We start from the raw sequence: 56,625 nt of genomic DNA, 5'->3' as shown, positions 1-56,625 counted from the left end.
GCCTCGAGGTCTGGGTGGTCGGCGGCCCCGCGGAAAAGGGGCTGGCCCAGGAGATCGTCGCGGCCGGCGGCTCAGGCGTGCGGGACCTCACCGGCAACGATCTGCGCAACGGCGTGCTGGCCATGGCGGCGGCCGGCGTCGCCATCTCCAACGATTCCGGCCTGATGCACATCGCAGCTGCCCTGGGCACGCCCACCATGGGCATCTTCGGCCCGACCAGCCCCTATCTCTGGGCTCCCCTCAACGGCCTCGCCGCGACCGTGGTCCAGGACAAAGAAGTGCTGCCCTGCCAGCCCTGCCAAAGCACGGTATGCAAGATGAACGACCACCGCTGCATGCGCGATATCGCAGCGAGTGAGGTGGTGGCGATCGCGCAGCGGGTGCTGGGGGAGGCTGGAAAGCCGGCTTAGAATTGAGCGTGGCGCCCGCGGAAGCCGGGCATGAGATCAAGCATGCGCGCGCGTCAGTTCGTAGGGAGCGGTGAGAGCATCAATTGGAATGCTCCATTCCTTGCTGATGATGCGGATCATGTCCAGCGTCAGCGGACGGACACGATTCAAGATCTCGGACGCTCTGTTGCGACCAATCAGACCCGCCAACTCTGACTGCGACCGTCCCATGGACTCGATCGCGAAATGGAGAACGTCGACTGGATCGCCGCGCGAGGTCGCGAAGTGATTGTCTTCGTATTCCTTGATGAGTGAAGACAAAACTTCGAAGCGATCACCATCGGGCGTGCCAGGCGCCGGCTCGGCCTGGAAATAACGAGATACTTCGCCGATAGCCCAATCGTAATCCTGTTCATTGCGAAGAGGCCTTACGTCCATCATCACACGGTCTCCGCGTCTATTCCGTCATATTCTTTGTGCGTGCCGACGAACTTGATGAGAGCAGTTTTGAATGTGTAGGAGAAATGAACCACAAGGCGATACTTGTTGCCGCCGATGTCGAAGATCGCTCTGTTATCGCCAACGAAGTCCACGTTGTTTCCGAACGCCTTCTTCAAGTCGGCCGGACCGCTCCAATCGCCTTTGGACACGATCTCATACCAAGTCCCCAAAGGGGTCCGCGCCTTGGGGTATCGCTCGCAGAAGACCTTCAGTGCCCTTCTTGCGATAACGTTCATTGCCATAGCACGTTCCCGAAATGGGATCAATCGAAAAATTCCCATTACGGGTACAAAATCGAATTCCGCTGGCCTTAACGCTAACCGAGAAGGCGCAATTTGACTGTTGGGCGCGAACAGGATCGGATTGTCTAGAGATGTTTTGCCCAACGAGTCAAATCGATTTCGTAAAATCGGCAGCCGGACGAACCCATCGCCAAGCCATTGATTCCGCTCATCCCGGCTACTGTGCATGGGGTTGTTTTCGCGTTTTTTGTTTTCGGCCCTCGCGGCGTGGCTCAGAGCAGCGGCCGATAGACCTCGCCGATCCGCGCCGCTTCCGCATCGAGGCTGAACTTTGCCAGCACCCGCGCTCGGCCCCTCTCGCCCATCGCCGTCGCGGCATCCACGTCGCGCATCAGCGGCTCCACTGCCGCAGCCAGCGCATCGGCATCGCCGGTCGGGACCAGCACGCCGCTCACGCCATCCTCGACCACCAGCTCGGCCGCGCCGGCGCGTGCGGCGACGAGCGCGCTGCCGGCCGCCATCGCCTCGATCAGCGTCAGTCCAAAACCCTCGTTGCGCGAGGTGAAGGCGTAGATCGTCAGCCGCTGGTACCAGCGCTGCACCGCTTCGATCGGCAGCTCGCCGGTGATGACGATGCGCGATTGCAGGCCGGCCGCTTCGATCTGCTTTTTCAGTTCGTTCGCAAAGGCCATCTGCTCGGCCGTGACCTGACCAACGATCACGGCGGTGAAATCGGGATAGCGCGGCAGCAGCCGGCACATCGCGTCGACGAACACGTCGGTGCCCTTCTGCGCGCGCACGCGTCCAAAGCAGCCGATGGCGTAACGGCCGGGCAGCGCGGCCTCCGTGAACGCAACAGCGCGGTCGGTCGGCGGCGCATAGATGTCGGTATCGACGCCATGCGGGATCACGGTCGCCTGCACTTTCAGGAACGAGGCCGAGAGATCCGATGTCGCGATGATCGCGTCCATGCGCCGGATCAGCCAGCGCGTGATCCAGCTGTGGTGCCGCTGCGCCGCCGAGGTGAACACGAGTTTCAACGGCCAGCCGAGCGCGCGTAGCGCGACACCCGCGATCATCTCGTTGTTGCGCCGCGCATGCCAGATCAGCGGCGCCTTGCGGCGCCATAGCTTGAGGAAATCGGCAACGCTCAGCCGCGCAATCCCAGCCGGCGCGTGCGAGCCGAACCAGGCGGCGCGGTACAGTTTCGCCAGCCGCGGCGCCACCATCCGGTTGGTCGCAGTGACCCCGGAATAGCGCCTGTGCAGATTTGGCACGATCACTTCGAGATCGCCGGGGGAATTGGCCACGTCATGCTCCGTTTCGCAAGTCCCTATACGCAACATTAAGCATAGTGACCAGTTCAGCCGCGCCGATACCCCCTCTTCACCACGCAAGCGCTAACTTTGCGCGTTGATCGAAGACGGGTGAGATCATGACTGTGCTAGTCACCGGCGGCGCCGGCTATATCGGAAGTCACACGGTCCTCGCGCTGGCGGAAGCCGGCGAGGACGTCGTCGTGATCGACGATCTCTCGACCGGTTTCTCCGCCTATCTGCCCGAGGGCGTGCCGCTGTTCATCGGCGATGCCGGCGACGAAAACCTGCTCGAAGGCGTGATCGCGCAGCACAACATCGAGAGCATCATCCATTTCGCAGGCTCGGTGGTCGTGCCGGATTCGATGCGCGATCCGCTCGGCTACTACCGCAACAATTTCACGACCGCGCGTAACCTGCTCAACGTGGCGGTGAAGCGCGGCATCGGCCGCTTCATCTTCTCCTCGACCGCCGCCGTCTACGGCAATCCGGACCAGGTGCCGGTGCCCGAGCACGCGCCGACGCGGCCGTTGTCGCCCTATGGCTCGTCGAAGCTGATGACCGAGATCATGCTGCACGACGTCGCCGCCGCCTACGGCATGCAGTACGTGACCCTGCGCTATTTCAACGTCGCCGGCGCCGATCCGCAGGCGCGCATCGGGCTTGCCACCGTCGGCGCCACGCATCTGCTCAAGATCGCGGTCGAGGCCGCGACCGGCCAGCGCGCCAAGATCGACGTGTTCGGCACCGACTATCCGACCCCCGACGGCAGCTGCATCCGCGATTTCATCCACGTCACGGACCTCTCGCAGGCGCATCGTTCGGCGCTGGCCTATTTGCGCAACGGCGGCGCCTCGACGACGCTCAATTGCGGCTATGGCCGCGGCTATTCGGTGCTGGAGACCATCGACGCCGTGCGCCGCGTGTCGGGCCGCAGCTTCGCCGTGCAATACGCCCCGCGGCGCCCCGGCGACATCATGACCATGGTCGCCGACACCAGCCGCATCCGCGGCCTGCTGGACTGGAAGCCGCAATACGAGGACCTCGAGACCATCGCGGCTCACGCCTTGGCGTGGGAGGACAAGCTGTTCCATGAGCGCCATGGCGAGCTCCGCCACGCCGCCTCGGCCTAGATTCCATCTGAGCGCAAGCCCTTAATTGGGCTTGAAAAACCCCGCTTGAGCGGGCACAGAGGCCCTTCGATCCCTGACGTGCGGGCAGGCTTTGTCCTGCGCCGTCAATGGACACCGGATGGCCCAGTTTCCAAAGAAAATCACCGACGATCCCTATGCGGCAGCGGTCCTGATTCGCCGCCTGGTCACGGAACAGGGGGTCGTCTATTGGCGGCGCTACCTCGTAGCCTTCGCGCTGATGGCGGTCGCCGCGGGCGCAACGGCAGGCGCGACCTATGTGCTCGGCCAGGTCATCAACCAGGCCTATGTCGACAAGAACATCCCGGGCATCGCGATGTTTTCCGGGATCACGGTGATCCTGCTCTTCATCAAGGGCGTGGCGACCTACGGCCACATGGTGATCCTGACCAAGATCAGCAACGCCATCCTCGCCACCAACCAGCGCCAACTGTTCGCAAAACTGATGCGCGAAAGCGTCGGCTTCTTCTCCGAGCGGCATTCGTCCGAGTTTTTGGCGCGGCTGACGGCCGGCGCCAAGTCGATCACCGACGTGCTCAACATGCTGGTCAACGCCGTCGGGCGCGACCTGTTGATGCTGCTCGCCATGATCGGCGTGATGGTGTGGCAGGATCCGGTGATGTCGTTCATCGGCCTCGTCGTGGTGCCGCCGGCGATGCTGGTGCTGCGCAAGCTGGTCAAGCGGATCAAGGGCCTCGCCTACAACCAGTTCACCGGCACCGCCGACATCATGGAGACCATGCAGGAATCGCTGCAAGGCATCCGCACGGTGAAGGCTTTCACGCTCGAAGACACCATGCAGAGCCGCATCGACGAGAACATCGCCATCGTCGAGCGCAACGCCAACAAGATGGCGCGCGTCGCCAACCGCTCCAACCCGCTGATGGAGATGCTCGGCGGCTTCGCGGTCGCCGGCTGCCTGCTCTATGGCGGCTACAGCGTGGTCGCGCTCAACGCCACGCCGGGCGCGTTCTTCTCCTTCATGACCGCGTTCCTGATGGCGACCGAGCCGGCCAAGCGGCTGGCGCGGCTCAACATCGACTTGAACAGCCAGCTCGTCGGCGCGCGCATGCTGCTCGAAGTGGTCGACAGCCCGGCGAGCGAGCACTCCGACGACGACAAGCCGGCGCTGAAGCTCTCCGACGCCCGGATCGAGCTGCGCGACGTCAGCTTCTCCTATCGCGCCAATGAGACTGTGCTCAACCGGATGAGCTTTACCGCCGAGCCCGGCAAGGTCACCGCGCTGGTCGGGCCCTCCGGCGGCGGCAAATCGACCGTGCTGGCGCTGCTGCTCCGCTTCTATGAAGTGACGCAAGGCGACATCGTGATCGACGGCCAGTCGATCGGCGCAGTCTCTCGCAAGTCGCTGCGGGCGCAGACCGCCTATGTCGGGCAGGACGTCTATCTGTTCCGCGACACCATCCGCAACAACATCGCCTTCGGCCGGCCCGGCGCCAGCGAGGACGAGATCACCGAGGCGGCGAAAGCGGCTTGCGCGCATGATTTCATCGTGGGCTTCCCGCTCGGCTACGACACGCCGGTCGGCGAGCACGGCACGCAGCTTTCAGGCGGCCAGCGCCAGCGCATCGCCGTGGCGCGCGCGCTGATCAAAAATGCACCGATCATCCTGTTGGACGAGGCCACCGCTGCGCTCGATTCCGAATCCGAGCGGCAGGTGCAGGAGGCGATCGAGCATCTCTGCCAGAACCGCACCACCATCGTGATCGCGCATCGCCTGCACACCATCATGCATGCCGACGCGATCCTGGTGATCGAGGGCGGCGAGATCGTCGAGCGGGGCCGGCATGACGAGCTGCTCCGCCGCGGCGGCCGCTATGCCTCGTTCTTCCGCCTGCAACACTACGATGCCGGCGCTCTGGCGCCGATCAGCGCAACCGCATAGAGTTCCACTTCACCTCAAGAGCAGCGAGACCCGCATGAACGCCGCCTCCTACGTCATCCCGCTTCCGCCCCAGGCTTCACTTCCCGTCGTCGGCGAAAGCGGCCGCTATCCAGTGCGCCGCATCTGGTGCGTCGGCCGCAACTATCTCGAGCACATCCGCGAGATGGGCAATGACGAGCGCGCCCCGCCGTTCTTCTTCGCCAAGCACGCCGACATGCTGGTGCCTGATGGCGCCACCATTCCCTATCCGCCGCTGACCAAGGATTTGCATCACGAGGTCGAGCTGATCGTCGCGATGAAGAGCGGCGGCCTGAACATTCCTGCCGACAAGGCGCTGGATCACGTCTATGGCTATGCCGTCGGCATCGATCTCACCCGCCGCGACCTCCAGATCGCCTCGCGCAAGAAGGAGCGTCCGTGGGAGATCGGCAAGTCGTTCGACGGCTCCGCGCCGTCCTCCGCGATTCAGCCGGCCTCCAAGATCGGCCATCCCGCCAAGGGCAAGATCTGGCTCACGGTCAACGGCAAGGAAGCCCAGAAGGGCGACCTGACCGAGCTGATCTGGAACGTGCCCGAGATCATCTGGCAGCTCTCCCAGCAGGTGAAGCTCGCCGCCGGCGACATCATCATGACGGGCACCCCCGCCGGCGTCTCCCAGCTCCAACCCGGCGACAAGCTCGAATGCGGCGTCGACGGCGTCGGCACGCTGAAGGTGAGCATCGGCCAGCCTGAATAAGCCGCACGACATCCGGAAATCGAAAGGCCCCGGACGTGTCCGGGGCCTTTTGCATTTCGGGCGGACGGGGTGGATCTACCAGGCCTTCACCGGCCGATTGGCGTGGCTCACCTGCGGCACACCGCGATTGAGCGACATGTGCGAATGGACGCACAGCCAGCCATCGGCATTCTTCGCAAAGATCATGGTCGCACGGCCCGGGCGCGGAAAGACGCTACAGTCGGAATGATAGCCCGTGCTCGTCCACGGCGCGATCACCGTGGCCATCGTGCCGTCGCCGGATGCCAGGACCGAGGTCTGATCGAGCACAAAACGGAAGTCCGTCGTCTTCGGCCAGACGTTGTCCCATTGCGTCGAGACCCACTGATCGAGGCCGGGGATGACGTCGTTATGTGTGCCGAAGGCAAGCACGTCCGGATGGAAGAGCGGCCGCGCCGAGGCGTAGTCGACCTCGCGGACGTAGCCCGCGAAGGTTTCCAGCCACGCCAGGAAGAATTGCTTCGTCTCGCTGTCGGCGGTCGGCAAGAGGGCCATCACCTGCTCCATCTTCTACGCGATCACGGCAAGTCTTGTTGCCATGGGAGAGACCTTCCAGCAAGATATGGACTTACCTGTCGACCGCGGCCTTGCTCAATCAGAGCCAAATGCAAAGATACGCAGAGCTGCGAGGCTACCAGCGCCCTGATAGCTCCGCAGGGCACAAACACCATCACTAGACACGCGCGGGATCACCGCAGGGATCGCAGGGCGGGTTAGCGCAGCGTAATCCGCCAACGCATCGTGCCACACGGGAATCGTCAATCGCCGATATGCCGAATGGTGGATTACGCTTCGCTAGTCCATCCTACACATCCGCACTTAACGCAGCGCCGACAACACGATGAGGCCGAGGATCAGCGCGGTCAGCGAGTATTTCAGCGCATAATAGACGTTGCGATTCCACCCCTTGACCTTGCGGCTGGCGAGGTGGATCTCGTAGAGCTTGCCGAACACCCTGTTGAGCACGCCGACATTCTCGCCGTCGACGTTCTGGGTCGCCGACGCCTTGACGATGTGATGGCTGACCCAGCGGTTGATCGCGGTCATGAAGCCGAATTTCATCGGGCGCTCGACGTCGCAGAACAGGATGATGCGGTTGACGTCGGTCGCATTCTCGGCGCTGTGGATGAAGGTCTCGTCGAACATGAAGGCCTCGCCGTCACGCCAGACGCATTCGACGCCGTCGACCAGGATGCGGCACTTGTTCGAGTTCGGCGTGACGAGCCCGAGGTGGTAGCGCAGCGAGCCCGCGAACGGATCGCGATGCGCCCCTAACTTGCCGCCCGGCGGCAGCATCGCGAACATCGCGCCGTGCACGCTCGGGATCGCGTTGAGCAGCTCCACCGTCTTCGGACACAGCGTGCGCGCTGAAGGCAGGAAGTCGTCATACCATTTCAGGTAAAACCGCTTCCAGCCGCTCTTGAAGAACGAGTAGAAGCCCCAGTCGTTGTTCTTCGCGGCGGCACGGATGAATCCTTCGTCGAACAGGCGAACCGCCTCGTCGCGGATCATCTCCCAATTCTCGCTGAGCGGCTTCAACTCCGGAAATTGCTCGACCGGGATCACCGGCTTGTTCGGCACCGCCGAGCCCGCATACATCAGCACATTGTAGGGCGCGAGATAGGTCGAGTGATCGCCGAGCTGGCGCGCAAAGCGCAATCGCTGCTTGCCGCGGAAGTGAACGTAAATCGTCGAGGCCGCAAGCACATAAAGGATGACAAGTTGCGGTGCAAAAAGCTGTTTCAGCATATCCCCGTTCCCCAGAGACTTAGCTGAGGACGTCATCTACCTTGAGCCGGGCCGAGCGGCAATATATTCACCGCTGCGCTGCGGTCACACTGGCGAGAGCGCAGGGATGGCCCGCCGAAACCAGCCGGCTACGCCCGCGACAGTGCCTGCAGACCCTTGAAGGTCAGGCGTTTGGGGTCGGTCACCCCGGCGAGATAGAGCTGGCGGATAAAGGCTACGACAGCGCTGCGGTCGCAATCGGTCAGCGCGACAACGGCGTCGACCGCGATCTTCTGGGCTTCCATTAGGCTCACCTCGGCCTTGCGAGTAACCCCGGCCGAGACAGGCTAGGAGTCCGCGGTTAATCCGGCGTTAACCGTTCGGGGCAGCGTCGCCGATTCCTCCTCGCGGCCGAATACGTAAAACGACGCATTGCCGGGCGCGCGGCAACTCAGTGCGCACTCACGCTCTTCCTCAGCTGCGCAAAGTGCTTTTTCAGCCGCGGCACGGCAAAATCAGTAAAGGCCCGCACCTTCGGCACGGAGAGCCGACCCTGCGGGCAGATCAGGTGCGCCGGCATCTCCGGATCCTTCTCGCCGGCCAGCACGATCTCGAGCTCGCCGCGCGCAACCTGCTCGGCCACCTGGTACGAATACATCCGCGCGACGCCGCGGCCGGCAACGGCGGAGGCTACGGCCGCGTAGGTGCTGTTGACGATAAGACGCGGCGTGAACTGCACCGTACGCGGCACCGACCCACCGGCCTGCGGCGCGAAGGTCCAGGAATTAGGCAGATGGGCCATCGCCACGATCTGATGCTTGGCAAGATCGCCGGGCTCGGTGATGCGGGGATGCTGCTTCAGATAGCGCGGGGCCGCGACGACCACGCGGCTGATCTCGCCGACCCGCATCGCCACCATTGCCGAGTCCGCGAGAGGGCCGATGCGAAGCGCGATGTCGATGCCCTCCTCGATCAGATTGACCGCGCGATCGAACAGCAACAGCTTGGCCGACACCGTCGGACAGGCATCGAGAAATGCATCCAGAATCGGCCGCAACACTATCTCGCCCGACACCACGGGAGCGGTGATCGTGAGCAGGCCGCGCGGCGCCGACCGCGGTCCGGCCGCGATGTCGTCGGCCTCCTCCAGCTCGGTGAGCACGCGACGGCAGATCGCGACATAGCGCTCGCCCTCCTCGCTGAGCTTGATCGAGCGCGTCGTCCGGTGCAGCAGCTCCGCGCCGACCCGTTCCTCGAGAAAGGCGATGGCGCGGCTCACCGCCGCCGGCGAGCGGCCGAGCTTGCGGCCGACGGCAGCCAAGCTGCCCTCGTCCACCGCAAGGACGAACACTTTCATCGCATCCAGACGATCCATGCCTTCCCGTTGCCCCCTTGGATTCCGGCCGCAGGCTAGGCGTTCCCCTCCGCGGCGACAACCGTCGCCAGGCGCCGACCCGGCATTCGTACGCGCCGCGAAAGAGTGTCTGACGGACGGCGGGCATTCGCGGCCGGGCTGCCACAGCGTACCTCAGGACCCAAGCCAGCCGAGTGCTGACGCAGGTTCTCAAGGCCAACAACAGGAGCCCGTCATGGGTATCGAGCAGAAAGTCGCCATCATCACCGGTGCTTCGCAGGGCATCGGCGCCGCCCTGGTCCAGGGTTTTCGCGATCGCAACTACCGCGTCGTCGCAACGGCACGCTCCATCAAGCCGTCGGGTGACGACGACGTCCTCGCCGTGGCGGGCGACATCGCCGAGCGGAGCACCGCCGAGCGTGTGGTTTCGCAGGCCGTCGCCCGCTTCGGACGCGTCGACACGCTGGTCAACAATGCCGGCATCTTCGTCGCAAAGCCGTTCACGCAGTACACGGCCGAGGATTACGCGGCGGTGATGGGCACCAACGTCGCGGGCTTCTTCCACATCACGCAGCTCGCCATCGCCGAGATGGAGAAGCAGGGTTCGGGCCATGTCGTTCAGATCACGACCACGCTGACCGATCAGGCCAATTCGAACGTCCCCTCGGTGCTGGCCTCGCTGAGCAAGGGCGGCCTGAACGCCGCGACCAAGTCGCTTGCGATCGAATACGCCAAGCGCGGCATTCGCGTAAACGCGGTCTCGCCGGGGATCATCAAGTCGCCGATGCATCCGGTCGCGACGCATGCCCAGCTCAACGCGCTGCACCCGGTCGGTCACATGGGCGAGATGTCCGACATCGTCGAAGCCGTCCTTTATCTCGAGGGCGCCTCCTTCGTCACCGGCGAGATCCTGCATGTCGACGGCGGCCAGAGCGCCGGCCACTGAGCGTGAGAGGAGAGCCACGATGCCCATCGTCACCATCCAAGTGACCCGCGAAGGAACGACGCCGGGGGCGGCGTCGCTCACCGCGGAGGAGAAGGCCGCGCTGATCAAGGGATCGAGCCAGCTGCTGCTCGACGTGCTCGGCAAGCCGCTCGATTCGACATTCGTCGTGATCGAGGAAGTCGACACCGACAATTGGGGCTGGGGCGGCCTGCCCGTGCCGGAGTTCCGGCGCCGTCGCGCCGCCCAGACAGGATGATCCGCGCGCGATCGTGCGCGCAGGAGGATGACATGACCAGCGCAGATCTGAAACCACACGCCGAGGCTCGGCCGCATCCGAGGGCGGCATCGGCTTCACGAGAGGCTTCGTCAAAGCAACGTTCTTCGCAACAGACCTGGCGATATACGGTGGCGGGATTGTCCGCCTCACTCGTCGGACTTGGCCTCGCCCGCTTTTCCTACACGCCGCTGATCCCCGCCCTGATCGCTGCAAACTGGTTCAGCGCATCGGATGTCGTCTATCTCGGTGCTGCGAACCTCGCCGGTTATCTCGCCGGCGCGCTCACCGCACGGCGTGCCGCCAGTCGGATCGGCGCGGTTCGCGCGCTGCGGGCGATGATGCTGCTTGCGACCCTCTCCTTCTTCGCCAGCTCATCGCCGGTGTCGTTCACCTGGTTCTTCGCCTGGCGCTTCCTCTCCGGCCTCACGGGCGGAATCATCATGGTGCTGGCGGCCTCCGTCATTCTGCCGCACACCTCGGCCGCAAGGCGCGGCATCGTTGGCGGCGTGATCTTCGCCGGCGTCGGCCTCGGCGTCGCCGCATCGGGCACGCTGGTGCCGCTGCTGCTGCAACAGGGACTGCAGCAGAGCTGGTATGGGCTCGGCGTGTTCGCCGCCGTGCTCACGCTCGCAAGCTGGTGGAACTGGCCTGCCGAAGCGAACAGCGACACTGCGCCTTCTCAAACCAAGCACCAAACCTCGCCCATCGCCCGCGCGCTGATGATCCAGTACGGCCTCAACGCGGTGGCATTGGTGCCGCACATGGTCTTCATCGTCGATTTCGTGGCGCGCGGCCTCGGCCAGGGCATTGCCGCTGGATCGCGCTATTGGGTGCTGTACGGCCTCGGCGCCATCGTCGGTCCGCTCGTCACCGGCCATCTCGGTGACCGCGCCGGGTTCGGTCCGGCGCTGCGGGCGGCCTTTCTGATCGAGGCGGCCGCCGTGCTGCTGCCGACCGTCAGCACCGCGCCTCTTTCGCTGATCGTATCGAGCATCGTGATCGGCGGCTTCACGCCCGGCATCGTGCCGCTGGTGCTCGGACGCATCCATGAACTCGTTCCGCACTCTGCCGAGCAGCAGCGCGCGACCTGGAGCCATGCCACTACCAGCTTTGCACTGTTCCAGGCCGCGGCCGCTTACGGCTTCTCCTGGATCTACGCGCAGACCGGCGGCGATTATCAGGTGCTGTTCGCACTCGGCGGCGGCGCGGTGGTGCTGGCGCTCGCGGTCGACCTTGCAATGGCGCTTGCCAGGCGCAAGGCGTAACGACCGGCGGCGGCGCGATCAGGAATATCGCATCACGCCGTCGTCGATCCGGCCGAAGCGCAAGGAGACGATGTCGAGCGCGTAGTTCTGGTACAGCCGCCACGGCTGCTTGGAGCCCTGCTTCGGCATCTTGGCCACTGAGCGCTGCACATAGCCCGAGGTGAAGTCCAGCGACGGCTGCGCGGTGATCTCGGGGTCGTCGTTGTGCGGCATGGCTTGCCGGAAATTGTGCCGGTCCATGTAGTTGATCAGACGGCAGACATATTCGCAGGTGAGATCGCATTTCAGCGTCCAGGACGCATTGGTGTAGCCGAAGGCCGAGGCCATGTTGGGCACGTCCGCATACATCATGCCCTTGTAGGTCAGCGTATTGGCGAAATCGACGGCACGGCCGTCGACACTGACGTCGAGACCGCCGACGACCTGAAGCACCAGCCCGGTCGCCGTCACGATGATGTCGGCCGCAAGTTCGCTGCCATCCTTCAGGCGAATACCCTCGCGCGTGAACGTGTCGATCTCGCTCGTCACGACGGCGACGCGCTGCTCGCGGATCGCCTTGAACAGGTCGCCATCGGGCACCAGGCAGAGCCGCTGGTCCCAGGGATTGTAGCGCGGCGTGAAATGGGTGGCGACGTCGTAGTCCGGACCGAGCGCCATCTGCACGCCCTTGAGGACGAGCTCCTTGACCTTCGCAGGCCGGCGCCGGCTAAGCTGGAAGAAGAACATCCCCCACATCACGTTGCGCCAGCGGATGACATGATAGGCAAGCCGCGTCGGCAGATTTCGGCGGATCTTGTTGGCGACGGGATCCTGCGCCGGGCGCGACACCACATAGGTCGGCGAGCGCTGCAGCATAATGACCTGTGCCGCCCTCTTGGCGAGCTCCGGCACCAGCGTCACCGCGGTCGCGCCCGAGCCGATCACCACGACGCGCTTGCCCGCGTAGTCGATGTCCTCGGTCCATTTCTGCGGATGCACGATGCGGCCGGCGAAATCAGCGGCGCCCTTGAACTCCGGCGTGTAGCCCGCCTCGTATTTGTAATAGCCCGAGCACATGAAGAGAAAATTGCAAGTGAAGCGCACCAGCTCCGTCGCGCCCTCGCCCGTGATGCGCTCGGCCTCGATGGTCCAGCGCGCGTCCGGCGTCGACCACGAAGCCCGCTTGACGCGATGGCGGAAGCGGATGTGCTTCTCGATGCCGTTCTCGGCCGCGGTCTCGCGCACATAGTTCAGGATCTGCGCCCCGTCGGCAATCGCCTTCGGATCGGTCCACGGCTTGAACGAATAGCCGAGCGTGAACATGTCGCTGTCGGAGCGGATGCCGGGGTAGCGGAACAGGTCCCAGGTGCCGCCGATGCAGTCGCGTCCCTCCAGGATGACGTAGCTCTTGGTGGGGCACTTGGTCTGCAAGTGATAACCCGCGCCGATGCCGGACAGCCCGGCACCGACGATGAGGACGTCGAAATGTTCTTTGGCTTCGGTCATGGCGTTCTCCCTCGTCATAGCATGGGCAGCGCCGCACCGAATTGCAACATCACGGGACGGTGGCGCCGTACACTGTGGCGGTGTCGAAATACTCGTGGAATTCGACCACCTTGCCGTCCTTGAAGCGCCAGTAGTCGACCTTCGGTGTCTTCGCGACCTTGTTGGTCTTCTTGTTCGTCCACGCGCATTCGCCGCGCGCGAAGACGGTGTCGCCCTGCGCGACGAATTCGTTCATCGTATAGTACTGCATGCTCCAGTCGGCCAGCAGGCCGTCGAAATAGCTGCGCAGCGCATTGCGATCGTCATAACGCTTGGCAAAAGGCACCGCCGCAGCTCCCTGCGGAATCGAATCGAATTTGATTTGCGGGCCAATGACATGGTCGAACCAATAGTCGACGTTCTTGCCCTTGCTCTCGCTCCACTCGCGATAGGCTTCCTTCAGAAGCTGAACGTTGGCTTCGCTGGACATCGCATTCCCTCCATATGCATTTTGACAATGAACGTAGGAAAAAGCGGCCGCCCGCTCCGGTGTGGCAGGCTTGTTTCGGCTCTACCTGAAAGCGTACCACAGGAAGGCCCAACAAAAAAAGGCCCCGGATCACGCCGGGGCCTTTGTGTCGCAACTGCGTGCGGATCAGTAGCGGTAGTGGTCCGACTTGTACGGACCTTCCTGCTTGACGCCGATGTAGTCGGCCTGGTCCTTGCGCAGCTCGGTGAGCTTGACGCCGATCTTGGCGAGGTGCAGGCGCGCGACCTTCTCGTCGAGCGACTTCGGCAGCACGTAGACTTCCTTCTTGTACTTGCCGTCCTTGTTGTTGGCGAACAGCTCGATCTGCGCCAGCGTCTGGTTGGTGAAGGAGGCCGACATCACGAACGACGGATGGCCCATCGCGTTGCCGAGGTTCACGAGGCGGCCTTCCGACAGCATGATGATGCGATGCTTGTCGGGGAATTCGATCTCGTCGACCTGCGGCTTGATGTTGGTCCACTTCAGGTTACGCAGACCCGCGATCTGGATCTCGTTGTCGAAGTGACCGATGTTGCAGACGATGGCGCGATCCTTCATCGCGCGCATGTGTTCGATGGTGATGATGTCCTTGTTGCCGGTCGCGGTGACGAAGATGTCGGCGCGGGGCGCGGCGTCTTCCATGGTCACGACTTCGTAGCCTTCCATCGCGGCCTGCAGCGCGCAGATCGGATCGATTTCCGATACCATGACGCGGCAACCGGCCTGACGCAGCGAGGCCGCCGAACCCTTGCCGACGTCGCCGAAGCCGGCGACCATCGCGACCTTGCCCGACATCATCACGTCGGTGCCGCGGCGGATGCCGTCGACCAGCGATTCACGGCAGCCATAGAGATTGTCGAACTTCGACTTGGTGACGCTGTCGTTGACGTTGATGGCGGGCCACAGCAGCGTGCCGGCCTTCTGCATGTCATAGAGACGATGCACGCCGGTGGTGGTCTCTTCGGACACGCCCTTGATGCTCTTGGCGATCTCGGCGAAGTAGCCCTTGGGCTTTTCCTTGAGCTGCTTCTTCAGCAGCGCGAAGAAGACTTCCTCTTCTTCCGAACCCGGCTTGTCCAGGAACGCAGCGTCGCCGTTCTCGGCGCGCAGACCGAGATGGACGTACATGGTGGCGTCGCCGCCGTCATCGAGGATCATGTTCGGGTGACCGCCGCCGTGCCAGTCGAACAGTTTTGCGGTGTAGTCCCAGTACTCGGTCAGCGTCTCGCCCTTGACGGCGAAGACGGGGATGCCGGCGGCCGCGATCGCGGCGGCAGCGTGGTCCTGCGTCGAATAGATGTTGCAGGAGACCCAGCGAATGTCGGCGCCGAGGGCTGCCAGCGTCTCGATCAGCACGCCGGTCTGGATCGTCATGTGCAAGGAGCCGGCGATGCGGGCGCCCTTCAGCGGCTGCTTCGGGCCGTACTCTTCGCGGGTGGCCATCAGGCCGGGCATCTCGGTCTCGGCGAGCGAGAGCTCCTTGCGGCCGAAATCGGCGAGCGAAATGTCCTTGACGATGTAATCGGTGAAGCCGGGCTTCGCGTTCATTGGAGGTTCCTGTTTGTTTGGCTCGTCATTCCGGACCGCTCGCGAAACGAGCGAACCCGGAATCAAGCATTTCGAGATTCCGGGCTCGCCGCTGTTGCGGCGCCCCGGAATGACGCAAGTGGATCAGAGCGCGCGCTTGAGCTGCTCGACGAGATCGGTCTTCTCCCAGGAGAAACCGCCCTCGTTGTCAGGCGTGCGGCCGAAATGGCCGTAGGCCGAGGTGCGCGCGTAGATCGGGCGGTTGAGGTCGAGATGGCTGCGGATGCCGCGGGGCGTCAGATCCATCGCCTGCGCCGCCGCCTTCTCGAGCTGCTCCTCCGGCACCTTACCGGTGCCGTGGGTGTCGATGTAGATCGACAGCGGACGGGCCACGCCGATCGCGTAGGCGAGCTGCAGCGTGCAGCGGTCGGCAAGGCCGGCGGCAACGATGTTCTTGGCGACGTAGCGCGCAGCATAAGCCGCCGAGCGGTCGACCTTGGTCGGATCCTTGCCGGAGAACGCGCCGCCGCCATGCGGGGCCGCGCCACCATAGGTGTCGACGATGATCTTGCGGCCGGTCAGGCCGGAGTCACCGTCCGGACCGCCGATGTAGAACTTGCCGGTCGGGTTGATGTGCCAGATCGTCTTCGGCGTGATCCAGTCCTTCGGCAGCGCCTCGCGCACATAGGGCTCGACGATGTCGCGGATCTGCTTGGACGAGATGTCCTCGACCAGATGCTGATGCGAGACCACGATCTCGCGCACGCCGACCGGCTTGCCGTTCTCGTACTGCACGGTGACCTGGCTCTTGGAGTCCGGACCGAGCACCTTCTCCTTGCCGGAGTGACGGGCTTCGGAGATCAGGCGCAGGATCTTGTGGGCGTAGAAGATCGGCGCCGGCATCAGATCGGGCGTCTCGTTGGTGGCGTAACCGAACATGATGCCCTGGTCGCCCGCGCCCTCTTCCTTGACTTCGCCCGGCTGCAGCGCATCGACGCCCTGGGCGATGTCGGCCGACTGCGGATGCAAGAGAATCTCGATGTCGCAGGTCTTCCAGTGGAAGCCTTCCTGCTCGTAGCCGATGTCCTTGATCGCGCCGCGGACGACGCCCTCGATCTGCTCGTTGGTCACCGACTTCGGACCGCGGGTCTCACCGGCGATCACCACCTTGTTGGTGGTCGCGAGCGTTTCGCAGGCGGCGCGGATCTGCCAGGGGTCGATGCCGGCCTTCGGCCCTTCGCGGTAGAACAGATCGACGATCTCGTCGGAGATCCGGTCGCACACCTTGTCCGGATGGCCCTCGGACACGGACTCGCTGGTGAAGAGATAGGACGCGCGCATCAGTAACCCCTTGTTCCGCCGCTGAACCGGCGGGCGTTTGCGATGTTTACCTGTGGATGATGTCAATCACGCCGGCGCGAGATGACGTAGGATTCGTCGAGAAACCAGAGCCCATTGTACTTCCGCAGCACGTCCCTGGCGGCATCCAGAGTGCGGCCGTTTTGAGTCATTTCTGTCAACCGGTCGTCCTCAATCTGAGCGACATACACCGCCGCATTCCACGCTGCAAAGGCCGTCGAGGTTCCGATCGTCCCGGTTACCTCGTTGGGCAGCGCTTCCATATCATACCTGAAGATCGAGCGGTTATCCGCATATGCATTAAAATTTAAGTCGCGGCCCAACGAACCAAGTTCGTACTTAACGGCGCGCAATAGCTCATGACGGCTCACAGCGAAAGGATTTTCTCCGGGCCAGATCGCCTGGATCATTTCCATGCCCGGATCCTGGCCATGGGAGTGGATTCCGATCAGACGGCCTCCCGGCCGAAGCGCCCGCGCCAGGGGGGCGATGATCCGCTTGGCCCGGAAGTTGACCGAGGACAGGGCGCGGTAGGGCTGGGATGCGATGACGAGGTCGAAATTGGCTTCGGTCTGGCCCGGCCGCGGAATGGTCGAATCCAGCAAGAACCTGTGGTCCTCGCGATAGAGCACCAGGACGACCGGCCGCTCGTACAGCGGCATGGCGGTGCGTGGGCTGATCGCGGCACGCCAGTTCTGCTCGAGGAACGGCCTAAGCTCCGCGATCTGCTGCTCGAACTCGCCCGATGAGGCGCCCCGCAGCGGGACCTCGTGCCAGACGGTCGCCGCCGCCGCCGCAGGCGATGCCGGCGTCAGCCAGGGCGCCTCCGAATAGAACATATTGGTGAAGACGAACACCGACGCCGGATGCTCGAAAATGCGATCCGGCACCTTCTCCAGCGTCAGGCGCAGGTCCTCCAGGCTGAGCTCCTTGCCGGCGACATAGAACGGCATGTGCGGGTAGCGCTGGTGCGTCGCGCGCAACACCCGCGCCAGCACCGTGCCGTCGCCGACGCCGGCGTCGAACACGCGCAGGGCCGGCGGGCGCGGATGGATGGATGAAAGCTCCAGCGCGACCCTGTCGGCGATCACCCGCTTTTCGCTGCAGGTGTGAACGAACAGCAGGTATTTCTGGCGGTTCTCGAAGAAACGGAAATTGCCGCGTGGATCACGCTTTTCGGGCGGCACCTGAAGCCCGCGCGGCGGCGGCACGCCGCCGGCCATGGACGCCGCCATATAGGCCTGGATCCGGTCCAGCGTATCGATGGTGATGCGCTTGCCCTCGCGCAGGCGATGCACCAGCTTCCCATCGTTCACCGCGCGCCGGCCGAACGTCGATTCCGCCATGTCCGCCTTGCGGCAGAACTCCGTGATCTGGCTCAGGATTTCGTCGTTTTTCATGGGTGGGAACTTGGTGGGCAGAGCTGTTGGGCACTGTCCTCTAACAAATTCTGCCCACTCAGGGAATACCCTGGAATTGCTCCACGTGCTGTTGATTGGCGGCGCTGCGCCGAATGGGGACACTCCGATCGTGCGTCTGGCCGTGCCTACACTTATCGGTATACATGGCGGACAAGGATGTTCGGGGCTGGATATGTTCAGGTCGTTTTGGCTTGCAGCGATATTGCTCACTGCGCTCACAGGTATTGGTCACGCGGGCTACCTGACCGACAATCCCGACGAAGTCTTCCAGTCCGTCTATGCGCGCATCGGGCCACTCCCGGTCGCCGCCGCGCGCGACCCATCCGTCTGGCTGAAGCTGGAAGAGCTCAAGCGCGAGCCCTGCGACCAGAAGACCATCGATGATCTTGCGCAGTGGCTCGACAAGCTCGGCTATCGGCGACAGGCCGCTGACGGACTCTTCAATTTCGTCAAGAACTGCGGAGCGCCGCTGACCGCACTGAACAAGGCAGTCAGCATCTACATAAGACTGACCGACTACCCGAAAGCCGTCGAAGCGGCGGACGAGTACGTCAGGCGCGCCCCATCCGACCAAACCGCGCGCTACCTGCGCGGCATGGCGCTGGATGGTGCCGGCGACTATCGCCGCGCGCTGACCGACTACTCCGACACGATCGAGCTTTTCGCCGGCGACAAGAAGATGGTGTCCAGCAGCGTGTTCCTGCGCATGGCCAACGCCTACGCCGCCTTGAAGCAGTTCTGCGAGGCGACAGCGCCGATCAACCGTTGGGTTGCGTTCGATCCCGCCACGCGCGACACCAGCAAGACCCAGAAGATCATCGCCGACTATGAGCGACAGGGTAATTGCGTCTCGTCGAACGAGCTTCGCAAGGAGAGCTTCCCATTGCAGGGACAGAGAGGCGTCGTCACCGCCAAGGCGGAGATCAACGGCGTCCGCGGGGTGTTCGTGCTCGACACAGGTGCAAGCTATGTGTCGGTGAAGTCGGCCTTCGCAAGCAAGGCCAAGATTGCGGACGGCGGCGCGAGCGAGATCACGCTGAACACCGCCAACGGGCAGATCAAGGCTAAGCTCACCAAAGCCGACAAGGTCGCGCTGGGCAAGCTCGAGGCGACCAACGTGCCGATCGCGGTTCAGAGCAGCGACGACAAGAGTTATGGGCCAGGCATCGACGGCCTCCTCGGCATGAGCTTCCTGTCGCGGTTTGAGGTGCAGATGGCGCGTGGATCGATGGAGATCCGGACCCGGCAGCCAAGGAAGTGACTTCGCGGCTGCCTGGGTAAGCCCGGGCGTGAACCGGGACATAGGCCGGCGCGACCAAACGGCTGAAACCACCGTCGAAATCCGCCTGTCGCCGAGGTCTGCTTGCGCCGCCTGCTGCTGATCCCCGCTCTGCTTGCCGCCCTGCTCTGGTCTGCGCCCGCCTTCGCACAGGCGCGCAATCAGCTCGGGCCGCTCTGCACCACCGACACGACGCCGGCGGACAAGATGATCGACGCCTGCACCAAGATCATCGGGTTGAAGGTGTTTCGGGGCGAGCAGGTCGCGACGATCTATTTCTGGCGCGCGGTCGGCTGGAACAAGAAGGGGGATTACAGCAAGGTCATCGCCGACGTCACCGAGGCGATCCGGCTGCAGCCGAGCCAGGCGGCCTTTAATCTCAGGGGATCGGCCTATTACGACAAGGGCGAGTACGACATCGCGATCGCGGACTTCGACGACGCGCTGAAGCTCGGCCCGCCCAGCGGCATCATCTTTCACAACCGCGGCAACGCCTGGCGCGGCAAGGGCGACTACGCCAGGGCGATCGCCGACTATGACGCCGTGATCAAGTCCGATCCGAAATCCGCGTTCTCGTTCCAGAACCGCGGCATCTCAAAGGAGGCGCTCGGCGATTACGACGGCGCGCTCGCCGATATCAACCAGGCGATCCGGCTCGATCCGACGCTGCCGCAGCCCCTGATCAACCGCACCGCGATCTGGCGCGCGAGGGGCGACCTCGATCGCGCGATTGCCGACGGCAGCGAGGCGATCCGGCTCGCCAAGGAAAAGCCGCCGGTCAATATCATGACGCCGCCGAACAGCGTCCTGATCTCGGGCTACATCCATCGCGCGCTGGCCTATGAGGCCAAGGGCGACTACGCGCACGCGCGCGAGGACTACAAGGCAACGCTCGGTATCACTGCATCCGACGCCAGCAGCAAGGCCAATCAGGCCACCGCAAAGGTGCGGCTCTCGCTCGTCACCGAAGCGCCCACATCGGTCCCGCGCGACGCGCCGACATCGATCGCGCAGCAGCCCAGCACGCCGTCACAGCAGCAGGCGACCGCAACGTCGGCGCCCTCGCCGCCTCCGCTCGCGAGCGGCCGCGGCAAGCGCATGGCGCTGATTATCGGCAACGGCGCCTATCAACACGTCAAGGCACTACCCAACCCGTCCAGCGATGCCCGTGCGGTCGCAAAGAGCCTGCGCGAGATCGGCTTCACCGTATCGGAAGGTATCGATCTCGACCGCGCCGCGATGCAGAAGATGACGCGCGACTTTTTGCGGGAGGCCGCGCGGGCGCAGGTCGCGGTGGTCTATTACGCCGGCCATGGCGTGCAGGTCGACGGTCGCAACTACCTCATTCCCGTCGACGCCGAGCTCAAGCCCGGCGCGGGCATGACCGAGGCGATGATCGACATGGACACGATCATGGCCGGCCTCGACGACCAGGTTCGCACCAACATTTTGATCTTCGATGCCTGCCGCAATAATCCGATGGCGCAACAGGTCGCATCCGCCGGCGCCAATCGCGGCATCGAGGGCGCCTCGGGCCTCGCAGCACCAACGAGTCTCGGCACCGGTGCTACATTGGGGGCCGGCACGTTGATCGCATTCGCGACCGCGCCGGGCCAGGTCGCACTCGACGGCGAAGGCGCCAACTCGCCGTTCTCCGCCGCCCTCTCCCGCCATCTCGGCACGCCGGGACTGGAAGTGCAGCAGATGCTGACACGGGTGCGGGCGGAGGTGGTGTCGAGCACGAAGAGCAAACAGGTGCCGTGGTCGAATTCTTCGCTGCTGGGTGAGGTTTACTTGGCGGAGAGGTGAGACGCTATCGTGCTCCGGACGCAGCGCAGCACTTCTTCAGCGATGCGCTGCAGAGCCGGGGCCCATATCTCCTGAGAGCAAGTCAAGCAGCATGGGTCCCGGCTCTGCGCAGCAACGCAAGGGCGTTGCAGCGCGTCCGGGACACCAACAAAGGCTCAATTACCCCACACTTCCTTCGCGATCTCGACCGCAAGGCTCAGCTTCGCCCACTGCTCTTCCTCGGAGAGGACGTTGCCCTCTTCCGTCGAGGCAAAGCCGCATTGCGGCGACAGCGCGAGCTGCTCCAGCGGGGCGAACTTGGCGGCTTCTTCCAGACGGCGCTTGATATCGTCCTTCTTCTCGAGCTCGCCGAACTTCGAGGTGATGACGCCGACCACGACGACCTTGTTGCCCTTGGGCAGGAAGCGCAGCGGCTCGAAGCCGCCGGCGCGGTCGCTGTCATATTCGAGGAAATAGCCGTCGTAATTGGTGCCGGCGAGCATGGTCTCGGCAACCGGCTCATAGCCGCCCGAAGAAATCCAGGTCGAACGGAAATTGCCGCGGCAGACATGCGTCGTCACCACCATGTCCGCGGGCTTCTCGGCCAGCGCGTAGTTGATGATGCGGGCATAGATCTGCTGGAGACCGTCCGGATTGTCGCCGCGCTCGCGCGCCTTCTGCAGTTCATCCTGCGAGCAGAGATAGGCCCAGACGGTGTCGTCGAACTGGAGATAGCGGCAGCCGGCGTCGTAGAAAGCCTTGACGGCTTTCCGGTAGGTCTTGCCGAGGTCTTCGTAGAAGGCCTCGAGATCGGGATAGACGTCCTTGGAAATCGACTTGCGGCCGCCGCGGAAGTGCAGCACCGCCGGCGAAGGTATCGTCATCTTGGCGGCCACGTGGGCCTGGTCGGCGACCTTCTTCAGGAAGCGGAAGTGGTCCAGCATCGGGTGGTCGTCGGGAAAGTCGAGCTTGTCGATCACCCGCACCGCGTCGTGCCGGGTCTGCACGCCTGCGAACTGGATGCCGGTGTCGGGATGAAACAGCTCGCAGCCGGTGAGCTTGGCGAGGAAGTCGAAATGCCACCAGGAGCGGCGGAACTCGCCGTCGGTCGCGAGCTTGAGCCCGATCGAGGCCTGCTTGTGCACGACCTTCTCGATCTCCATGTCCTCGATCTTGCGCAGATCGTCGGCCGAGATCTCGCCCTTCTCGAGCCGGCTACGGGCTTCCTTGATCTTGGCCGGACGCAGGAGGCTGCCGACCTCGTCGGCGCGGAAGGGGGCTTTGGTTCGCTGCATGTCTTACTCCCTGGACATTTTAGTTTAGTGAGCCGCCGCCCCGGCGACGCCGAGATGGCGTTCCAGGACCGAGGGGTCGGTTTTCAGCGCGGCGCTCGGAGCGTCGTGGACGATCGTTCCGCGCTCCAATATCACAACGCGGTCGGCCAGCCCCAGAATCTTTTGGGCATTCTGTTCGACGATGATCGAGCAGATGCCGCCTGCCCGCGTGATGCTGCCGATCGCCTTCAAGAGCTCCTCGACGATGATGGGAGCAAGGCCCTCGGTCGGCTCGTCCAGCAGCAGCACTTTCGGGTTGAGGGTGAGCGCCCGGCCGATCGCCAGCATCTGCTGCTCGCCGCCGGAGAGCTGGTTGCCGAAATTGCTCCGCCGCTCCTTCAGCCGCGGAAACATCTCGTAGACCTTCTCGACCGTCCAGGGACCGGGCTGCGCCACCGCGGTCATGTTCTCTTCCACAGTGAGCGAGCGAAAGATGTTGCGCTCCTGCGGCACCCAGCCGATGCCGGCGCGCGCGCGCTGGTCGGGCCGGAGCGAAGTGACATCGGTGCCGGCGAGCGCCACGCTGCCTGAGAAGCGGCGGGTGACGCCGACGATCGAATTGATCAGCGTGGTCTTGCCGGTGCCGTTGCGGCCCAGCAGCGCCAGCACCTGGCCCTCGGCGAGGCGCAAGGACATGTTGGGCAGCACCACCGCCTCGCCATAGCCGGCGCGCAAAGCCTCGATCGCGAGCAGGTCAGACATTGACCACCTCCTCGCCGAGATAGACGGCCTTGACCTGCGGATCGCGCGCGACCTGCTCGGGCGGGCCCTCGGTGAGCAGCGCGCCCGAAACCAGCACGGAGATGCGGTCGGCGAAGGAGAATACGAGATCCATGTCGTGCTCGATCAGCAGCACCGTGACGTCGCGCGGCAGCGCGCCGACCACGGCGAGAATGTCGTGGCGCTCGCTCTCTGGCACGCCGGCGGCGGGCTCATCGAGCAGCAGCACGCGCGGTTTGGCGGCGATCGCGACCGCGATCTCGAGCAGGCGCTGCTTGCCGTAGGGCAGCGTCACGGTCTGCTCATTCATGACGTCGAGCAGATGGAAGCCCGCCAGCAGATCGGCGATCTCGCCGTTGACGTCGCTGCGCGTGCCCATCCGCCGCCACCAGTCGCCGCCATGGCCGAGGCGCTCGGAGACGGCCAGGCCAATGGTCTCGAGCGGAGTCAGGTCGGGATAAAGCTGGTTGATCTGGAAGGTGCGCGAGAGGCCACGCAGCACGCGCTTGTGCACGGGCAGATCGGTGATGTCCTGGCCCTCGAGCAGGATACGGCCCGAATTCGGCTTGAGCACGCCGGTGAGCTGGTTGATGACCGTGGTCTTGCCGGCGCCGTTCGGGCCGATCAGCGCGTGGCGGGCGCCCTGCTCGATCTTCAAGGACAGATCGCGGGTGACGCGCAGCCCGCCGAACTGCTTTTCGAGATTTTGGGTTTCGAGCACGATGGTCATGCGTCGCTTTCCGGCACGGCGACGACGGCCTTGCGTCCCGCAATCTGCCTGATGACCAGATTGGGCAGGTACAGCACCCAGCGGTGCAGGCGCTGACGGCCGACCAGCACGATCACGACCAGCACCAGGCCGATCCAGAACTGCCAGTATTGCGGGGTGATGGTGGAGAACACTTCCTGGAGCATGCGGAAGATCACCGCGCCAACCAGTCCGCCATAGAGGTAACCGGTCCCACCGATGACGAGCACCAGCATCAGATCGGCGGAGCGTTCGAAGGCAAACACATCGAGCGAGGCGATCGCCGTGGTCTGGGTGAACAGCGCGCCCGCGACGCCGGCATAGAACGCCGCGAGCGTATAGATCGCGATCAGGCGGCGGTTGACGGGAATGCCGATCGCGGCGGCCCGCAGCGGATTGTTCTTGATCGCGCGCAGCGAAAGGCCGAACGGCGAGTGCACGACGCGGCGGGCGAACAGGAAGAGCAGGAACAGGACGGCGAGCGAATAGAAAAAGCCGGCCTTGCCGAACATGTCGAACGGAATCGCGCCGAAGATCGGCTGCATCTCGATGCCCTGCAGGCCGTCGGTGCCGCCGGTGATGTTGGAGAAGCGTTCGGCGAGCGCTTCCAGCAGCAGCGCGATGCCGAGCGTCACCATCAAGCGCGTCAGGTCAACGCCGCGGATCACCAGGAAGCTGGTGGCAAAGCCGAGCACCATCGCGGCGAGGCCAGCGACGATCAGCGCCAGCACGGGCTCGCTCACGATACCATGGAGCGCGAGAAGCCCCGCGGCATAGGCGCCGACGCCGAAGAAGGCAGCATGCCCGAGCGAGACGATGCCGGCATAGCCGAGGATGAGATCGAGCGACATCGCAAACAGCGCCAGCCGCAGGATATCGGTCATGATCAGATAGCGCGTGGGAAATGCAAAGCCGCAGGCCAGCACGATCAGCCAGAAGGCGACTTCGCCGTAGTGCCAGCGCGCCTGGCGCTGGGCGTGAAAACCGACGTCGGAGGAAGCGCTCATCGGCGAACTCAACGCGCGGCCGTGCGTCCGAACAGGCCGTTCGGACGCCAGATCAGGATTACGATCATCATGGTGTAGATCACGAACGGGCCCATCTTCGGCACGTAATATTTGCCGGCGACGTCGCCGATGCCGAGCAGGAGCGAGGCCAGGAACGGGCCGGTGATCGAGGACGAGCCGCCGACGGTGACCACGATCAGGAAGTAGATCATGAACTTCAACGGGAAATACGGATCGAGGCCGAGGATTTCGGCACTCAGCGCGCCGCCGAGACCGGCGAGCCCGCAACCGAAGGCAAAGGTGAAGGCGAACACCTGCGGCACGTTGATGCCGAGGCCGCTCGCGGCGCGGGGGTCGTCGACGGCGGCGCGCAAGCGGCTGCCGAAGCGGGTCTTTGCCAGCACCATCTGGAGCGCGATGGTGAGCAGGCCGCATATCACGATGATCATCAGCCGGTAGCGGCCGATGCCGACGCCGAACAGGTCGAACTGCCCCTGAAGCGCCGCCGGCAGGTTGATGAAGACGCGCGAGGACCCCTGGATGTAATCGACGGCGGCGACCGACATGAAGGTCAGGCCGATGGTGAACAGCACCTGATCGAGATGGCTGCGCGCATAGAGGTGGCGGTACAGCGTCCGTTCGAGCGCGATGCCGATCGCGGCAGAGGAGACGAAAGCGAGCGGGAGCGCTGCGAAGAACGGCCAGCCCATCCGGTTGACCAGCACCATGCAGATATAGCCGCCGGCCATGGCGAAGGCGCCATGGGCGAGATTGACGAAGTTCATCAATCCAAGCGTGACTGCGAGCCCGCACGCGAGCACGAACAGCAGCATGCCGTAGGCGACGCCATCGAACAGGTTGGTGAGGATAGAGGTCATCGTCTCAGCTTAGAGTTATCGTCATGGCCGGGCTTGTCCCGGCCATCCACATTCTTGTCCGGACTTTGTTTTCCTGGCTTCGCGTGGATGCCCGGAACAAGCCCGGGCATGACGCGGAGCAAGGGGTGTGAGATCCCGGGTTCGCGCTAATGCGCGCCCCGAGATGCCCCGCTTTCGCGGGTCACTTCTTGGTCTTGCCGAGATCCTTGACGGCTTCGAAGGTCGCGAACTCGACATTGTAGAGCTCGCCGTCGACCTTCTCGACCTTGCGGATGTAGATGTTCTGCACGATGTCGCGGGTCTCGGGGTCGATCGAGATCGGACCGCGCGGGCTCTCCCACTTCTGGCCCTTCATGGCCTCGACCAGCTTAGTGCCGTCGGTGTCGCCATTCGTCTTCTTGAGCGCCTCGTAGATCAGGTGGATGCCGTCATAGCCGCTCACCGCCATGAAGCCCGGACGATTGCCGAACGCCTTCTTGTAGGCTGCGACGAAATCCTTGTTCATCTGCGAGGGGTGCGCCGCGGAGTAGAGATGCGCGGTAACCGTGCCGAGCACGGCGTCGCCCATATTGTTGAGCAGGTCGTCGTCGGTGACGTCGCCCGGCCCGATCACCTTGATGCCGGCCTTGTCGAGGCCGCGCTCGGCATATTGCTTCATGAAGTTGCCGCCCTGGCCGGCCGGCACGAACACGAAGATCGCGTCGGGCTTGGCGTCCTTCATGCGCTGCAGGAACGGCGCGAAGTCGGGGTTTTGCAGCGGCGTCTTGACCTCTTCGACCACCTCGCCGCCGCCGGCTGTAAAGTTCTGCTTGAAGAAGTTCAGCGCGTCATTGCCCGGCGCGTAGTCCGAGGTCAGCGTCGCCACCTTCTTGATGCCGTTCTTCACCGCCCAGTCGCCGATGATGGTCGAGGACTGCGCCAGCGTGAAGCTGGTACGCACGATATAGGGCGAGCGCTCGGTGATGATGGAGGTGCCGGCCGCCATCACGACTTCCGGGATCTTGGCCTGCGTCGCTAGCGGCGCGGCCGCGAGCGCAGCCGGCGTCACGCCGAAGCCGGCGATGAAATTGACCTTGTCGTTGACGATCAGCTCCTGCGCGGCAGTCTTGGTCTTGTCCGGGATCGCCGCGTCGTCCTTGAGGATGATCTCGATCTTCTTGCCAGCGACGGTGTCACCCTTCTGCTGCATGTAGAGCTTGATCGCGTTCTCGATCTGCTTGCCGGTCGAGGCCTGGCCGCCGGTCATCGGCAGGATCAGGCCGACCTTGACGCTGTCCTCGGCCTTGGCAGACGCAAGGCCTGCAACGCCCGCGATAGCGGCTGCTGCGACGGTGCGTGAAAAAATTCTGCGTACGAACATCCGATGTCCCTCCCCTTCATTCCTGACCTGTTGTGCGCCAGACCGAGTACCCGGTCCTTGCCGCGCTCTAACCTACGGACAAGCCATGCCGCACGGCCACATGGCGTCCTCTGCAACCCCGTTGTCAATCGGACGTTGGGCGACCATTCGGCGCAAGCCGCGCGATCGGATCGACGGCGGGGGAGGCATTTGTACGATTGTACAAATAAAATGGCGATGTCAACAAGAAAGCCTTTCGCTGCGCTGGCCGGCCCTCCGGGCCGATGCTGCACTCTAAGAACGCCCGGCGGCGACGTGGTTGGAGAAATCCGCCTCTGCTTTGCAGAATTCGAACATTTGCCGGGCATCACCGGATCGAATTCCCAATCCCCTCCCCTTAAACGTGAATACGGATTGTATACCGTATCACCTTGGCAAAGGCGATCAATGCCAAAAACAGCGTATTATCTTACCTTAATGTATACAAACAAATTCGCCGCCGAATAAGCCAATTTTACTTGTTGAGGACTAGAGTGCGCCGCTGGCGCCATCGGGCGTCCCGCCATCCGCGCCCGGTCCAGCTCGACCCAGAAGGTGCTCATGCGTTTCCGTTTGCCTTCAATCGCTGCCGTCGTTGCCTTGCTGGCTTCCAACCTTGCAGGCTGCGGCACCGTCAACGAAAGACTCTCCGCCGGCATGGGCGACTACGTCCCGCAATGGGCCGGCGGGCTGCCGGCCGACGCCCCGCCGCGAGCGGGCACGCCGCAATACGATGCCTACATGAAGGAGCGCGAACGCAAGCGGCTGTTGCCGGCGGCGGATCGCGAGAAGGAAGAGCAGGCGCAGAAGGGCGCGACGGGGGCGACGTCGGGCAGCGCGGTGCGTTAAGGAAGCAAATGGCGAATAGGGGGTAGCGAATAAGGCGCTCTCCCGCTTCCACTCGCTAGTCGCCACTCCCTATTCGCTAATCCACGAACACCACGGTCTTGCGGCCGTTGAGGATGACGCGGTCGTCGAGATGGTAGCGGATCGCGCGGGCCAGCACGCGGCGCTCGATGTCACGGCCCTTGCGGACCAGATCCTCCGGCGTGTCGCGATGGCTGATGCGCTCGACGTCCTGGTCGATGATCGGGCCCTCGTCGAGGTCGCGCGTGACGTAATGCGCGGTAGCCCCGATCAGCTTGACGCCGCGCTCATGGGCCTGGTGATAGGGCTTGGCGCCCTTGAAGCCCGGCAGGAACGAGTGGTGGATGTTGATGCAGCGCCCCGAAAGCTGCGCCGACAGATCATCCGACAGGATCTGCATGTAGCGGGCGAGCACGACGAGATCGGTCTTGGTCTTGGCGGCGAGGTCGAGGATCTGCGCCTCCTGCTCGCGCTTGGTCTCCTTGGTCACGGGCAGATGGTGGAACGGGATGCCGCCGAAATCGAGCCCACCATAGACCTCGCGCGGGTGGTTGGAGACGATGGCAGCAAGCGTCATCGGCAGTTCGCCGGTGCGCCAGCGATAGAGGATGTCGACCAGGCAGTGGTCCGACTTCGACACCAGCAGCATCACCTTGCGATGCGCAGCCCGGTCGCGCATCTGCCAGTCCATGCCGAAACGCTCGGCGATCGCGGCAAAGCCGGTCTGCAGCGCCGACAGTTCCACGGCGAGATCGGCCGCGGTGAACACCACGCGCATGAAGAACTTCTTGGTCTCGATGTCGTCGAACTGCTGAGCATCGAGAATGTTCTGTCCGTTGTGGGCGAGGAACGTCGACACGGCCGAGACGATGCCGGGACGATCCGGACAGGACAGGGTCAGGACATATTGATGATCGGGCATGTTGATGAACAGGCTTGGCTCTTGATGAAGGTTTGGGCAAATGATGCGGAACGACCCGCGATTTGCGCCCTGCTCTATCACCGACGTCCCCCTGCGCCAATCCCAAGACTTGCTTCGACCTGAAGCGCGGAGTCAGGATGAACGGACGATTGCTTTGACTAACCGGAGTACGCCCATGGCCGAGCGCTTGAACGGCTACCGCATCCTGATCCTGGAAACGCGCGAGGAGGCCCAGTTCTCGAAGCTTCTGGCCGAGCAAGGCGCCGAGGTCGTGCAATGCCCGATGTTTACCATCCAGGATGCACCGGACCCTGCTCCGGTCGAGGCCTGGATCCGCCGCGCCATCGACAGGCCCCTTGACGACCTTGTGCTGATGACCGGCGAAGGCCTTCGGCGGATCATGAAGCTCGCGTGGGCGCGTGGGCTCGACGGCGCGTTTGTCGCGGCGCTCGCCGGATCGCGAAAATTCACCCGCGGCCCGAAGCCCGGCAAGGCGTTGCGCGAGGTCGGTCTCGAACCGCAGCAGACCACGGAGAAGCCGACCACCGAGGGCGTGATCGAGATGCTGGGCAAGCTCGACCTGAAGGGCCGGCGCCTTGGCCTTCAGCTCTATCCCGACAAGGACCATGGCGCGCTGATCGGCGCCCTTGCCGCGCAAGGCGCCGAGGTCGATGCCGTGCTGCCCTATGCCTACGATTCCAAGGCAGCGGATGCCAACATCGTCACCGCCATCGACGACATGGCCGCGGGGCGGATCGATGCCGTCGCGCTCACCAATCTCGGCCAGGTCCGCCGCCTGATCGAGGCCGCGAAGGCGCATGGCAGCGAGGCGAAGCTGCGCGCCGGCTTCGACCGGACGCTGATTGCGTCGGTGGGCCCGGCGGTTTCGGGCGAGCTTGCTGCGCATGGACTGCGGACGGACGTCTCGCCCGCGGAAGACGCCTATTTCATGCGGCCGCTGATCTCGGCGATGGCAGTCGCGCTCGCGGAGAAACTGCCCCGGCAAGGGACGTAAGGGTCCTACCCGGGCACGACACGATACACGCTGGCATTTCCTTCAACGCCGCGAAGAGGAGCTTCAAACACTGCGATTGCATGCCCGGAAAGGAGATCGCTCACTCCCGGCGCCGAATACAGCGCCTCCGAGATACAAATCTCGCCCGCGTCCGCCAGCGACTGGACACGCGCGGCAACATTTACGGTCTGGCCGAAATAATCCAGATTGTCGTTCAGGGTCACTGCGATGGAGGGGCCGCAATGGGCTCCAATCTTCAGGATGATGCTCGGATCGCCGTGGTCTGAATTGTAGCGCTCGATTTCCCCCAGTATGTGGAGCGCCGCCGAAATCGCATCCGTCGGGCGGGAGAAGACCGCCATGACCGCATCGCCGATCGTCTTGACGATGGCCCCGGAATGTTCCTGAACGGTCGCACCGAGCAAAGCAAAATGTTCGCGGACCAGCGCATAGGCATTGAGATCGCCGAGCCGTTCGTACATGGCGGTCGAACCTTTGAGATCCGTGAACAGCAGGGTCACCTGCCGAATACCCAGGCCCTCCTTTTCGTCCACGCGTTCTGACCGGAACAGGCGGCGAAACGTCTGTCTCGCGAGCAACATCCCGCCGGACATGTAGGGATCGAAATCAAGCGGCGGCTTGATCACTTGAGCTAGAACCTCAGGCGGCCAGTTGATCAGAAGCAGGGAGCCTCGCGTAGATCCGCGGTTCTCCGCCTCGACAATGACGGGGCCGGGCGGCACGGCGACCAGCGAGGGGGAAAAGCGCTGCCCATCGTATCCAACTCGCAGGATTGTCGGCGAGGTTGTCGGCTCGCCGGCCACCGCGACGGCGAAAGCAGCCTGGGTTTGGATATTGACCCCCGCCAGCGCGCCGAGACCGAGTTCGCAACGAATGGTCGTGGCGGAGCCTGGCGGCAAGAACGAAAGGCCGCGAACGAACGCATGCAAATAGTCGAGAAATCGGATTTGTTGGCCAGGTATCCGCGCGTCATTCAGAAATCGAAGCTTCCAATGGAAATCCTCGACCGAGAGGGAGGCAGGATCATGAAACGGAAGCCGCCGAAGCTGGGGCGATACCGTAAACGTGACCTCTATGAAGTCGTCGAGATCGGTTTCACCAGTGACGTCGCACAAACCACAAACATAGTGCGTCTTGAGCGTGCGCAAAGCGCCGAAGCTATCGAGCACCATGCCGGATTGGGGACAAACAACGTCCCAGCTCATCTCGAATAGCCCGCTTCTCGTCGCATAGAGAAACAGGTCAATACTTTCCGGCTCTGCAATGGCGCGGTCGCGCGCGAATGCCAGCGGATTGACGCGGTAGAGCGATAGATCGTCACCGCTCCTGATGAGCGTTTCGAACTTGGAGATCACGCGGGGGCTCCAGGATCGGGCCCGCTCGATCTCGGTCATCTTGCTTTCGAGGAGCCTTTCCTGAATGTCGGTCATTGTGCGCTCGGATTAAGTGCGCCCGGATTAATCGTTCGTCATGCGCAGGCGTGGTCGGGAAAATGGCGGCAGCACCTCGCGCGCACCGGCTCGTGCCTGCTGCGGTCAGGGGCACCACGCCAACCGCGCGACGATGCCTAGCCCGCCACCTGCGAGGCCGCCGACATCAACTCACCCGGGCTCGGCATCCCGAACATGCGCTGGCCGCCTTCCGGAACTTCTGTAAAGGCCCAGCGCACGACCCCTTCCCGATCGAGCAGGAACTGGCCGAATAGCTGACCCTGGCCGGTTGCCGCCATGCGCTGATCGGCCTCCATCATCTCGTAGCCATCCTTGTTGTTGAGCTGCTCGGCGGCCGCCAAACGATTCATCGGCCCGGGCAATTCTCCGGGAATGTCCACTTGCATGCTCATGACCACATCCATGCCCACCTTGCGCGGCCACTCGGTTTCCTTCTCGGTGAATTCCAGATTGGGCAGGCCGAACGCGCGGTGCGAGATCCGCTCGGGATCGGACGCGGCAAGCAGATTGGGCAACGGGTGATAACGGAAGTAGAGCCGAGCACGCTCGATCGGCGTATTGACGACCGTCAGACTTTCGACGCCCTTGTCGCGCAGTGCCGCGTCAAGCTGCGCCTGGGCCGCGATATGGCGGCGGCAGAACGGGCAGTGCAGGCCTCGAAACAGGCCCACCAAGATCGGACTTTGCCCGCGAAAATCCTCGAGCGCGATCTTCCCTTCGCGGGTGATGGCGTCCAGCACGATGTTCGGTGCGCGATCACCCGGTTGCAGCGGTCCATCGACATGACGTTCTGACATGGTTGAACTCCTTCACATGACCTAGTCAAGAAATGGCAGTACAATCAGTCCGGCGGGATCAAGCCCGTGCTTGGTGCAGACGTCATCGGCCAGCGCGAAATACCGCTCGGCCTCGGGCATGTCGCCGCGATCAAGGTTCAGCGTCGCAAGACCATCATAGCACGGAAAAAGCTGCTGCGGCTCGCCGGTTTCGCTCGCGACCTTGATGGCCTCATTGTAGCAGCGGGCGGCCTGATCGGGCCGGAAATGGCATTGATGGATTTGCCCGAGCACGATCAGGGGCACGGGGAGATGCTCGCGCTGATCGAGCGCGCGGTCGATCTCGATTGCCTTTTCGGCAGCCGGCACACCTTCGTCGGTGCATTTGTCCGTGAAGGTGCAACAGGCAACGGCAAAATTGGCGAGAAGACGCGCCTGGAACCCGAGATCGCCAATACGATGCGCGACGTCCAGTCCGCGCCGGCAAACCTCCATGGCCTGCGCCGGGTCAACGATCGTGTAGAGCACGCTGAGATTGGTGTAGCCGCGGCAGGCCACATTGAGAAGGCCGGCGGCTTCGGCTGCCGCGACACTTTGCTCCACTTCGCGCACTGCATCCTGGTGTCGTCCAAGCCGTGCCAGTGCAACCGCCTTGGTATTGAGAGCCTCGGCAATGGCGCGCGCCGCCTCGAGTCCGGCTTGCTCGTCCGCGTCCGCCGGGACGGATCGGGCGTAGCCAAGCGCCTCGTCCGCCCATGTCGCGGCGGCCCCGTGATCGCCCATGCGAAACGCGAGACGGCCGCGCTCCTGCAAGAGGTGCGCCCGTTCGATCGGCGCATCGGTCCCTCCAAGCAGGTCAGCCGCCTCGGCGTAATGCCTCTCTGCGTTGATCCGCTTGCCGGCGTCCCACAACAACCTGCCAAGCTTGCGAAGGATTCGCGCTTCGCCAATGCGGTCCTCTGCGGCGCGGTGCCCCTCCAGTGCGCTCTGGTAGTGCTCCTCGGCCGTGTTGCGGCGGCCCGCCGCGGCGCAGAGGTCCGCGATCCGCTCGTATAGAACCAGGCGCTCCGGCACGCATTCGCCGCCGGTCAACAACATGGCGAGGGCCTGCTGGTAGAGACGGATGGCATCGGCATTGGCATAGGTCGCGCGTGCACGATCGCCGGCCGCGCGCAGATAGCACGCGCCTTTCGACTTGTGCGCGCTCAGGCTGAAATGATGGCCGAGCAGGATGAGGTCCTCGAGCCGTTCGGGCTCGCTGCCATAGAGCCGCTCCAGCGCGGCACCAATCCGTCCATGGAGCTCGATCCGCCGCTGCAACAGCAGGTTTTGATAGATCACGTCCTGCAGCATGGTCTGCGTGAAACGGTAGGATCGCAGCGAGATCGAGTTTGCGCCCGCAACCTCCTCGACAATCTCGGCGTCGCACAGAAGTTCGAGGCCCACTTCGACCTTTGCCGGCGCGGTTGCCGTCGCACCGAGCAGAGCCGCATCGAAGCGCGGGCCGATCACCGCTGCCTCCTGGGCCAGCCGGCGCACCTCATGCGGCAGCCGGTCCAGCCGCGCCAGCAACAGCGCCTGAATGCTTGCCGGGATGTCGGCGGCGGCCTCATCCGACTTTATCCGCCACTGCGAGCCGTCACGCTCCAAGGCGCCGGCCTCGATGAGACCCCGGATGATTTCCTCGAGGAAAAGCGGATTGCCGCTCGCGCGCTCCAGGATTCGACTGAACAGATTTCCCGGCGGCTCACGCCAACCGTGACTGAAATAAGCCGCCAGCAAGTTCTGTCCGTCGGCGTCACCGAGCGGAAGCAATCGAAGGGTCGTGTGGCTGATCCGACCCGAACCGAACTGATCCAGCTCCAGCATTGGCCGATGCGTAAACATTAGCATCAACCGCGTGCGCTCCAGCCGATCCATCAGGAACCGGAGCGCCTCAAGGGAGACGGCGTCGGCCCAATGCAGATCCTCGACGATGATCAGAAGCGGTGACAAGGCCAGGCGCCGTTCGAAAACGGTCCGGATCGCAAAAAAGATCTGCCGCCGAAGCTGCTCCGGCTCGACGTGCTGCAATGCGGCGTCGGGGCCGCCGAGGCCAAGAACATGCACATAGAGCGGCATCAGCCGCTCTGCCTCTTCGGCCGCAAGGCCAAGCTCCGACAGCGCCTCAGCCAGCCTGGCCTCAGCCGCCGCGGCGCTGGCCTTCTGCGCGATGCCATAGGCGCTGCGCAGGACCGCGGCGAGCGTGCCGTAGGATTGTTCGCCGAGTGGCGAGCAGGCGGCCTGCCGGATCGCCACACCTGCGAAGCGCTCCTCATCGCGGATGCGGGCGACGAATTCGTTCACCAGGCGCGTTTTGCCGATACCCGCTTCGCCGACCAGCCGCACCAGTTGCGCCGCACCGCCGCACGCGCGATCGAGGCTGCCGATCATGCGGGCAAGCTCGGCGTCGCGGCCGATCAGCGGCGCACTGAGGCCCAGCGTGTCGAGGCCTCGCGCCGCACGCGGCATGTCGAGCGGTCCCTTGAGACGATGGACCAGGACACTGCCCATCTTGCCCTTGAGCGAGACCTCTCCGAGCGATTCATACGAGAACGCATGCCGCGTCAGGCGGTGGGTCAACGGCCCGACCAGCACTTCGTCCGGCGGCGCCATCGACTGCAATCGCTGCGCGGTATTCACCGTGTCGCCGGTTACCGAATAGGACTTGGCAGCGCCGACACCCAGTCCGCCCGCAACCACGTGCCCGGTATTGATGCCGATGTGGAGCTGCAGCGGGGCGCCGGCGTAGACCTTCGCACGCCCGCTGAGCTGCTCCGTCCGCTTGATCATGTCGAGTGCAGCGCGGACAGCCCGCTCCGGATCGTCCTCGTGCGCTGCTGGCGCGCCGAACAGCGCCAGCAGCGCATCGCCGATGAATTTGTCCACGAAGCCGCCAAAGCCTTGCACCGCTTCCGTCAGCTCCTCGAACAATTCGTTCTGAAGCATCTGCATGACCTCGGGGTCGAGGCGCTCGCTCATCGCGGTGAAGCCGCTGAGATCGGCAAACAGCACGGTAATGGTGCGGCGGTTGGCTTCGTTGTCCAACCTGTCCGGCTGCGGTCGAAATGCCTGGTGAGGGTCGACCACCGGCGCCAGCGGCGGTGACGACGCTCTGACCGGCGCTGTCGGCCGGCTCGGCTGCGCCTGTCCCCCGGCTTTGGGAGCCTCACTGACGAGGGCACCGCATTTCGGGCAATACGCGAAATCCGGAGCGCAAGCATAGCCGCAGCCGGGGCACGCGTTCGGCTGCTTCGTGCCGCACTTCGGGCAGAAAGCAAAGCCGCTCTGAACCTCGGATCCGCAGCAAGAGCAGTTCATGGGTCAAGACCCCGCGGAAGCCGCGATGACGCGGTCTACTGGGCCTGTCCGATGGGCCCAGCAACCTGGCAAGCATGGGCTCGTCGTGCAGGAAGAGCAAGCGGTGGTTGGTTAACGGCCGCGGGCGCGGCTTCACTCATCCCGGTTCAGCACGCGCCGGCGCGCTGGTCGGCTACATGGCGCCGGCCCCCACCAGCACGAAGGGCGCCCAAGTTGCGGGCTGCGCGCTGTCGCCGCCCTTGGTGATCAGTGCCGAGAGCGAGCGACGCAGCGCCTCGGCGCGGCCAATATCGGGATGCGTCTTCATCGCGTCGATCGTGCCGGTGGTGATGGCAACCGCGGCGTCCGAGTTCACCGCCCAGTGCGACACCAGCAGCGCGCGCGTGCCGGCATAGAAGAACGCCCGCGCAAGACCGGAGAAGGCCTCCGAATTGGCGGCCTGCCCTCCGGCGGTGTTGCAGGCCGACAGGATCACCCAATCGGCATCGAGCTTGAGGCCGGATATCTCCGACGACGAGAGATAGCCGTCATCGGTGGGCGTCGGCGCCGCTGGCGGGCTGAGGATGAGTCCCGGCTCGATCGATCCACGCACCTGCCCCGCAAGCGCGCCATGGGTCGCAAAATGCAGGATGCGGTATTTCGCGAGATCGCCGCTTTGGCCGAGCGCCTTCATCCTGGTCTCGGAGGCCTCGCCGGCGAGGACGACGTCGCCTTTGACGGGCACAAAGGTGCTGGCCACCGCGCAAAGTTCGAGCGCAGTTTCCGGCAGCGGCATCTGCCGCCTGAGCTGGACGATGTCTGCCGTGCCGCCCGACAGCGCGTCCACGGCGCGCAAGCTCCGTTGTGCGACCTGGGTCGCCTGCGTCGGGAGGGCGGCGCAGGTCTGGATCTGGCGCGCCAGCTTGGCACGCGCCATCGCGACATCGCTGCGGCCATCGCCGTCGAGCATGGGATTGCCGACGCCGAGAAACGGTCTCGACGCCGCGCTCTTGCGTGCGACCTGCCGCAATGCCTTGAGGCTGGAGACTGATGGCAGCACTGTGGTGGCAAATCGCTTGACCAGCCAGGGCGCCTTCGCGAGGTCCTGGCCGGCAGCCGGTTTCTCGGTCAGCAAGACCTGAAAGGGCAGCGTCGCAAGCGGGCCTGACGGCACCAGGATCAGCTCCTTGCCGTCGATGTCGCGCGCGACAGGCCCGAGCAGCGCCTGGTAGAGCGCAAAGGCGCGCTCCTGGTCGAACGGCAATGGCTCGTCCGCCCCAAGCGGGGTCTTGCGGCCGAGCTTCTGCGGACATGTGGACGCCTTGTCCAGCCATGCATCCGTATCCAGACCGCAGCGCAAGGCGCCGACGGCCTCATCGAGTTGCTTTTCGCCGAGATCCGCCGAATGCCAGCGCACGTCCGAGCGCGTCACGGTCCAGACGAAGGTGGCGCGCGACGTCGTCGTGAACAGCAACATCGCCTCGTTGGGACGAAGCTGCTTCTGGGCATCCTCGATTGCAATCGGCGCCTTGGTGACGAGCGCTGCGTAGTCCGGAAACTGCGCAGCGATCGTGCGATCCAATTCCCGGATTTGACCTGCGATGGTTGAGGCTCTGGCACGAAGCGCCTGCTCCGCCGCCGGGTTGCGCGCAGCATCCGCCTGCGAGATCGCCGCCACGAGCATCTTGTCGGTCGCAACAGCTTGCGCGGCGAGATCCTGCCGCTCGCGGACGCGCGCGGCGAGATCCCCGCTGCCATCGGCGATGCGGGCCGACATGCCGGCGATTGCCCGCGCAGCCTGCTCGTCACCGATCCATTGCGCCGCCTCGAACGCCTGCGATCGCAACGCGCCGGCCTGCCCCGCATTGGCGCTCGCGAGATTATAGGCGGCTACGATCAGTCCGGGATAGGGATTGGTCTCGTCATGGACCTTCACATCGCCGCGGCTCTCCTGCTCGGCGGCGCGGCGGCCGTTCTGGATCGCGACCGCGCGTGCGAAGGCGTCGCGGGCCTGCTGCCAATCCTTCAAATCGATATGATGGGCGCCGAGATTGGCAAAGCTGTTGGCCACATCCGGATGCTGCTCGCCGAGAGCGCGCAGGCGGATATCCAGCGCGCGCTTCAGCAGCGGCTCGGCCTCCTGCGGCCGGCCGGTGCTGTCCAGAATGACGGCCAGATTGTTGAGACTGTTGGCGACCAGCGGGTGAGAATGCCCGACCGCAGCCTCGCGTATCGCAAGCGACCGGCGCGCGAACGGTTCGGCCTCGGCGTAACGATCGGCCTCGCTCATCAGCGTCACCAGATTGTCGAGCGCGATCGCGACATCCAGATGCGCCGGACCGAGCGCCTTCTCGCGGATCGCCAGCGACTTGCGGAACAGCTGCTCCGCCTCCGGTTTGCGATTGAGATGGGCCCAGGCCTCCGCAAGGTTGTTCAATGCCGTCGCCACGTTCGGATGCGCTATCCCGACGGCCTTCTCCTGAATCGCGAGCGCGCGGGTCAGCAGCCCCTCGGCCTCGGCGTCCCGGCCCTCGCGCGAGAACACCAGGGCCAGATTGTTGAGGCTCGCGGCGACATCTGGATGGTCAGGTCCGAGCGCCTTCTCCCTGATGGCCAAGGTCCGCCGGGCCAATTGCTCGGCCTCCGGAAGCCGTCCCTGCGCACGGCGGAGCTCGCCGAGATTGTTGAGGGTCGCTGTCAGATAGATGCTGTCCGGCCCATGCTGCTTCTCCTGAAGCACAAGCGCTTCGGCAAAACTCGCCTCGGCCTGCTGCAACCGCCCTTGCGCCCGGTTCACCTCCGCGATGTTGTTCAAGGTCACCGGGATCATGATGTCAGCCTGTCCCGGAGATTTCCTGAAAACCACGAGCGCACGGTTGAACAGATCGAGCGCCTCGGTCTCCTTCAACTGGCGGTGACGGAGATTGCCGAGCTGCATCCGCGCCAGCGCCGTGGTGAGATGGTCAGGGCCCAGCACGCTCTCGTCGATGGCGATCGCGCGCGACATGTCGCGTTCGGCATCGCCGAGCCGGTTCTGGCCGAGCTCGATCTGGCCCAGCGCAGCGAGCACGGCTGCGACATCGGGATGATTGGGACCAAGGCTCTTCTCGCGAATGACGAGGGCCCGCCTCAGCACGCTTTCGGCCTCAGCGGTCTCGCCTTTCGTCTGGAGCGCCTGACCCAGCACGACGAGCGTGGTCGCGGTCAGGGGCGATTGTCGCCCCGTGCTTTTCTCGGCCTCAACGACGAGCTTCCTGGCAAAGCCGACCGCCTCGCCATAGCGGCCCTCCTTCGCCAGCGCCGTAATGCGCTGCATCAGCGCCAACATGTCTTGCGACCCCGCCTGCACCGGCGAGACCATGACGCTTACGAGAAGTACAAAACAAAAAGACTGCGCGGCAAACCTCGGCCACCCTATCCACATGCTGCGATCGCTCCGATCCCCCCGCGCCCGCGACCTGTTGGGCCACAGCAAGATGAAGACACTATGACCGCCTCCTGCGTCCCAGCACGAACCGATCGCCGAAACCAGGGGACGACATTCGTACGGACGGTCACGCGCCCGCGGGCGGCCGTGCTGATGCAGCCATGCATGGCAGCATGCGGCGGGTCCGATTGACACGCGCGTCGCCAACGTTACGTTGCTGATCCGAAAGAAGAAACAACAAGGCAAGGGATTCGCCGTGACAGGCGTCATCGCGTCTTGAGCGCAGCCACGCGGCCGTCCGCGCTCGCGCCATTCCGCATCCGCAACTATCGCTTCCAGTGGCCCTCCGACCTGCTCACCTCCTGGGCCTTCGAGGTCGAGACGCTGGTGCTGGGCTGGTACATCCTGGTCGAGACCGGCTCGGTGCTGCTGCTGACCGTGCTTGCCTCGCTCCAGTTCGTCGGGACCTTGGTCGCGCCGGTGTTCGGCATGATCGGCGACCGCATGGGCCATCGCGATCTGCTGGTCGCGATGCGTCTTGCCTATACGGTGCTCTCGTCGACCATCATGGTTCTGGCGCTGACCGGTCATCTGTCGCCGCTGAGCGTCATGATCATCGTCGCGGTCATGGGCCTGATTCGCCCTTCGGATCTCGGCGTCCGCGGCGCGCTGCTCGCCGAGATCATGCCGGCCGAGCAGCTGGTGGGCGCGATCAGTGTTGCGCGCACGACCCAGGACAGCGCGCGCATCGCCGGAGCGTTGACGGGCGCCGGGCTGTTCGCCGTCCTCGGCATTGGCCTCGTCTATGTGGCGATCGCCTGTCTCTACTTCGTGGCCGCGCTTCTCATGCTCTGCCTGACCCGGCCGAAGAGGACGGTCACCACGAGCGATCTTCCGGCGAATAGCCATGCCGTTTCGCGACTGCTGGGAGACCTCAAGGAAGGGATCGTCTACGCCTGGAGTGGCCCGGGAATGCGTGCGGCGCTGTGCGTCGCCTTCCTGGCCAATCTCACCGCATTTCCCTTCACCGGCGGATTGCTGCCCTACATCGCCCGAGAAATCTTTCATACCGACCAAACCGGCCTCGGCTACCTCTCGGCGAGCTTCGCGGTCGGCTCGCTGATCGGCTCCATCACGCTCAGCCTGGTCGGCGGACTGCGCATTGCCCGGCTTCTGATCGGCGCGACGCTGGCCTGGTACGCCATGCTGCTGGTATTCGTCGAGATCAGGACCATGCCGGTGGCGATGGCCTGCCTCGTGCTCGCCGGCATCGCCCAGAGCATGTCCATGATCTCGGCGGCCGTGATCCTTATGCGCACCGCAAGCGCACACCTTCGCGGCCGCGTGATGGGCGTGCGCATGATGGTGATCTACGGCCTGCCGATCGGATTGCTCGCGGCCGGCAGCCTGATCGACGTCATCGGTTATTCCGCGACGGGTTCGCTCTATGCCGCCGCCGGCTTCATCGCGATGCTGGCGATCGCGATCCGCTGGCGCGCCGATCTATGGCCGGTGCACGCGCCCGCCAATGCCCGATGAGGTCGCCTCAGTCCCCGTATCCGCGCAGCCGCTCGATATCGAGGATGGTGACGCCGCCATATTCGAGCCGCAGCAGCCCCTCCTTCTCGAGCCGGTTCAGCGCGCGGTTGGCGTTCTGGCGGGACATGCCGGAGAGCGCACCGATCTCCTCCTGGGTGATCTCCAGATGCGCGGTCGATTCCGGATAGAGGATCGGGTTGAACAGCGAGGCGATGCTGCGGGCGAGGCGTGCGGTGGCATCCAGGGTGCGGTTGACCTCGAGCATGCCGATGAACTGGCCGAGCCGTTCGTTGAGCTGGCGCACCAGAAAGCGGTTGAAGCCGACGCTGTTCTCGAACAGCCACATGAAGGCGCTGCGTTCCATCAGCGCGACGCGGCTGTCGCGCAGCGCGACCACGTCATAGCGGCGCGGCTCGTTCTTGAGCACGCTGCCCTCGCCGAACCAGGCCCCTGCCGTCAGCCCGGCGAGGCTGGTTTCCTTGCCGTCCCTGGAGACCCCGCCCATGCGGGCAAGGCCGCCCACCATGCCGGCCCAGTAGCCAAAAATATCACCGCGCATGAACACGGTCTCGCCGGTGCCGTAGGACCGCTCCGTGATTCCAGCGCGCGCGACCTCGATCTCCGCCTGCGTGAGCTCGCGCGACCAGGCGGCGACGCGCTTCAGTTGATCTTCTGAAATCATGATCTCGCGGCCAGCCGCACCGTTTCGTCACTCCATCTTCTGCTGCATTGCAGCATGATGATTCCAACCGCCATCCGACGAAAGATGAAGGCCGCCGCCCGGCAAACTTTGTCGCAGAATTGTCAGCCGCGAGACATTTCAAAATAGCGCTTTCCCCTATTGAGGACCACCTCGGACGATGCGGCTTTTGATCCCTGACGGGAACGAGAGTGGCGCGGATCCGGTCGAGACCATCTGCTGCATGGCCTCACCGGCACCACCGTACTAGGATCGCTGGGAAGGAACGGACGAAGAGCGCCGCTAAAAAGCGCCATCACCGGGAGGGTTTCGTTTGGTGGCTACCAGTCTTGAAGTGCGCGACGTGTCCTTGCGATTCGGCGGCGTCCGGGCGCTGACCGACGTCGGCTTTTCCATCAGGGAGGGCGAGCTGTTCTCGATCATCGGCCCTAACGGCGCCGGCAAGACCTCGATCGTGAACTGTATTTCCGGCCGCTACAAGCCGACCGAAGGCCAGCTGTTCTACCAGGGCCGCGACATCACCGCCCTGACGCCGAACGCCCGCGCCTCGCTCGGCATCGGCCGCACCTTCCAGAACCTGGCACTGTTCCACCACATGAGCGTGCTCGACAACATCATGGTCGGCCGCCACCACCTCCTGAAGAACAATTTCCTCACGGGCTCGCTGTACTGGCTCACCGGCGCGCGCAAGGAGGAGCTTGAGCACCGCCGCAAGGTCGAGGAGATCATCGACTTCCTCGACCTCCAGTCGGTGCGGAAGGCCACCGCCGGCACCCTCTCGTACGGCCTGCGCAAGCGCGTGGAGCTCGCCCGCGCCATGGCGCTGGAGCCGCATCTCATTCTTCTCGACGAGCCGATGGCCGGCATGAACTTCGAGGAGAAGGAGGACATGGCCCGCTACATCGTCGATCTCAACGAGGAATTCGGGATGACGGTGGTGATGATCGAGCACGACATGGGCGTGGTGATGGACATCTCCCACCGCGTCATGGTGCTGGATTTCGGCAAGAAGATCGCCGAAGGCGATCCGGCGACGGTGCTCGCCGATCCTCACGTCAGGCGGGCCTATCTTGGTGAAGAAGACGAGGTGCTGGTCGATCCGGATGACGCTGCACCCGCGCAGGAGAGCGCGGCATGATGGATTACGCAGCCCGCGTCGCGCAGGCCGACACCTATCCGAAGATGCTCCGGCTCAATGCGAAGGAGCACGGCAACGAAATCGCGCTCCGCGAGAAGGATCTCGGGCTCTGGCGGCTGTTCACCTGGAGCGACTACCAGACCCGCGTGCGCGATTTTGCGCTCGGCCTTCTCGAAATGGGCCTTGGCCGCGGCGACGTCATCGGCATCATCGGCGATAACCGGCCGGACTGGGTGGCGGCGGAAGTGGCGACGCACGCCATCGGCGGCCTCAGCCTCGGACTTTATCGCGACGTGCTGGACGAGGAAGCCTCCTATCTGCTCAACTATGGCGAGGCGCAGCTCGTCTTCGCCGAGGATGAGGAGCAGGTCGACAAGCTGCTCACCCTCGCCGACCGCGCGCCCAAGCTGAAGCACATCATCTATTCCGATCCGCGCGGGATGCGGAAATATGACGACCCCAGGCTGATGTCGGCGGAGAGGTTTGCCGAGCTCGGCCGGGCACGTGCCGCGCGTGAGCCGGAGCTCTACGACAGACTGGTCGATGCCACCAAGGGCGAGGACGTCGCGATCCTCTGCACGACGTCGGGCACCACGTCCCATCCCAAGCTCGCGATGCTCGCCGCCGGCCGCGTGCTCGGCCACTGCGCGACCTATCTTGCCTTCGATCCCAAGGGCCCGGACGACGAATACGTCTCGGTGCTGCCGCTGCCGTGGATCATGGAGCAGGTCTACGTGCTCGGCAAAGGCCTGCTCTGCCGGATGAAGATCAACTTCGTCGAAGAGCCCGACACGATGATGAACGATCTGCGCGAGATCGCGCCAACATTCGTGCTCTTTGCCCCAAGGGTCTGGGAATCCATCGCCGCCGACGTCCGCGCCAAGGTGATGGATGCGACGCCTCTCAAGCAGCGCCTGTTCGACGTCGGCATGAAGAACGGCCTCGCCGCGCTCGAACACGGCAAGCGCTCGGGCCTTGCCGATGCGATCCTGTTCCGGGCGCTGCGCGACCGCCTCGGTTTCACCCGGCTGCGCTCGGCTGCCACCGGCGGCGCGGCGCTCGGGCCCGAGACCTTCAAGTTCTTTCAGGCCATGGGCGTGCCGCTGCGCACGCTGTACGGCCAGACCGAGCTGCTGGGGGCCTATACGCTGCATCCCGAGGGCAAGGTCGATCCCGACACCACGGGCGTTCCTATGTCCGACCAGGTCGAGATCCGCATCGACAATGCCGACGTCCACGGCGTCGGCGAGATCGTGGTGCGGCATCCCAACATGTTTCTCGGCTACTACAAGAATCCGGAGGCCAGCGTCGCCGACATCAAGGACGGCTGGATGTTGTCGGGTGACGCCGGCTATTTCAACGCGAACCAGCAGCTCGTCGTCATCGACCGCATCAAGGATCTCGCCGAGACCTCGCGCGGCGAGCGCTTCTCGCCGCAGTTCATCGAGAACAAGCTGAAGTTCTCGCCCTATATCGCCGAAGCCGTGGTGCTCGGGGCCGGCCGCGATGCGCTCGCGGCGATGATCTGCATCCGCTACTCCATCATCTCGAAATGGGCGGAGAAGAACCGCCTCTCCTTCACGACCTACAGCGATCTCGCCTCGCGGCCGGAGGTCTATACGCTGCTGCAGAAGGAGGTTGAGACCGTCAACGCCACGCTGCCGCCGGCGCAGCGCATCTCGCGCTTCCTGCTGCTCTACAAGGAGCTCGACGCCGACGACGGCGAGCTCACCCGCACAAGAAAGGTGCGCCGCAGCGTCATCAACGAGAAATACGAGGGCATCATCGATGCCATCTACCGCGGCGATGCCGACATCCCCGTCGACACCGTGATCCGCTTCCAGGACGGCACCACCCAGCGCGTGCGGACGACCCTGCGCGTGGTCGACCTCGGCGGACATGGGCACATGGCGGAGGCTGCGGAGTGAAACAAATGGTCGTCATGCGCGGGCTTGACCCGCGCATCCATCCTCTTCCGAACAATCTTCCTTCCGCATCGATGGATTGCCGGGTCAAGCCCGGCAATGACGAGCTGGGTCAACCGACATGAACACCGCCTTCCTCATCCAGCTCCTGGTCAACGGTCTCGTGGTCGGCACGCTCTATGGCGTGGTCGCGATGTCGTTCGTGCTGATCTACAAGGCGACGCAGGTCGTCAACTTCGCGCAAGGTGAATTGCTGCTGGTCGGCGCCTGGGTGTGCTGGGCGCTGCTTGCCAAATATCAGGTGCCGTTCTGGATCGGCATGCCGATGACGCTGGTGTTCATGTTCGTGTTCGGCATCGCGGTCCAGGTGCTGATCCTGCGGCCGATGATCGGCGAGCCCATCATTTCCGTGATCATGGTGACGATCGGCCTCTCCACCGTGCTCCAGGCAACGCTGAAATGGATGTTCGGCGTCAATCCGCAGCCGTTCCCGCGCGTGTTCGAGAGCCAGTCGGTCAGCTTGCTGGGCTTACAGATCCAGACTGTCTATGTCATGAGCCTGGTGGTCTCCGTCGCCATGATGATCGGCATGGCCTGGTTCTTCCGCGCCTCCAAATACGGCCTTGCGATGCGCGCCACCGCGTTCAACCAGCAGGTCGCGCAATCGCTCGGGATCTCCGTGAAAAGCGTGTTCGCGATGGCCTGGGCGATCTCGGCGACGGTGTCGGCGGTCGCGGGGGTCGTCGTTGCGGTCGTGAACGGCGTGTCCTCGGGCCTTGCCGCCTACGGCATCAAGGTGTTTCCGGCGGCGATCCTCGGCGGGCTCGACTCCGTCGGCGGCGCCGTGCTCGGCGGCATCATCATCGGCCTGCTCGAGAACGTCGCACAATACGTCGACAGCGAGTACCTGCACTGGGGCAATCTCTACGAGATCGCGCCGTTCTACGTCCTCATCATCGTGCTGATGATCAAGCCCTACGGGCTGTTCGGCACCCACGACATCGAGCGGATCTGACCCATGGCCGGCCCTGCCCTCATTCCTGCTGGTGATTTCCGCACCTCTTATGCGGCCGACACCACGATCTTCCCGACCACGACCAGCCGCAACTTCGCCATCGCAGGCGTGCTGTTGCTATGCCTTGCGCCGCAATTCTTCAGCGGATACTGGCTCAGCATCCTGATCCAGATCGGCATCTTCTCGATCGCGGCGCTCGGCCTCAACATCCTGGTCGGCTTCACCGGCCAGATCTCGATCGGGCATGCTGCCTTCTTCCTGCTCGGCGCTTTCACCTCGGCTTACATCTCCAACAACGCGCCGATCCCGGTGTTCTTCGCGATCCCGCTCGCCGGCGTCGTCACCGCGCTGGTCGGCCTGATCTTCGGCATCCCTGCGGCGCGGCTGAAGGGGCTCTATCTCGTCATCGCGACGCTGGCCGCGCAGTATATCCTGCTCGACTTCTTCTCCCGCGCCGAATGGTTCACCGGCGGCTCGGTGCCGGCGAGCGCCAACCCGTTCTCGATCTTCGGCTACACACTGCGCGGCGACAAACAGTATTTCTACGTCGTGCTGGCCTATGTGCTGCTCAGCTACATCCTCGTCACCAACCTGATGCGCACCCGCGACGGCCGTGCGCTGGTGGCAATCCGCGACCATTATCTCTCGGCCGAGATCATGGGCATCAACCTCACCAAATACCGTACGCTGTCGTTCGGGCTCGCCGCCTTCTTCGCCGGCATCGCCGGCGCGCTCTATGCGCACTACCAGCTCGTGGTGTCGCAGGAAGGTTTCGGTATCGAGCGCTCGATCCTGTTCCTGGCCATGATCATCATCGGCGGTACCGGCTCGATCATGGGCACGCTGATGGGCACCGCCTTCGTGGTGCTGCTGCCCGAAGGGATGGAGTTCATCAGCCATTATTTGAAGGGCGGCGCGATCGACAAGGCGCTATCGCTCAACACCAACATCACCTTCCTGCGCGAGATCGCGATCGGGGTGATCATCATCGCCTTCCTGATGTTCGAACCCGACGGCCTCGCGCATCGCTGGCGGCAGATCAAGGCGTATTGGAAACTCTACCCGTTCTCGCATTGAGCGCGGGCAACTTCACTTAAACAATAAACAGGAGGAACCGACCCATGACGATGAAATCCTTTTTGAGCACCGCATCGCTCGCCGTCGCGATCGCCGCATTCTCGGCCGGCGCACAGGCGCAGATCGCGATCGGGCACCTTGCCGACTATTCCGGCGGCACCTCCGACGTCGGCACGCCCTATGGCCAGGCCGTCGCCGACACCTTCGCCTGGGTCAACAAGAACGGCGGCGTCGGCGGCAAGCAGATCAACGTCGACACCAACGACTATGGCTACCAGGTGCCGCGCGCGATCGCGCTCTACAAGAAGTGGTCGGCGCCGGACAGCAAGGTCGCCGCGATCATGGGTTGGGGCACCGCCGACACCGAGGCGCTGACCGGCTTCCTCGCCCAGGACAAGATTCCCGACATGTCCGGCTCCTATGCCGCCGCCCTCACCGACCCCGAGGGCGTCAGCGGCAAGGCCAAGCCCGCGCCCTACAATTTCTTCTATGGCCCTAGCTATTCGGACTCGCTGCGCGCGATGCTGATGTGGGCGGCCGAGGACTGGAAGGCCAAGGGCAAGTCCGGCAAGCCGAAATTCGTGCACATGGGCGCCAACCATCCCTATCCGAACGCGCCGAAGGCCGCCGGTGAAGCGATGGCGCAGGAGCTCGGCTTCGAGGTGCTGCCGCCGCTGGTGTTCGCGCTCGCGCCGGGCGACTACAGCGCCCAGTGCCTGAGCCTGAAATCCTCGGGCGCCAACTACGCCTATCTCGGCAACACCGCCGCCTCCAACATCTCGGTGATGAAGGCCTGCAAGACTGCCGGCGTCGAGATCCAGTTCATGGGCAATGTCTGGGGCATGGACGAGAACGCCGCCAAGACGGCCGGAGACGCCGCCAACGGCGTGATCTTCCCCTTGCGCACCGCGGTGAGCTGGGGCGGCGATGCGCCCGGCATGAAGACGCTGATGGAGATCTCGAAGATGTCCGACGCCAGCGGCAAGGTCTACCGTCCCGTGCACTACGTCGCGGCGGTCTGCTCGGCGCTTTACATGAAGGAGGCGATCGACTGGGCTGCCAAGAACGGCGGCGCCACCGGAGACAACGTCGCCAAGGGCTTCTACCAGAAGAAGGATTGGGTGCCGGCCGGCATGGAAGGCGTCTGCAATCCCTCGACCTGGACCGACAAGGACCATCGCGGCACGCTGAAGGTCGATCTCTATCGCACCAAGGTCTCGGGCGCGACCGACGGCGACCTCAACGACCTCATGGCCAAGGGCACGATCAAGCTCGAGAAGGTCAAGACCGTCGAGCTGCCGCGCAAGCCGGAATTGCTGGGCTGGTGAGGCACGCTGTTTCCCTGCACACAACTGTCATCCCCCGCGAAGGCGGGGGATCCAGTACGCCGCGGCCTCTCGGGGAACGTCAGGCGTCTCTGGAATACTGGGTCGCCCGGTCAAGCCGGGCGACGACAGCGGAGTTTTGAAGCATGAGCCAGATCGCAGAAGCCACTCGCACCACTCCCACAGCAGTGCCCGCCGCCGCCCTCCTCGCCGTGCGCAACATCGAGGTCGTCTATGACGACGTCATCCTGGTGTTGCGCGGCCTCAGCCTCGACGTACCCAAGGGCGCGATCGTGGCGCTGCTGGGCGCCAACGGCGCCGGCAAATCGACGACGCTGAAGGCGATCTCGGGGCTGCTCAAGACCGAGGACGGCGAGGTCACACGCGGCGAAATCGTGTTCGAGAACGAGCGGATCAACGGCATCGACCCCGACAAGATCGTCCGCCGCGGCATCTTCCAGGTGATGGAGGGCCGGCGCATCGTCGCCGACATGACCTCGCTGGAGAACCTCAAGCTCGGCGCCTTCACCCGCAGGGACCGTGAGGTCGATGCCGATCTCGACATGGTGTTCAACTATTTCCCGCGCCTGAAGGAACGCACCGGCCTTGCCGGCTATCTCTCCGGCGGCGAGCAGCAGATGCTCGCGATCGGCCGCGCGCTGATGGCGCGCCCGAAGATGATCCTGATGGACGAGCCGTCGATGGGCCTGTCGCCGCTGCTGGTGAAAGAGGTGTTCTCCATCATCCAAAAGATCAACCGCGATCTCGGCGTCACCATCCTCCTGGTCGAGCAGAACGCACGCGCCGCGCTGTCGGTGGCGAGCCACGGCTACATCATGGAGCAGGGCAAGGTCGTGCTCGACGGCACCGCGGACGAATTGCGCGACAATGAGGACGTCAAGGAATTCTACCTCGGCGGGGCCGGCGACCAGCGCAAGAGCTTCAAGAACCTCAAGAGCTTCAAGCGGCGCAAGCGCTGGCTCTGAACTCTTAGGGTTCGAGCACCTGCTCCGCTTCCGTGACCGCGCAGAGAACATGATAGAACGACGACGCAGGAATGGTGTCGATCAGCGATTTGCCGTCGCGATCGAACTGGTCGTACCAGCCGCCCCTCACGGGATGGCTGAGATAATGCCGTTCGAGCCGCACCAGCGCCGCGCGCGCCTCGTCCGCCGCACCCGCCTCGCCGGATTCGGCCTGCGCTATCCACGCCTTCGCGATCTCGGTCTGCGGCCACAGCCGGCGCGTGCTGCGGCGGATATTGCCGATGTCGTCGCCTTCGTCGACCAGGCAGCCCGTGACCTCGTCGCGATAGCGCATCGAGGTCGCAAGCAACTCGGCACGGCGCTGACCGGTCGGGCATCCCGTGATGCGCTCGAACCCCTTCAGCAGCCATACCCATTCCGCCTGGTGGCCCGGCTCGACGCTGACCGGCTCTATCTTCGACCAGTCTTCCTCGAAATACTCGGTCAGGATGCGCTTCTGCTTGTCGTAGAGATTGGCCAGGAACAGCGCAAAGAACCCGCCTGCACGGTTCTGGAACACCAGGTCGTGGGTCGCGTCGAAACACGCGATCATCGCCTCGAACAGGTGCATGTGCGGGTTCTGCCGGCGCGGCAGCGAGACCGGAAGGCCCTCGTGCACGCCTCCATGCGGCGAGCGGAGATGACCGTCGAGGAAAGCGAGCAGCGCGTCGATCTCGGCACGAACCTGCGCGTCCTGGTCGAGCGCGTAGACGGTCGCGAGGGCAAACAGGATGAAAGCGTGATCGTAGGCATCGCGCCGGCCGTCCAGCACCGCACCTTCCGGCGTCAGCCGGTGCACATAGCCCGGCTGGCCGTCAGGCGCTTTGGCTTTGCTGAGCAGATGCTCCAGCCCCTTCAGCGAGATGGCGCGGCCCTCAGGGTACCAGCCCATTTGCGCGGCCTTGGCGTAGCAATAGATCTGGCGGGCCTGCACGAACACGCGCCGCGGCGCGGCCGCATCCGCAGTTCCGTCGCGATGCAGCCGGTCGATGAAACCGCCTGCAGCAGGATCCCAGCCGACGGTCGACCACAGCGGCAGCGCCTCCTCGATCATACGGCGCTTCAGGCGCGCGACGACGTCCGTCGCCTCCTCCGCCGCAATGATTCCTTCGTCCGCCATCGCGTCCTCTCTCGGCCTCGCCAATCGCCGTCTGATACCCACGCCAGCGGCGGCGCGCAACGGATGCCAACACGGAAAGAACAGCCATGACCGCCCACTACGATGCCCGCGAGACGCGTGAACAAGCCGCTCGCGAGGCCGATCTGTTCTCCCGCCTGCCAGAGGTGCTACGAGCCGCAATGGCCGCCCCGGCCTATGCCGAGCGGCTGAGAGGCCTCGATCCCGCCACAGTGACCTCCCGGGAGGCGCTGGCGGGCCTGCCGGTGTTGCGCAAGTCGGAACTACCCGCCCTGCATAAGGCCTCCGCGCCCTTCGGAGGCTTCGTGGCGGCGGCGCCGGGGTCGTTTGCCCGCCTCTTCACCTCGCCAGGGCCCATTTTCGAACCGGAGGGACGGCAGGCCGATCCCTGGCGCGGCGCAAGGGCGTTGTTCGCGGCCGGGTTCCGCCCCGATGACATCGTCCTCAACACCTTCAGCTACCATCTCACCCCCGGCGGCTTCATTTTCGATGCCTCGGCGCGGGCGCTCGGCTGCGCCGTGATCCCGGCAGGGCCTGGCAACACCGAGCAGCAATTCGAGCTGATCGAGGCCTACCGCCCGGTCGGCTACAGCGGCACGCCGGACTTCCTGAAGATATTGCTCGATGCCGCGGCGAGCGCGGGACGCGACGTCTCCTCGATCAAGCGCGCACTGGTCTCGGGGGCGGCGTTCCCGCCCTCACTGCAGTCGGAGATCAAGGCGCGTGGCATCGATGCCTACCAGGCCTTCGGCACCGCTGATCTCGGCCTCATTGCGTTCGAGACCGAGGCGCGCGAGGGCATGGTCGTGAACGAAGACCTGATCCTGGAGATCGTCAAGCCCGGCACGGGCGATCCCGTGACGCCGGGCGACGTCGGCGAGATCGTGGTGACGTCGCTCGATCCGCACCATCCCTGGATCCGGCTCGCCCTCGGCGACCTCACCGCAGCGCTGCCGGGCCCAAGCAAGTGCGGCCGCACCAACATGCGCATCAAGGGCTGGATGGGCCGCGCCGACCAAACCACCAAGGTCAAGGGCATGTTCATCCGCCCCGAGCAGATCGCCGAGATCGGCAAGCGTCATTCTGCGCTCGGAAGACTGCGCCTCGTCGTCACACGGCAGGGCGAGACCGACGCGATGACGCTGAAAGCGGAAACGGCGGCCACGAGTGACGCCCTGCGCGAGGAGATTGCGACCAGCTTGCGCGCCGTGACGAAACTCGGCGGAAGCGTCGAGTTCGTCAGTCCCGGCGCGCTGCCGAACGACGGCAAGGTGATCGCGGACGAGCGCTGAGGCCCTACCCCCAAATCTCAGTTTCCTGTGAACAGGGATTTCTGCAGGAGAGATCACCCAGCGCGGGGAGATGGCCGATCGCATGAAAGCAAGCGTTGATTTCTGGCACGCTTCTGGTGCGCACACCACGCGGGGTGGAGGTGCGCCTCAGCGGGTTCATGGCGCGGCGCCGCCCACCTCAAAGGCTTGATTTGTCGACTTGATTGGGTTCGTTCTGCGCAGGCATGTGGCTTCATGGACGCTCCCTTACCCTGTTCAGCCCCGCGACCTCGGACAACGCCCGATCCCACCTCGCATAGGTCCGCGCCTCGTAGCGGTTGAGCTTGCGCAGCTCTGGCAGCAGCCGACGCAGGACCTCGGCCTGGCGCTCGGCTTCCGAGGGCACGGATACCGGCTTGAGCCGCTCTGGTTTCTGCCATTGCCGCCGCAATAGCGCTTGCAGGTGGCGCGACTCGGCCAAGCGCGCACGCATGAGCTCCGGCCCCACGGCGCCGAACTCCAGCACGCGCTGGATGAGCTCGGCCTTGATCTGACGGATATGGGCGAGCTCGAGGTAGGCGCGCGCCGCGCTGCAGGCCGCTTCCAGAAGCTCTGGAGCGCTGCTGCCCGCAAGGATGGCTAGAGCCAGGGATTTCACGGCTTCATCATCCGCAGCGCTGCCGATGACAATGCTGAGGCCATGGCGGCGGGCGTTGCCTGCCGCCCGCCGCTTACCTGCCGCCGTTCGCGGCCCCGTGCTCTTCTGCGCGTTCCGCCTGTTGGCCGCGATCTGACGTTCAGTCGCCATCGTCGCCACTGGTCATGACAGCGGTGCCTTCGGCCGGATGCCTTGGCCTCGCCAAGCCGGCCCGGTAGTCCTCCAGCAGCTGCAGGCTTTTGTCGCGGCGCGAACTCAGTTCAGCCAACCGGCGATTAATCTCACCCAGCTCAAACAGGCAATGGCGAAAGGCCTCCGCATCGATACTGGCCTCCGACATCCGGTGTTTGCGTAAGATGTTTGTGACTTGGTTGCGCACCGCTTTGTTGGTAACTGACCGCTCGGCCAAATCATCGATGTCGGCAGCGCCGCTGGCATTTAGCACGATGCTCAACAGGTTTTTCAGTGCCAGGCCGCGGGCGGAAGTAACGATCAGATCCTTGAATCCCCGAAGTCGCCGCATTTCCCATTCGCCATGGACGATCTCGCCGACCCACATCTCCTCAATGACGCATCTCGGTTTGAGCTCTGCAACAAGCGCGTCACGCATCATCTCAAAGTGGGCCTGGGATTCGGACGGCAGCAAGCGCGGCTCATAGATGCGTGCGAGCTGGGCACCCTGATCCGATCGGCTCATCGGCTCATCCTCCGCTTGGGTGAACGCATGGCGACACTCGGTTGAGATGCACCTTTAGCCGGCCAGCCCCTTTGAGCGCGCAACGCCTTGAAAGCATTCCCGATGAATTGGTCGGGCCAGTCGGTTCTTCGCTGTAGGCTTATTCCCATGTTCCTCTAACTCCTTCGCGGGACTTGCTCGCCGGCGTGGCCTGTCGTTCCGGCCGCCGCGTAAGCGGTAGCAGGCGGGCTCGATTTTCTCTGCGCGTTGCGGCGCAAGTCCGAGGTCAAACAGGAAAAAATAGCAGGGACAGGAATCCTCACGTAGCTGAAAAAACCCGGCGCGCAAGGGATTTCGTTAAAAAAAATTGGCATCCTCGGAAATTCAACCCAACTAACAGAGGGCAGCAACAGCACGAGACGCGCTGTCGGGAGGACCTGGTGCCGAAGCGATTATTGCCGAAGCGAACATTGCCGAAACGGTCGTCAACGAAGCCGAACCCTTCCTTGCCCAAGCCGTCATTACCGAAACCGGCCCTGCCGAAGGCGTCCTTACCGACGCGATGGGGCCAATCATCCACCAAAGCTGTCAGCTTTCGCCCATTCATACCGCCAACGATGATGGGAAAAGAGTTCGCGGCTCCCGATCCGCTCGCACGCCTGCTCGAGTTCATGAATGATGAGCGTCTCCCGCCAATGACACGCGTCAAGATCGCCGCAAAGATCGCGCCGTATTTCCACCCTAAGCTGAAGCCCATTCCAGCCAGCGCTGCCCCGGACTATTTTGGACCCAGCGCCCCACACGATCAGGCGGACTCTTTTGAGAACTCGGTTCAATCTGCGGAATCTCTTGAGCGATATCGATTGACGTTTGCCCGCTTGCGCGCCGAATTGGCGCTCGATCCCAACCTCGCAAGCGCGAGCACGGCTGGCCGGCGGCGCTCCTGACCAGTTGAGCCGGTTCAAAACTCCTCACCCGGGATCGCGGCGACCACTGCGCAGCTTGACACCCACGCCGCGGCCATTCTCGTCGATGAACTCGACGCCGGCCGCCTCGAGGGTTCGCCGCACCACAATCAGCGTCGCGCGCCGCGGCTGAGTGAAACCGGCCTCGAGCTGGCGGACGGTGACAATCCCGACCTGTGCCTCGTCGGCCAATCGTTGCTGGCTCCAGTCCAGCAATCCTCGCGCGGCCCGGCATTGCTCCGGCGTGATCATCGGCATGTCACCATGGCATTGTTTTCGGTGTTTCTGTCGAAAAAAGATTGATTTATCGTTACTGTCTGATAAGATCGTTTCTGTTTAAAAAAGATATTTATGGAGGATGTGATGGATAGCCGAGCATTTCCGCCAAGCCGCCGCGCTTTCATCGGCGGCTCGGACGCAAAGATCATCATGGGCGTCGATGAGGCCGCCTTGCTGAGGCTGTGGCAGGAGAAGCGCGGCGAACGGGAACCCCAAGACTTAGCCAATGACCTGGTAGTGCGGCTCGGCTCGGTCACCGAGCCCCTCAACCGGCACTGGTACGAGACCCACACCGGGCACAAGGTGAGCGAGGTGCAGCGGCAGTTCTTCCATCCACTTCACCGCTGGATGGCCGCCACGCTCGACGGCCGAATCGAAGCCACGGGCGCGGTGTTCGAGGCCAAATTTATGCTGCCGTGGAATTTTTCGGAAGAGCTCGCGGTGGAAAAGCACATGTCGCAGCTGCAGCACAACATGTGGGTGACGGCATCGCGGACGGCGGTGTTGTCGGTCATTACCGGCGGCGGCAAGTGGGTGGAGATGACGGTCGGCGCAGATCCTCTCTACCAGCACCTGCTGTTGACTGCTGAGAAAAAATTCTGGCGTTGTGTGGAGAGCGGAGAGCCGCCCCGGCTGTTCGGCATCGAGCCGCCGAGAGCGCGCCTGCAAGCGGTGCGCGCGGTGGACATGAGCGCCTCCAACGCCTGGGCTGCTTTGGCGGAGGTGTTTCGCCGCACGCGCGACGCCGCGATTGACCATGAGCGGGCGAAAAGCGAACTGAAGGCCCTCGTGCCGGAAGATGCCCGAGAAGCAACCGGCCACGGGGTACGTGCCAAGCGGTCGAAATCCGGCGCGATCAGCTTTGAGCTGACCGGGCGTCCCTAGCTGGCGCCTGAGGACGCCACGGCCCCGTCTCGGTTGTTGGGCCGAACGGTGGGCGCTGCGGCCGAAGCGCAAAACCGCTTACCGCATCGCCTTAAGCTAACCGACACAGAACCATGTATCGATCAAGCCAGAGCATCAATCAGGTCGCCGCCGCGCTCGCCCGCGCACAGGCCGAGCTGGAAAACCCGGAAAAGTTGCTAACGGCGACCCTGCCTGGGCCCTTCCCCAACGGCGAATGCCACACCTTCCGCTATGCCTCGTTGGCGCGCGGACTTGAGATTGTGCGCAAGAGCTTGAGCAAACAGGAGATTGCCACGGTGCAGGCCACGGCGCTTGAGCCGGAGAGCGGGCTGATCCGGCTCACCACCGCCCTGCTCCACAGCTCAGGCGAATGGATTGCGTCAGACTGGCCGGTCTGCACCATCGCCGACATCGCCGCGCCACATCGGATGGGCGCTGCGCTGACCTACGCGCGGCGGTACGCGCTGTTCACGTTGATCGGGATCGCCGGCGAAGATGATTTCGACGCACCGGATCTTGCCATCAGGCCCGGATCCAACCCGCCGGCTGATGAATTAGGATCTCCTCCCGGAGTGGCCCCGCCTGGCTCGCCTCTGTCCACGGCCAAAGCCAACGCGCCCTGGCGCGTAGAAACGAAACGTGCCCCCGCCGGTCAGGCCGCGGCCTCCGCAGCCGAACCCAAAACTTCTGAAGCGATGGCCGCGCGCCTGCTCGCCGAGCTTCAGTCGCTTGCCAATGTGGAGGACATCGACCGCTGGGCACAGCGGGTGTGGCGGCAGGCGAACACACTCACAGTCCAGGGGGCGCAGCGGCTTGGCGAAGCTCTCGAGGAGCGGCTCACCCGGCTGCAAGCCTCCGAACAGTCCACGCCAAGCCCGGAAGCGGCGGACAAGGATGGCGCAGCCGGCTGGGTTCGCGTCGGAAAACCGCAGCGGCGCCGCGATCGCGAACACCTGCGGTTCGTCGCCAAGCAGCCCTGCCTCGCTTGTGGCCGGAGCCCGTCCGATCCGCACCATCTGCGGTTCGCGCAGCCCAGGGGCCTTGGCCTGAAGGTGAGCGACGAATTCACCGTGCCGCTCTGCCGCGCCCATCACCGGGAGCTGCATCGGGCAAGCAACGAAGTCGAGTGGTGGTTGCGGTTAGCCATCGAGCCGTTAGAAGTGGCCCGCAGGCTTTGGTTGACAACGCACCCGCTATAGCCACACCTGCACGCGCTTTAGAGCTGCCGGTCGTGCTTATAGGCGATGGACGTCGCCGAGCTCGCGCAGAAAGCTCGCCAAACGCTTCGAATTCCACGAATCCTGGTCGAAGACGCCTCTGCGCAATTAGGATCGGACCTTCCACGCCTCGCTGGCCTCGGGCATCGATACTGCGCGCAAGACTCTGAGCGAGCAAGAGATCGCCAACATCCAGACCACGCGCATCGAAGCGTCCACCGGCACCACTACGTTGCTGGTGCATTCTTTGGGCGAGTGAATTTCCTCGGACTGGCCGGCCTGTGCGCCGGAGGCGGTGACGTGCCCGCCCTGGGCGCGAGCCAAACTGACAAACCCGGACAATACCCTGATGGGATGATGCGCTCGCCGGCTGCGCGATGACGACCGCACCTTTCGCTATGCCCAGCTGGGAGCGGCCTCGACACGTGCGCAAGACCTTGAGCCAGCAGGATGTCCCGAACAATGGGTCAGAAGCGAGGGCTGCATCGAACCTGCGAGGTCTTCTTCAGCGTCAGGAAGATTATCGAGGAGCGGCGCGTCGATCTTTCGGAGGAGGAAATGATCGTCCGGTTGCGCCGAACCCTTCTCAAAGAAGGCCATTTGACGCCAGCCGTTGTCGATCGAACGCCGGGACTTCCTGCTCTGCGACCTGTCAAACGCACTTCGGCAATTTT

51 protein-coding genes (2 of these 51 running past the window's edge) are annotated in these 56,625 nt (G+C 64.2%); 23 read left to right on the top strand and 28 right to left on the bottom strand.

What is annotated here, in order from left to right:
* A protein-coding gene (waaF, locus tag GGD67_RS29085) for a lipopolysaccharide heptosyltransferase II (protein WP_179737713.1) crosses the window boundary here: on the top strand, nt 1-410 show its 3' end. 655 nt of this gene lie to the left of the window's left edge; 410 of the gene's 1,065 nt are visible here — the last part of the coding sequence; its start codon lies off the left edge, out of view; it ends in the stop codon at nt 408-410.
* 36 nt (nt 411-446) lie between these two features.
* On the opposite strand, the gene GGD67_RS29080 is transcribed toward waaF, so the two are convergent.
* The 3 genes from GGD67_RS29080 to GGD67_RS29070 form a co-directional block, all read right to left on the bottom strand.
* Nucleotides 447-830 (bottom strand): type II toxin-antitoxin system HigA family antitoxin, encoded by a 384-nt coding sequence (locus tag GGD67_RS29080; protein ID WP_026201841.1) that lies wholly within the window; start codon nt 828-830, stop codon nt 447-449.
* Nucleotides 830-1,126 carry a type II toxin-antitoxin system HigB family toxin gene (locus GGD67_RS29075; RefSeq protein ID WP_026201842.1) on the bottom strand — a complete coding sequence of 99 codons (297 nt, stop codon included), beginning with the start codon at nt 1,124-1,126 and terminating at the stop codon, nt 830-832. The genes GGD67_RS29080 and GGD67_RS29075 overlap by 1 nt, the downstream gene beginning before the upstream one ends.
* 278 nt (nt 1,127-1,404) lie before the next feature.
* Nucleotides 1,405-2,442 (bottom strand): glycosyltransferase family 4 protein, encoded by a 1,038-nt coding sequence (locus tag GGD67_RS29070; RefSeq protein ID WP_179737711.1) that lies wholly within the window; start codon nt 2,440-2,442, stop codon nt 1,405-1,407.
* Nucleotides 2,443-2,567: 125 nt separating this feature from the next.
* Here GGD67_RS29070 and galE point away from each other — a divergent pair, with 125 nt between their 5' ends.
* The 3 genes from galE to GGD67_RS29055 all read left to right on the top strand — a co-directional run bounded on the left by galE (nt 2,568) and on the right by GGD67_RS29055 (nt 6,238).
* Entirely contained in the window at nt 2,568-3,581 is a 1,014-nt protein-coding gene (galE, locus tag GGD67_RS29065; protein ID WP_091959059.1) for a UDP-glucose 4-epimerase GalE, read from the top strand.
* A gap of 118 nt (nt 3,582-3,699) precedes the next feature.
* Nucleotides 3,700-5,502: an ABC transporter ATP-binding protein gene (locus GGD67_RS29060; RefSeq protein ID WP_179737709.1), complete on the top strand. Its 1,803-nt coding sequence runs from the start codon at nt 3,700-3,702 to the stop codon at nt 5,500-5,502.
* 34 nt (nt 5,503-5,536) lie between these two features.
* Nucleotides 5,537-6,238 carry a fumarylacetoacetate hydrolase family protein gene (locus GGD67_RS29055; RefSeq protein WP_018317396.1) on the top strand — a complete coding sequence of 234 codons (702 nt, stop codon included), beginning with the start codon at nt 5,537-5,539 and terminating at the stop codon, nt 6,236-6,238.
* 75 nt (nt 6,239-6,313) lie between these two features.
* Here the strand turns inward: GGD67_RS29055 and GGD67_RS29050 are convergent, their stop codons facing one another.
* The 4 genes from GGD67_RS29050 to GGD67_RS29035 form a co-directional block, all read right to left on the bottom strand.
* Complete coding sequence (locus tag GGD67_RS29050) at nt 6,314-6,772, bottom strand: nuclear transport factor 2 family protein (protein ID WP_179737707.1); 459 nt, start codon at nt 6,770-6,772, stop codon at nt 6,314-6,316.
* A gap of 324 nt (nt 6,773-7,096) precedes the next feature.
* Nucleotides 7,097-8,026, bottom strand: coding sequence for an aspartyl/asparaginyl beta-hydroxylase domain-containing protein (locus tag GGD67_RS29045; RefSeq protein ID WP_179737705.1), 930 nt, complete (start codon nt 8,024-8,026; stop codon nt 7,097-7,099).
* 128 nt (nt 8,027-8,154) lie between these two features.
* Nucleotides 8,155-8,310, bottom strand: coding sequence for a hypothetical protein (locus GGD67_RS29040; protein ID WP_018317399.1), 156 nt, complete (start codon nt 8,308-8,310; stop codon nt 8,155-8,157).
* A gap of 146 nt (nt 8,311-8,456) precedes the next feature.
* The gene (locus GGD67_RS29035; RefSeq protein ID WP_018317400.1) at nt 8,457-9,380 is read right to left on the bottom strand and encodes a LysR family transcriptional regulator; all 924 of its coding nucleotides are present in this window, start codon (nt 9,378-9,380) and stop codon (nt 8,457-8,459) included.
* Between the two features lie 214 nt (nt 9,381-9,594).
* Here GGD67_RS29035 and GGD67_RS29030 point away from each other — a divergent pair, with 214 nt between their 5' ends.
* From GGD67_RS29030 to GGD67_RS29020, 3 genes are read left to right on the top strand one after another with little or no spacing between them, the layout of a single operon-like run.
* Entirely contained in the window at nt 9,595-10,305 is a 711-nt protein-coding gene (locus GGD67_RS29030) for an SDR family NAD(P)-dependent oxidoreductase (RefSeq protein ID WP_018317401.1), read from the top strand.
* 19 nt (nt 10,306-10,324) lie between these two features.
* Nucleotides 10,325-10,561, top strand: a complete 237-nt coding sequence (locus tag GGD67_RS29025) for a 4-oxalocrotonate tautomerase family protein (RefSeq protein ID WP_028173203.1) — start codon at nt 10,325-10,327, stop codon at nt 10,559-10,561.
* A 32-nt stretch (nt 10,562-10,593) separates the two neighbouring features.
* A complete protein-coding gene (locus GGD67_RS29020; RefSeq protein ID WP_179737703.1) occupies nt 10,594-11,847 on the top strand; it encodes a YbfB/YjiJ family MFS transporter in 1,254 nt (417 codons plus the stop codon).
* A gap of 18 nt (nt 11,848-11,865) precedes the next feature.
* On the opposite strand, the gene GGD67_RS29015 is transcribed toward GGD67_RS29020, so the two are convergent.
* The 5 genes from GGD67_RS29015 to GGD67_RS28995 all read right to left on the bottom strand — a co-directional run bounded on the left by GGD67_RS29015 (nt 11,866) and on the right by GGD67_RS28995 (nt 18,126).
* Nucleotides 11,866-13,332 (bottom strand): NAD(P)/FAD-dependent oxidoreductase, encoded by a 1,467-nt coding sequence (locus GGD67_RS29015; RefSeq protein WP_179737701.1) that lies wholly within the window; start codon nt 13,330-13,332, stop codon nt 11,866-11,868.
* Nucleotides 13,333-13,381: 49 nt separating this feature from the next.
* Complete coding sequence (locus GGD67_RS29010) at nt 13,382-13,801, bottom strand: nuclear transport factor 2 family protein (RefSeq protein WP_018317405.1); 420 nt, start codon at nt 13,799-13,801, stop codon at nt 13,382-13,384.
* A 165-nt stretch (nt 13,802-13,966) separates the two neighbouring features.
* Nucleotides 13,967-15,388, bottom strand: coding sequence for an adenosylhomocysteinase (gene ahcY, locus GGD67_RS29005; protein ID WP_092261070.1), 1,422 nt, complete (start codon nt 15,386-15,388; stop codon nt 13,967-13,969).
* Between the two features lie 123 nt (nt 15,389-15,511).
* Nucleotides 15,512-16,708 carry a methionine adenosyltransferase gene (metK, locus tag GGD67_RS29000; RefSeq protein WP_018317407.1) on the bottom strand — a complete coding sequence of 399 codons (1,197 nt, stop codon included), beginning with the start codon at nt 16,706-16,708 and terminating at the stop codon, nt 15,512-15,514.
* Nucleotides 16,709-16,770: 62 nt separating this feature from the next.
* Nucleotides 16,771-18,126 (bottom strand): hypothetical protein, encoded by a 1,356-nt coding sequence (locus GGD67_RS28995; protein WP_018317408.1) that lies wholly within the window; start codon nt 18,124-18,126, stop codon nt 16,771-16,773.
* On the opposite strand from GGD67_RS28995, the gene GGD67_RS28990 reads away from it, so the two are divergent.
* A complete protein-coding gene (locus GGD67_RS28990) occupies nt 18,071-19,408 on the top strand; it encodes a TIGR02281 family clan AA aspartic protease (protein WP_246790876.1) in 1,338 nt (445 codons plus the stop codon). The genes GGD67_RS28995 and GGD67_RS28990 overlap by 56 nt on opposite strands.
* A 102-nt stretch (nt 19,409-19,510) precedes the next feature.
* Complete coding sequence (locus GGD67_RS28985) at nt 19,511-21,235, top strand: caspase family protein (RefSeq protein WP_179737695.1); 1,725 nt, start codon at nt 19,511-19,513, stop codon at nt 21,233-21,235.
* Nucleotides 21,236-21,390: 155 nt separating this feature from the next.
* Here GGD67_RS28985 and GGD67_RS28980 read toward each other — a convergent pair whose 3' ends face one another.
* The 6 genes from GGD67_RS28980 to GGD67_RS28955 all read right to left on the bottom strand — a co-directional run bounded on the left by GGD67_RS28980 (nt 21,391) and on the right by GGD67_RS28955 (nt 27,261).
* Nucleotides 21,391-22,509, bottom strand: coding sequence for a cobalamin-independent methionine synthase II family protein (locus GGD67_RS28980; protein ID WP_018317411.1), 1,119 nt, complete (start codon nt 22,507-22,509; stop codon nt 21,391-21,393).
* Between the two features lie 24 nt (nt 22,510-22,533).
* Nucleotides 22,534-23,250, bottom strand: a complete 717-nt coding sequence (locus GGD67_RS28975; protein ID WP_092261064.1) for an ABC transporter ATP-binding protein — start codon at nt 23,248-23,250, stop codon at nt 22,534-22,536.
* Entirely contained in the window at nt 23,243-23,998 is a 756-nt protein-coding gene (locus GGD67_RS28970; protein ID WP_179737693.1) for an ABC transporter ATP-binding protein, read from the bottom strand. The genes GGD67_RS28975 and GGD67_RS28970 overlap by 8 nt, the downstream gene beginning before the upstream one ends.
* The gene (locus GGD67_RS28965; RefSeq protein WP_018317414.1) at nt 23,995-25,023 is read right to left on the bottom strand and encodes a branched-chain amino acid ABC transporter permease; all 1,029 of its coding nucleotides are present in this window, start codon (nt 25,021-25,023) and stop codon (nt 23,995-23,997) included. Before GGD67_RS28965 ends, GGD67_RS28970 begins: the two co-directional genes overlap by 4 nt.
* A gap of 8 nt (nt 25,024-25,031) precedes the next feature.
* A complete protein-coding gene (locus GGD67_RS28960) occupies nt 25,032-25,901 on the bottom strand; it encodes a branched-chain amino acid ABC transporter permease (RefSeq protein WP_018317415.1) in 870 nt (289 codons plus the stop codon).
* Nucleotides 25,902-26,082: 181 nt separating this feature from the next.
* Nucleotides 26,083-27,261 carry an ABC transporter substrate-binding protein gene (locus tag GGD67_RS28955; protein WP_179737690.1) on the bottom strand — a complete coding sequence of 393 codons (1,179 nt, stop codon included), beginning with the start codon at nt 27,259-27,261 and terminating at the stop codon, nt 26,083-26,085.
* Between the two features lie 579 nt (nt 27,262-27,840).
* On the opposite strand from GGD67_RS28955, the gene GGD67_RS28950 reads away from it, so the two are divergent.
* Nucleotides 27,841-28,128 (top strand): hypothetical protein, encoded by a 288-nt coding sequence (locus GGD67_RS28950; protein WP_179737688.1) that lies wholly within the window; start codon nt 27,841-27,843, stop codon nt 28,126-28,128.
* 76 nt (nt 28,129-28,204) lie between these two features.
* Here GGD67_RS28950 and purU read toward each other — a convergent pair whose 3' ends face one another.
* Nucleotides 28,205-29,068 carry a formyltetrahydrofolate deformylase gene (purU, locus tag GGD67_RS28945; RefSeq protein WP_026201846.1) on the bottom strand — a complete coding sequence of 288 codons (864 nt, stop codon included), beginning with the start codon at nt 29,066-29,068 and terminating at the stop codon, nt 28,205-28,207.
* Nucleotides 29,069-29,243: 175 nt separating this feature from the next.
* On the opposite strand from purU, the gene GGD67_RS28940 reads away from it, so the two are divergent.
* On the top strand, nt 29,244-30,083 hold the full coding sequence (locus GGD67_RS28940) for a uroporphyrinogen-III synthase (protein ID WP_018317419.1): 840 nt from the start codon (nt 29,244-29,246) through the stop codon (nt 30,081-30,083).
* 5 nt (nt 30,084-30,088) lie between these two features.
* Here GGD67_RS28940 and GGD67_RS28935 read toward each other — a convergent pair whose 3' ends face one another.
* From GGD67_RS28935 to GGD67_RS28920, 4 genes are all read right to left on the bottom strand, one after another.
* Nucleotides 30,089-31,534: an adenylate/guanylate cyclase domain-containing protein gene (locus GGD67_RS28935; protein WP_179737686.1), complete on the bottom strand. Its 1,446-nt coding sequence runs from the start codon at nt 31,532-31,534 to the stop codon at nt 30,089-30,091.
* A 137-nt stretch (nt 31,535-31,671) separates the two neighbouring features.
* A complete protein-coding gene (locus GGD67_RS28930; RefSeq protein ID WP_018317421.1) occupies nt 31,672-32,352 on the bottom strand; it encodes a redoxin domain-containing protein in 681 nt (226 codons plus the stop codon).
* 21 nt (nt 32,353-32,373) lie between these two features.
* A complete protein-coding gene (locus tag GGD67_RS28925; RefSeq protein ID WP_179737684.1) occupies nt 32,374-35,691 on the bottom strand; it encodes an adenylate/guanylate cyclase domain-containing protein in 3,318 nt (1,105 codons plus the stop codon).
* Between the two features lie 172 nt (nt 35,692-35,863).
* Complete coding sequence (locus tag GGD67_RS28920) at nt 35,864-38,998, bottom strand: CHAT domain-containing tetratricopeptide repeat protein (protein ID WP_179737682.1); 3,135 nt, start codon at nt 38,996-38,998, stop codon at nt 35,864-35,866.
* Nucleotides 38,999-39,373: 375 nt separating this feature from the next.
* Here GGD67_RS28920 and GGD67_RS28915 point away from each other — a divergent pair, with 375 nt between their 5' ends.
* Complete coding sequence (locus tag GGD67_RS28915) at nt 39,374-40,636, top strand: MFS transporter (protein ID WP_179737680.1); 1,263 nt, start codon at nt 39,374-39,376, stop codon at nt 40,634-40,636.
* 7 nt (nt 40,637-40,643) lie between these two features.
* Here GGD67_RS28915 and GGD67_RS28910 read toward each other — a convergent pair whose 3' ends face one another.
* The gene (locus tag GGD67_RS28910) at nt 40,644-41,318 is read right to left on the bottom strand and encodes a Crp/Fnr family transcriptional regulator (protein WP_018317425.1); all 675 of its coding nucleotides are present in this window, start codon (nt 41,316-41,318) and stop codon (nt 40,644-40,646) included.
* A gap of 334 nt (nt 41,319-41,652) precedes the next feature.
* Here GGD67_RS28910 and GGD67_RS28905 point away from each other — a divergent pair, with 334 nt between their 5' ends.
* The 6 genes from GGD67_RS28905 (at nt 41,653) to GGD67_RS28880 (ending at nt 48,802) form a co-directional block, all read left to right on the top strand.
* A complete protein-coding gene (locus tag GGD67_RS28905; RefSeq protein ID WP_026201847.1) occupies nt 41,653-42,474 on the top strand; it encodes an ABC transporter ATP-binding protein in 822 nt (273 codons plus the stop codon).
* Nucleotides 42,471-44,402 (top strand): long-chain fatty acid--CoA ligase, encoded by a 1,932-nt coding sequence (locus GGD67_RS28900; RefSeq protein ID WP_179737678.1) that lies wholly within the window; start codon nt 42,471-42,473, stop codon nt 44,400-44,402. Before GGD67_RS28905 ends, GGD67_RS28900 begins: the two co-directional genes overlap by 4 nt.
* Before the next feature lie 118 nt (nt 44,403-44,520).
* Nucleotides 44,521-45,414: a branched-chain amino acid ABC transporter permease gene (locus GGD67_RS28895; protein WP_018317428.1), complete on the top strand. Its 894-nt coding sequence runs from the start codon at nt 44,521-44,523 to the stop codon at nt 45,412-45,414.
* A 3-nt stretch (nt 45,415-45,417) separates the two neighbouring features.
* Nucleotides 45,418-46,491, top strand: coding sequence for a branched-chain amino acid ABC transporter permease (locus GGD67_RS28890; RefSeq protein WP_018317429.1), 1,074 nt, complete (start codon nt 45,418-45,420; stop codon nt 46,489-46,491).
* Nucleotides 46,492-46,535: 44 nt separating this feature from the next.
* A complete protein-coding gene (locus tag GGD67_RS28885; RefSeq protein ID WP_018317430.1) occupies nt 46,536-47,819 on the top strand; it encodes an ABC transporter substrate-binding protein in 1,284 nt (427 codons plus the stop codon).
* Nucleotides 47,820-47,962: 143 nt separating this feature from the next.
* Nucleotides 47,963-48,802 (top strand): ABC transporter ATP-binding protein, encoded by an 840-nt coding sequence (locus tag GGD67_RS28880; protein WP_018317431.1) that lies wholly within the window; start codon nt 47,963-47,965, stop codon nt 48,800-48,802.
* 4 nt (nt 48,803-48,806) lie between these two features.
* Here the strand turns inward: GGD67_RS28880 and GGD67_RS28875 are convergent, their stop codons facing one another.
* On the bottom strand, nt 48,807-49,961 hold the full coding sequence (locus GGD67_RS28875) for an AGE family epimerase/isomerase (protein WP_179737676.1): 1,155 nt from the start codon (nt 49,959-49,961) through the stop codon (nt 48,807-48,809).
* 86 nt (nt 49,962-50,047) lie between these two features.
* On the opposite strand from GGD67_RS28875, the gene GGD67_RS28870 reads away from it, so the two are divergent.
* Nucleotides 50,048-51,271 (top strand): phenylacetate--CoA ligase family protein, encoded by a 1,224-nt coding sequence (locus tag GGD67_RS28870; protein ID WP_179737674.1) that lies wholly within the window; start codon nt 50,048-50,050, stop codon nt 51,269-51,271.
* 232 nt (nt 51,272-51,503) lie between these two features.
* Here GGD67_RS28870 and GGD67_RS28865 read toward each other — a convergent pair whose 3' ends face one another.
* Together GGD67_RS28865 and GGD67_RS28860 are read right to left on the bottom strand one after the other, a co-directional pair.
* A complete protein-coding gene (locus tag GGD67_RS28865; protein WP_179737672.1) occupies nt 51,504-52,058 on the bottom strand; it encodes a hypothetical protein in 555 nt (184 codons plus the stop codon).
* A complete protein-coding gene (locus tag GGD67_RS28860) occupies nt 52,048-52,605 on the bottom strand; it encodes a hypothetical protein (protein ID WP_179737670.1) in 558 nt (185 codons plus the stop codon). Before GGD67_RS28860 ends, GGD67_RS28865 begins: the two co-directional genes overlap by 11 nt.
* A 419-nt stretch (nt 52,606-53,024) precedes the next feature.
* Here GGD67_RS28860 and GGD67_RS28855 point away from each other — a divergent pair, with 419 nt between their 5' ends.
* The gene (locus GGD67_RS28855) at nt 53,025-53,531 is read left to right on the top strand and encodes a hypothetical protein (protein WP_179737668.1); all 507 of its coding nucleotides are present in this window, start codon (nt 53,025-53,027) and stop codon (nt 53,529-53,531) included.
* A 24-nt stretch (nt 53,532-53,555) separates the two neighbouring features.
* On the opposite strand, the gene GGD67_RS28850 is transcribed toward GGD67_RS28855, so the two are convergent.
* A complete protein-coding gene (locus GGD67_RS28850) occupies nt 53,556-53,801 on the bottom strand; it encodes a helix-turn-helix domain-containing protein (protein ID WP_038949003.1) in 246 nt (81 codons plus the stop codon).
* Nucleotides 53,802-53,912: 111 nt separating this feature from the next.
* Between GGD67_RS28850 and GGD67_RS28845 the strand changes: the two genes are divergently transcribed.
* The 3 genes from GGD67_RS28845 to GGD67_RS28835 form a co-directional block, all read left to right on the top strand.
* Nucleotides 53,913-54,713, top strand: coding sequence for a YqaJ viral recombinase family protein (locus tag GGD67_RS28845; protein ID WP_179737666.1), 801 nt, complete (start codon nt 53,913-53,915; stop codon nt 54,711-54,713).
* Nucleotides 54,714-54,826: 113 nt separating this feature from the next.
* On the top strand, nt 54,827-55,933 hold the full coding sequence (locus tag GGD67_RS28840) for an ERF family protein (protein ID WP_179737665.1): 1,107 nt from the start codon (nt 54,827-54,829) through the stop codon (nt 55,931-55,933).
* A gap of 443 nt (nt 55,934-56,376) precedes the next feature.
* Nucleotides 56,377-56,625, top strand: partial view of a hypothetical protein gene (locus tag GGD67_RS28835; protein WP_179737662.1) — the beginning only. Its footprint extends 423 nt past the window's final position; the window shows 249 of its 672 coding nt (coding positions 1-249); the start codon lies at nt 56,377-56,379; its stop codon lies off the right edge, out of view.

It is taken from the genome of Bradyrhizobium sp. IAR9 (assembly GCF_013408065.1).
Classification (GTDB): Bacteria; Pseudomonadota; Alphaproteobacteria; order Rhizobiales; family Xanthobacteraceae; genus Bradyrhizobium.
This window is presented reverse-complemented; position numbering and strand designations above follow the sequence as displayed.

Bases quoted from the DNA above. Each gene is read 5' to 3' on its own strand.
- GGD67_RS29080 (WP_026201841.1), bottom strand. From the start codon at position 830: ATGATGGACGTAAGGCCTCTTCGCAATGAACAGGATTACGATTGGGCT.
- GGD67_RS29075 (WP_026201842.1), bottom strand. From the start codon at position 1,126: ATGAACGTTATCGCAAGAAGGGCACTGAAGGTCTTCTGCGAGCGATAC.
- galE (WP_091959059.1), top strand. From the start codon at position 2,568: ATGACTGTGCTAGTCACCGGCGGCGCCGGCTATATCGGAAGTCACACG.
- GGD67_RS29060 (WP_179737709.1), top strand. From the start codon at position 3,700: ATGGCCCAGTTTCCAAAGAAAATCACCGACGATCCCTATGCGGCAGCG.
- GGD67_RS29055 (WP_018317396.1), top strand. From the start codon at position 5,537: ATGAACGCCGCCTCCTACGTCATCCCGCTTCCGCCCCAGGCTTCACTT.
- GGD67_RS29050 (WP_179737707.1), bottom strand. From the start codon at position 6,772: ATGGCCCTCTTGCCGACCGCCGACAGCGAGACGAAGCAATTCTTCCTG.
- GGD67_RS29045 (WP_179737705.1), bottom strand. From the start codon at position 8,026: ATGCTGAAACAGCTTTTTGCACCGCAACTTGTCATCCTTTATGTGCTT.
- GGD67_RS29040 (WP_018317399.1), bottom strand. From the start codon at position 8,310: ATGGAAGCCCAGAAGATCGCGGTCGACGCCGTTGTCGCGCTGACCGAT.
- GGD67_RS29035 (WP_018317400.1), bottom strand. From the start codon at position 9,380: ATGGATCGTCTGGATGCGATGAAAGTGTTCGTCCTTGCGGTGGACGAG.
- GGD67_RS29030 (WP_018317401.1), top strand. From the start codon at position 9,595: ATGGGTATCGAGCAGAAAGTCGCCATCATCACCGGTGCTTCGCAGGGC.
- GGD67_RS29025 (WP_028173203.1), top strand. From the start codon at position 10,325: ATGCCCATCGTCACCATCCAAGTGACCCGCGAAGGAACGACGCCGGGG.
- GGD67_RS29020 (WP_179737703.1), top strand. From the start codon at position 10,594: ATGACCAGCGCAGATCTGAAACCACACGCCGAGGCTCGGCCGCATCCG.
- GGD67_RS29015 (WP_179737701.1), bottom strand. From the start codon at position 13,332: ATGACCGAAGCCAAAGAACATTTCGACGTCCTCATCGTCGGTGCCGGG.
- GGD67_RS29010 (WP_018317405.1), bottom strand. From the start codon at position 13,801: ATGTCCAGCGAAGCCAACGTTCAGCTTCTGAAGGAAGCCTATCGCGAG.
- ahcY (WP_092261070.1), bottom strand. From the start codon at position 15,388: ATGAACGCGAAGCCCGGCTTCACCGATTACATCGTCAAGGACATTTCG.
- metK (WP_018317407.1), bottom strand. From the start codon at position 16,708: ATGCGCGCGTCCTATCTCTTCACCAGCGAGTCCGTGTCCGAGGGCCAT.
- GGD67_RS28990 (WP_246790876.1), top strand. From the start codon at position 18,071: ATGTCCGCCTTGCGGCAGAACTCCGTGATCTGGCTCAGGATTTCGTCG.
- GGD67_RS28995 (WP_018317408.1), bottom strand. From the start codon at position 18,126: ATGAAAAACGACGAAATCCTGAGCCAGATCACGGAGTTCTGCCGCAAG.
- GGD67_RS28980 (WP_018317411.1), bottom strand. From the start codon at position 22,509: ATGCAGCGAACCAAAGCCCCCTTCCGCGCCGACGAGGTCGGCAGCCTC.
- GGD67_RS28975 (WP_092261064.1), bottom strand. From the start codon at position 23,250: ATGTCTGACCTGCTCGCGATCGAGGCTTTGCGCGCCGGCTATGGCGAG.
- GGD67_RS28970 (WP_179737693.1), bottom strand. From the start codon at position 23,998: ATGACCATCGTGCTCGAAACCCAAAATCTCGAAAAGCAGTTCGGCGGG.
- GGD67_RS28965 (WP_018317414.1), bottom strand. From the start codon at position 25,023: ATGAGCGCTTCCTCCGACGTCGGTTTTCACGCCCAGCGCCAGGCGCGC.
- GGD67_RS28960 (WP_018317415.1), bottom strand. From the start codon at position 25,901: ATGACCTCTATCCTCACCAACCTGTTCGATGGCGTCGCCTACGGCATG.
- GGD67_RS28955 (WP_179737690.1), bottom strand. From the start codon at position 27,261: ATGTTCGTACGCAGAATTTTTTCACGCACCGTCGCAGCAGCCGCTATC.
- GGD67_RS28950 (WP_179737688.1), top strand. From the start codon at position 27,841: ATGCGTTTCCGTTTGCCTTCAATCGCTGCCGTCGTTGCCTTGCTGGCT.
- purU (WP_026201846.1), bottom strand. From the start codon at position 29,068: ATGCCCGATCATCAATATGTCCTGACCCTGTCCTGTCCGGATCGTCCC.
- GGD67_RS28940 (WP_018317419.1), top strand. From the start codon at position 29,244: ATGGCCGAGCGCTTGAACGGCTACCGCATCCTGATCCTGGAAACGCGC.
- GGD67_RS28935 (WP_179737686.1), bottom strand. From the start codon at position 31,534: ATGACCGACATTCAGGAAAGGCTCCTCGAAAGCAAGATGACCGAGATC.
- GGD67_RS28930 (WP_018317421.1), bottom strand. From the start codon at position 32,352: ATGTCAGAACGTCATGTCGATGGACCGCTGCAACCGGGTGATCGCGCA.
- GGD67_RS28925 (WP_179737684.1), bottom strand. From the start codon at position 35,691: ATGAACTGCTCTTGCTGCGGATCCGAGGTTCAGAGCGGCTTTGCTTTC.
- GGD67_RS28920 (WP_179737682.1), bottom strand. From the start codon at position 38,998: ATGTTGGCGCTGATGCAGCGCATTACGGCGCTGGCGAAGGAGGGCCGC.
- GGD67_RS28910 (WP_018317425.1), bottom strand. From the start codon at position 41,318: ATGATTTCAGAAGATCAACTGAAGCGCGTCGCCGCCTGGTCGCGCGAG.
- GGD67_RS28900 (WP_179737678.1), top strand. From the start codon at position 42,471: ATGATGGATTACGCAGCCCGCGTCGCGCAGGCCGACACCTATCCGAAG.
- GGD67_RS28895 (WP_018317428.1), top strand. From the start codon at position 44,521: ATGAACACCGCCTTCCTCATCCAGCTCCTGGTCAACGGTCTCGTGGTC.
- GGD67_RS28890 (WP_018317429.1), top strand. From the start codon at position 45,418: ATGGCCGGCCCTGCCCTCATTCCTGCTGGTGATTTCCGCACCTCTTAT.
- GGD67_RS28885 (WP_018317430.1), top strand. From the start codon at position 46,536: ATGACGATGAAATCCTTTTTGAGCACCGCATCGCTCGCCGTCGCGATC.
- GGD67_RS28880 (WP_018317431.1), top strand. From the start codon at position 47,963: ATGAGCCAGATCGCAGAAGCCACTCGCACCACTCCCACAGCAGTGCCC.
- GGD67_RS28875 (WP_179737676.1), bottom strand. From the start codon at position 49,961: ATGGCGGACGAAGGAATCATTGCGGCGGAGGAGGCGACGGACGTCGTC.
- GGD67_RS28870 (WP_179737674.1), top strand. From the start codon at position 50,048: ATGACCGCCCACTACGATGCCCGCGAGACGCGTGAACAAGCCGCTCGC.
- GGD67_RS28865 (WP_179737672.1), bottom strand. From the start codon at position 52,058: ATGGCGACTGAACGTCAGATCGCGGCCAACAGGCGGAACGCGCAGAAG.
- GGD67_RS28860 (WP_179737670.1), bottom strand. From the start codon at position 52,605: ATGAGCCGATCGGATCAGGGTGCCCAGCTCGCACGCATCTATGAGCCG.
- GGD67_RS28850 (WP_038949003.1), bottom strand. From the start codon at position 53,801: ATGATCACGCCGGAGCAATGCCGGGCCGCGCGAGGATTGCTGGACTGG.
- GGD67_RS28845 (WP_179737666.1), top strand. From the start codon at position 53,913: ATGGATAGCCGAGCATTTCCGCCAAGCCGCCGCGCTTTCATCGGCGGC.
- GGD67_RS28840 (WP_179737665.1), top strand. From the start codon at position 54,827: ATGTATCGATCAAGCCAGAGCATCAATCAGGTCGCCGCCGCGCTCGCC.